Below are 55665 nucleotides of genomic sequence, written 5' to 3'. Positions count from 1 at the left end.
GTCAGCGGACATGGCAAGCGCCTGTCCTATTACGATTTCGGGCACACGACGGTGTACGCTTCCCGCTTCGACCAGCGCTTCCCCTATTGCGCCTATGTCCCCGACGACTATGACGAGGACGGCGACAAGACCTATTCGCTGGCGGTGATCGTGCATGGCACCGAGCGAGGCATGCTCGCCTACCGGGACGCCTTCGCCGACTTCGCCGAACAGAACGGCGTGATCGTGCTCGCCCCGCTGTTCCCGGCGAATATCTGTTTTCCGGGCGATCTTTCCTCTTACAAGATGCTGCGCCAGGGCGACCTGCATTACGATTCCGTGCTGCTCGACATGGTCGAGGAGATGCGCGAGCGCTATCGCATCCGCGGCGACCGCGTGCTGATGTACGGCTTCTCCGGCGGTGGCCATTTCACCCATCGTTTCCTGTTCCTCCACCCCGAACGTCTGCTGGCGGCATCGATCGGTGCGCCGGGCGTCGTGACCCTGCTCGATTTCGATCACGATTTCTGGGTCGGGGTGCGCGACTTCGAGAAAGTGTTCGGCAAGGCCATCGACCTCGACGCCATGCGCAAGGTTGCCGTGCAGATGGTGATCGGTGGTGACGATCTCCAAACCTGGGAGATCACCATCAAGCCGGAGGATGACTGGTGGATGCCCGGCGCCGATCTCGCCGGCGCGACCCGCAACGACCGGATCAGATCGTTGAAGGGCAGCCTGGAGAGACAGGGCGTCGAGGTGCAGTTGGATGTCGTGCCTGGCATCGCTCACAACGACGGCGCGCTCATCGCCAAGGTCAAGGAGTTCTTTGCGCGGACATTGACTGCGGCGCCCGCCTGAAAAACTGCAGTCAAACTGGAGATAAAAAATGGGAACAGGATTGATGATGGGAAGACGATTGCTCCAGGTGCTGGCGACAATCGCGGTGATGATTTGTGCACTGCCGGCGATGGCGCAGGAGCAGCCGAAGACCGGCGGCACGCTCAAGGTCCGCATCAACGCAGACATCCGCGCCACCGACGGTCTTAATCGCGACGCAAACACCGACACCGTGCTGCACCATATCTTTGAGACGCTGGTGGCTTATCGCGCCGATCTCACGGTGGGCCCGGCATTGGCCGAATCCTGGACAGTATCGGACGACGGCAAGACCTATGCCTTCACATTGCGGGACGGCGCGGTTTTCCACAATGGCGACGCCGTGACCTCATCCGACGTCAAATGGAACTGGGACCGCCGCATGGACCCGGCCAATCAGTGGTTCTGCATTCCGTTCTTCAACGGCAGCCAGGGCCTCAAGGTCGAGCAAGTGGCGACGCCTGATCCACGCACCGTGGTCTTCACGCTCAAGGCGCCGAATGCGCTCTTTCTGGCGCAACTCGCCAGTGTCCAATGCAATGGCTGGGTCGCCAGCCCGAAGAATGTCGGCGCCGACGGCAAGTGGCTCGCCGATTCCGCCATCGGCAGCGGCCCGTTCACGCTGAAGGAGTGGGTCAAGGGCCAGTATTTGGCGCTCGAGCGCTTCACCGACTACAAGCCGGTGAAGGAGGCGCCGAGCGGCTTTGCCGGCAGCCGTGAGGCCTATGTTGACGAGGTGCGCTTCATGGTCGTCCCCGACACGGCGGCGGCGGAAACCGCGCTGTTTGCCGGCGAACTCGATGTCCTGCCCGATCTTGAATCATCGCGTGCCGAGGAAGCCAAGTCGCGCGGCATGACGGTGCTGTCGACGCAAGGCCTGTCGTGGACGGTGATCCTGTTGCAGACCAAGGACCCGTTGCTGTCGAACGTCAAAATACGCGAGGCGCTGGCGCATGCCGCCGACATCAACCAGATCGCTGCCGCCAGCACCAGCGGTGCCGCCACGGGAGGTCCCTCGGCCGTCGCCCAGGCGAGCTCGTTCTTCGACGACGACTTCCTCAAATGGCCGGAATACGACCCGGCCAAGGCCAAGGCCCTGCTGGACGAAGCCGGTTACAAGGGCGAGCCGATCAAGATCCAGACCAACACCCGCTACCAGGGCATGTACGAGAACGCCGTGCTGCTGCAGGCGATGCTGACGGCCGCAGGCTTCAACGCCCAGCTCGAAGTGCTGGATTGGGCGGCACAGCTCGACAACTACCTTGTCGGCAAATTCCAGATCCAGTCCTTTGGCTATTCGGCTCGTCTCGATCCGTCGTTGATGTATGGCGTCATCCTTGGCGACAAGGCGACCGACCCGACGGCGCAGTGGGACAGCAAGGAGGCCCTCGATCTCTACACGAAGTCGATGGCCACGACCGACGCCGGGCAACGCAAGGCACTGTTCAAGCAGCTCCATGCACTCATGGCAAAGGATGTGCCGATCCTTGGCCTCTATTACGAGCCGTCCCTCGATGCCGTGTCGCCGAAAGTAAAGGGCTATTCGGTATGGCCCGCGGCAAACCCCCATGTATGGGGTGTCTGGAAAAGCGAATAGGCCGGCGGTTCTCCTGTCGCCAAAAGATCGGAGGCGTGTTGTCCTCCGATCTTGGTACCCGCCGCGTCGGTGTCTTCGCCGTGTTGAACGCAGTGCTCGATCAGAATCGGGTGGAAGAACGGCGTGAACGCGGTGTTGACCGCACAGGCCGCCTCTGCCGGTCCTCGACCTTGAGTTCGCCCGCCTCGGTCCCCTCGCGAATGATCGGCTCAAAGATCGTCACCATTCGCTCGATATGCGCCTTAATGATCGCCCGGTTCTCCTGCATGGCGGCGACGATGTCGTGCATGCGCCTTTCCGGGAGTTGACACTCTCGACACTGCGCGAGAAAGGGGCGCATCTTCGAGGCGCCCGCGTCCGCGACTGAGGCGGGCGCTCTTCCATATTTACGAAGGGAACACCCCTATGAGGATTCGAAATCATCGGCGCTGGAAACATCGGCGCCACATTGGTGCGAATGCTTCGGCGCGTCCTCTCCTTAAAGCCGTCACCGGGCTTGCAATGCGGTGGCGCATTATGACGTTGGCTGCATGAGCACGTCCGCACAACCAGTGCGTCTGGTCCGCCCCGAAAAGAAGCGGCCTCGCATACCCATTGCAGTCATCATGGCGATGAGTTTCGGCAGCCTCGTGTTCCTGTCGGTCGGCGGCGTGCTCGCATTGTCGGTCGGCGCCAACCTTCGCAACACTTTCGACCTGCTCGGCGCCCAGTCGACGCTCCTGATCGATGCGATGGAGGATTTGCTGCGCGCCGAGATGGGGCGCGCCGAGAGCGCCGTGGACGGCGTCGCGCAGCTCTACAAGCAGGGCGAGTTCCAGATCGACGACGAGGCGATGTCGGCGGCACTTGCCAGTGCGCTGGCGGCAGCGCCGGGGGTGAACGCAATGTTGATCTGCACACCCGACCTGATTTGCAGGGGGGCGGCGGTGACCGGGGACAACGACGCCAAATATCCTGCCGGAACGATCCGGAAACTCCCCGCCGAGACCGAGAAATCGCCGCAAGCGCGCGCCGTTCTTGAAGAGCGCCAGCAGGTCGACGGACGCAGGTGGGGCGACTTCGTGGCCAACGAATATGGCTTGTTCGCCAACGTCTCGGCGCCGCTGTCACGCGATGGCGCCACGAAGGCCTGGGTGATCGCCGCGGTGGAACTGCAGAACTTGTCCAAAATCACGCAGGAACTGTCGTCGCGCTTCGGCACGCATGCCTTCATTCTGGATGGCGACGGATCCATCCTGGCGGACCAGCGGCTGGCTTCCCCGGATGCGCTGAAGAACGGCATCCTGCCGCTGACGCCGCTCGCCAATTTCGGCGATCCGGTTCTCGCCGGATATGAGGCGCGCAAACCGGAAGCGGAGTTCAGCACGCAGCGTACCCGCGATATCGAGGTTGCCGAAATCCAGGTTGACGACAAGGACGGTTCGACGTCATGGGACGGAGAGAACACTTACGTCGCTATTACCCGTGAGATCACCGGCTACGGCGACCGGCCCTGGACGCTCGGCGCATATTTCAAGACCAGTCAGATCGGTGACGAAATCGAGCGCGTCATGGGATCGGCCATGCTTGGACTTGGCGCGATGGCGGTGGCGGTCATCGTCGCGATTCTTCTCGGCAAGCGCCTGTCGCGCCCGATCCAGGCGATTGCCGGCCAGGCCACGCGCGTCGCCGATTTCGATCTCGACGGCGTGACCCCCCTGCCGCGCAGCAGGGTGCTGGAGTTGGACAACCAGGCTTCGGCCTTCAATGCCATGCTGATCGGTCTGCGTGCATTCTCGACCTATATTCCGCGCTCGCTGGTGGCCAAGCTGGTGCGCACCGGAGAGATCGGCATCGCCGAACCGCGCGAAGCGGTCGTCACCGTCATGTTCACCGACATCGCCGGCTTCACCACGCTGTCGGAGCAGATGGACGCCGCCGCCGCGGCCAGGCTGCTGAACCACCACTTCGCGATCCTGTGCGGCGCGGTCGATGCACATGGCGGTACTGTCGACAAGTTCCTGGGCGACGGCATGCTGGCGTTCTTCGGCGCGCCGGATCGTCTGAAGGGCCATGCCGCCGCGGCCGTCCGCGCAGCCGCGGCCATCCGCGAGGAGCTGGACAAGGACAATCTGGAAGCGGCTGGCGAAGGCCGGCCTCCGCTTCATGTCCGCATCGGCATCCACACGGGCTCCGTCATCGTCGGCAATATCGGCGCATCCGACCGCGTCAACTATACGATCGTCGGCGACACCGTGAACGTCAGCCAGCGGCTGCAGGACCTCGGCAAGCAGCTCGAACCGGGCGCCACCGCCGCAATCGCCATTTCCGGCGAGACCGCGTCACGGCTCGACGAAAGGTTCGAAAGGATCCCGGCGGGCAAGCACCGGCTGCGCGGCCGCGGCGAGGCGACGGAGGTCTTCCAACTTGGCAAAGTCGCGACGTCAGCATCGCCCCCTATGGACGTTCACCGCGCCCAAGCGGGCTGAGTAACATGACGACAAGGCGACCGACCCGACGGCGCAGTGGGACAGCAAGGAGGCCCTCGATCTCTACACGAAGTCGATGGCCACGACCGACGCCGGGCAACGCAAGGCACTGTTCAAGCAGCTCCATGCACTCATGGCAAAGGATGTGCCGATCCTTGGCCTCTATTACGAGCCGTCCCTCGATGCCGTGTCGCCGAAAGTAAAGGGCTATTCGGTATGGCCCGCGGCAAACCCCCATGTATGGGGTGTCTGGAAAAGCGAATAGGCCGGCGGTTCTCCTGTCGCCAAAAGATCGGAGGCGTGTTGCCCTCCGATCTTTCGTTTGAAGGTACCTTCGCCATCAGAACGAGCAACCAGCGCCAGAAGCGGCCAATCAGACACACTTCGGACATGACGGCAATGGGCCGGTAGCGGTGTTGAGCAGATACATCTGAAATTTACGCCACTGCGACACGAGCTATTTCGGTCGTCAGGGAAGCTCGCTGAAGGGCTACTTCAGGCACTCGGGAAGACGTTTTGGAACAGTCATCTTAGCCAGTTGCTCGTCGGAGGCGCATGGCGGAAAACCAGCCGGCAGCAAGGTTTCCAGCAAGCGCTCTCGCTCTACGGCACTGATCCCCGGCGTGTTGACGATACCCTCGACGGTCATATCCGGGTGCCGCTTGAGCGCCTCCTTAACCGAGGCTTGCGCCTCTTCTATCCGGCCTGCGCCTGCGAGCGAACCGCTGCGCACCATCCACCTCCACTGGTTGTAGTTGTCAGGTGTCAGGCCTTCCAGCATCTTCAAAGCATCGTCATATCGGCCGACCATATAGTAAGCATAGGAGAACGGGCCTGAGGTCCACATCGGATAGTTCGGATCGAGCCGGATCACCCGATCAACCAATTCCGCGCCACGTTCTGGTTCGCCGAAGGACGCCGCCCAGCTGGCGTAGAAGGTCAAGATTTCTGCCGAACCGGGGGCAAGGCGCACGGCCGTGTCCAGCTCAGCTTTGGCACGCGAGAGGTCGCCCCGCTCGCCCAAGCTCATGCCGAGCGCGGCGTGAGCTTCCGCGTCCCTCGGATCGAGCCGCACGGCGCGTTCGGCTGCATCGGCAGCCGCCGCTGCTCCCTTCTCGGGATTGACGCCGAAGTTCGCCAACAGAGAGTGAGAGTGGTAAAGTTCGACCCAGGCGCGGGCGAGCCCGGGATCCAACTCGACGGCGCGATTGAGGAGCTTGATGGCCTCTTCAATGTCCGCTTTGGTGATCCGCTCAAGCTTCTCGGTGCCAAGCAGATAAAGCTCATAGGCGTTCAGGTTTTCTGGCGACTTGCGTTTGGCCGCGGCCCGCCCCGCTTCCTGGATCAGCCCCGCGCCGCCGCCGAGCCGGTTGGTGACCTGTTCGGATATCTCGGTCTGGACGGCGAACACATCTTCGGTGGGCCGGTCCCAGCGCTCCGACCACAGATGGTTGCCGGATTGCGCGTCGATCAACTGCGCGGTGATCCGGACGCGGCCGCCCTGGTGCTGGATCGAGCCTTCGAGCACGTAGCCGACATGGAGCGCTTTAGCGACTTCGCGCACATCCACCGGCTTGCCCTTGTAGACTTGCGTCGAATTGCGCGCCACCACCTCCAATTCCGGGAAGCGCGCAAGATCGGTGATGATGTCCTCTGTAAGGCCGTCGGCCAGCCTTCCAGTAGCGTCGTCGCCCCCATAGTTATCAAATGGCAGCACAGCCACCGATGGCCTAGCACTCACCGGCGCCGCCGGCCAGAATTGCCAAGCCGCTGCGGCGGCAAGCAGAAGGGCCACGGCCACCGCCATCCCCTCTAGCGCCCAGCGCGGAGAAGACCGTATTGAGCGATGGCGGATGCCCTGTTTTTCCAGTGTTATGCGGAAAACCTGCACAGGTTCGGTGACATTCTTGACCTTCTTCTCGCCCAAAGGTTCGAAACCGAAGGCAAGCTTCTTCTCGACCTCCTTGGCCACCTTCCCGGAGACACAGATGCCGCCGGACTCCGCCAATTGTTGGAGACGGGCGGCAATATTGACCCCGTCGCCGTAACGGTCGTCACCGTCGATTATCACCTCGCCAAGATTTATTCCGATCCTGACCAAGATCTGCTCGGCCTCGGGAAGCGACGCATTGCGCTCGGTTAGGCCACGCTGCAGCGAGACTGCACATTCCACCGCATCGACCACGCTGGCAAACTCGGCCAGCAAGCCGTCGCCCATGAGCTTGAAAATGCGACCGTGGTGCCGCGCAATCTCTGGCTCGAAAAGCTCTGCGCGACCAGCTTTCAGCCGTGCAAAAGTCCCCGCTTCATCACGCTCCATTTGAGCGGAATAGCCGACCACATCAGCAGCCAGAATGGCAGCAAGCTTGCGGTCCATGTCTAAGACCCTGCCTTCAGCTGAATAGTAGACGGCTTCCGACTAAGCGTAAAGGCGCTCGAAATTGCGCAGGGAGGGGGCAGTTCGCTTGGCTGACGCTGGTCTCTGGTCCGAGCTCATCATGGCAATGCTCCGATGATGGTTAGGCTGATCTTCAAGGCGGCGATTTTGCCAGGGTCCACAATTGGGCACAACTGCGGCTGTCACTGTGGTCGCTGGGACGTCGGCTTCAGGAAGCGGCCAAACCGATCGCAGCGTCCGAGATCGGCGCGAGGCCGACATCTTTTATGGCATCACGACCGTCTGCTTCGGGTCAGCACTTCCCCGTCGGATTCTCCCGCGGAGGGGAGAAAAGTGGTCGTGAGCTGTATTCGCCCCCGGCACCAAGCGTTGAATGTTCACCACTATCGTCACGACATGCCGCCGTCCGGCATCGAAAGCTTGAAAGGTTCAGGCTTCGTTCAAGGTGACCTGGTCGCCCAGCCTGATCTTGCCCGGTTCGATGATTTGGCAGAGCGCGCCGAAGCCGCCTTCGCCATGGCGCGCTATGGTTTGCAGCACTGCCGGCTCGAAGGCGAGATCGCCTTGCGCCAGCGCCGTGAAGGTGCAGCGCGCGCACGGTTCCGAGATCACGATCCGTGCCTTCCCGATCGACAGCACTTTCCCGATGATCTGCTGCTCGACGAAACCCTCCCGCGAAGCGTCGGTTTCGATCACGATGTTGGGCCGGAACCGCCTGGAATCCACTTGCGAAGGATCCCCAAGCAGGCCGGCAAGCCTGTTCATCGAGGCTGACGTGACGATGTGGATGTCGGCGCGCTGATAGCGTGGCGCGATGTGATCCCGGGCTTCCGAGCCGAAGCGGACATGTGGGTGCAGCGCCGCCGGGAAATCGAGGAAGGCCGAAACCAGCTCGCCTGCGAGGCTGGAGCCGGCATCGATCCAGGAGCCGTCCAAGCCGATTTCCGGCCGGTCACTCTTCAGCCTTGCAAGAAGGTTGGGCAGCGGTCGCCAGTGTTTTCGCTTCTCCGGCGCGGCAACAGCGCCGTCGCGCCGGTCGATGATGCCCCAGATCCGATCACCCGGGATTCCGCCCTGCGCAAGCTCAGTCCCGCCCAGCCGTTCGCCGCCCATCGAACTGATGGGGTATCGCCAGATCTCCTTGATACGGCCAAACGCTGTCATGGTGCGGCGACGAACCATGCCGTCCTCATCGAGCCACTGCCTTGCTTGCGCCCGCGCCATCGGCGAAATGGCGATCGATCAGCATCGCGGCATCGAGAAGGGCGCGTGTGTAGGCGTGGCGCGGTCGATCGAAGACGTCGTCGCGGTCGCCGATCTCGACAATCCTTCCGTCCTGCATGACGGCGACCCGATCGGCAACCTGCTCCACCGCACCCAGATCATGCGAGACGAACAGGCAGGCGAACCCGTGGCGTTCCTGCAACGATCGGATCAGAAGCAGGATCTGTTTCTGCACCGTCATGTCGAGCGCCGAGACCGGCTCGTCGGCGACGACGAAGGCCGGTCGCCTGACGATCGCCCGGGCGATCGCGACGCGCTGGCGCTGGCCGCCCGAAAGCTGATGCGGGAAACGCTCCAGAAGGTCGCGCGTCAGCCCCACTTCCTCGATGACCTCATCCATGCGCGCGGTCCGCCGCTTGCGGTCCAATTCGGTGTCGAGCTTCAGCGGCTCGGTGATGATCTCGGCAATCGACTGGCGAGGGTCGAGCGACGAATAGGGGTCCTGGAAGACGATCTGCATACCACGACGCTGCGCACGCGCGTCAGCGGATCGATCGTTTGCAATCGCCGTGCCAAGAAACGAGATCGTTCCACTGGCCGGTCTGACGAGACCGACAATGGCGCGCCCGAGGGTCGTCTTGCCGGAGCCCGACGCGCCGACCAGCGCCAGGGTTTCGCCGCGCCGGATGGTCAGGTCGACGCCGTCGACGGCGCGCTTCGGCTGCCCGCGCCCAAACAGCCTGGGACGGCCCGGATAGTCGATGACGACATTGCTGATCTCGACCAAGGGCGGGCCGTCGACGGTTTTTCTCGATCCGCCGGCGCTGCGCTTGGGAAGCGCATCCACCAACCGCTTCGTGTAATCGTGCTGCGGTGCGTGAAGCACCTGGGTGCTGCTTCCCTGTTCGACTGCCTTGCCTTCGCACATCACCGTCACGTTGTTCACATAGTGCGACACCATGCCGAGGTCGTGGCTGATCAGCAGGACGGCGGTTCCGTTCTCCCGCGTCAACTCGACCATCAGGTCAAGCACGTCGCGCTGCACCAGCGTGTCGAGCGCGGTGGTCGGCTCGTCGGCGATCAGCAGGCGCGGCTTGAGCAGCATGACCGATGCGAGCATGATGCGTTGGCGCATGCCGCCGGAGAATTCGTGCGGATAGGCCGCAAGGCATTTGCCGGGGTCCTTGATCTGGATCCTCTCCAGCATTGCCAGCGAGCGGTCCTTTATCTCGGCGCGCGACATGGCGCTATGCAGGCGCAGGCCCTCCGCCATCTGCTCGCCGATGGTGACGGCGGGATTGAGCGAGACCATCGGCTCCTGGAAAACCATGCCGATCCGCGCACCGCGTATCTGGCGCAGCGCCTTTGGAGCGAGGCCGGTGAGCTCTTGTCCTTCGAACTGGATGCTGCTGTCCGGCGTCGTGACCAGCGGGGCAGGGAGCAAGCTCACGATCGAGCGGGCCGCCATCGTCTTGCCCGAACCGGATTCGCCGACCAGCGCCAGCATGTCACTGGGGGCGAGGTCGAAATTCAGCCCGTCGACGATCCGCTTTCCCGATGGCCCGACCGAGATCGACAGATTGCGCACTGAAAGCATCATGTTGTTGTCCGCGGTCGGCACGAGCATGTTTCCAGGACCTACATTTTCGGGTCGAGCCAGTCGCGCACCGCATCGCCCAGCATGTTGATGCCGAGCAGCGTGATCGAGATGCAGAGACCCGGCAGGATGATCAGATGCGGGGCCTGGCCGATATAGGGCCGAGCCGTCGACAGCATGTTGCCCCAGCTCGGCGCCGGAGGCGGGACCCCCAGTCCAAGAAAGCTCAGCGCGCTTTCCGACAGGATGATCCAGCCGAACATTGTGGTGGCGAGCACGATGATCGGGGCGACGCAGTTGGGCAGCACGTGCCGCGCCATGGAGATGATCTCGCTGTTGCCCATCACCCGCGAGGCCTCGACATATTCCCGCTCGCGAATGGACATCACGGAGGCCCGCACCACGCGCACCACGATCGGCATGTAAGCAAGCCCGAGCGCAACGATGATGCCCTCGCGGCTGGCGCCGATCACCGCCATCAGGCCGAGCGCCAAAAGCAGGCCGGGGAAGGCGAGGAAGGCGTCGTTGACCATCATGACGACGCGATCGACCCAGCCGCGCAGGAAACCGGCGAGAACGCCGAACACGATGCCGAGGATCAAGGCGAAGGCGACTGTCGCAAAAGCGATCCAGGCGCTGGTCCGCGCGCCGCTGGCGAGGCGGCTGAGCACGTCGCGCCCGAACTCGTCGGCGCCGAGCAGGTGCTGGGGCGAGGGCCCGCTGAGGCGCGACGGCAGATCGAGCTTGAGCGCATCGTAGGGCGCGATCCACGGGCCGAACACGGCCAGAAGGATCAATGCCCCGGTGACGGCGATCCCGAAGGTGGCATTGAATTTCAGGCCGGGCCGGCCGAGCACACGGGCGATCATGCGGCGATCCTCGGATCGAGCAGCGGGTAGACGAGGTCGACGAGAAGGTTGATCACAACATAGATGAAGGCGACGAACAGCATCGTACCCTGAATCACCGGATAGTCGCGGGCATAGATGGCATCGACCAGCAGCCGGCCGAGGCCGGGAATGGTGAAGACGGTCTCGATGACGACGATGCTGGAAAGCAGGCTGCCGAGCACCAAGCCGATCAGGGTCAAGGTGGGCGCGAAGGCGTTCTTGAAAGCATGGCGCCACATCACAGCGCTTTCGGAAAGTCCCTTTGCCCGTGCATGGGTGATGTATTCCAGCCGCGCCACCTCGATCGTGCTGGCCCTGGCCATGCGCGCGATCGGGCCGGACTCGACGAGCACCAGGGTGACCACGGGCAGGATCACATAGAGACCGGCTTGCGCGAAGTCGCGGCTGAAGGGCACGTAGCCGACGATCGGCAGCCAGCCGAGATAGAGGCCGAAGATCAGCATCAGCATCAGACCCAGCCAGAAACTGGGGATCGAGAGCAGGATGGTCGAGGTGGCGACGACGGTGATGTCGCCAAAACTGTCCTGCTTCCAGGCGGCCAGCATGCCGGCCGGCACGGCGATGGCGGAGGCGACAAGCACGGCCAGGAGGACGATGATCGAGGAGACGGCGAAGCGGTCGAGGATCAGCTGCAGCACCTCCTGTCCGCTGCCGATCGAGCGCCCGAAATCGCCTGTAAGGACGTTGCCGGCCCAGATCAGATATTGCACCACCACAGGCTGGTCGAGCCCCATCTGATGCCGCATCGCTTCGACCTGTCCAGGCTGTGCGAGGTCTCCCAGCATCAACGTCGCAGGATCACCCGGGATGAAGCGCATCATCACGAAGACCGCAACCGACACCAGGATCAGGGTCGGTATGGCGCTGGCGATGCGCGTCAGGACAAAGCGGACCATCGTTTCTCCTGTGCTGATATCGAAGGTTGCCCCCGTGCCAGCATCGCCTTCTCGGCGCGCTCGCGGACCTCGTCGTCGAGGGTGAGTTCGTAGCGGGTGAATTCGCGGTTCTCGGCCGGCAACGGTGCGATCTCCATGACGCCGGCGGCTGGTTCGAAGACGATCATCGCCACCGTCGCCGAGAGATTGCCGCCTTTCTTCCTGATCCGCGGACGACAGACGCTGAACGGCGAAGCGAAATCGTCGAACAGGGCTTCCTTCAACTCGTCGATCGTGACGTCCCCATGCCGCGCCGACAAGCGACGGCGCACGCGGTGGTCCCGGTAGAGACTGTCCGGCACGTCGAGAAGCCCGGTTTCGCGCAGCTTCGACAACGCCACCGGGCTCTGCCAGTGATTGGCGTGGACGATCATGTCGTCGTCCGGATAGATGGCGAAGGCCTCGTCCGGCGCGCATTCGAAATCGACCGTGAAGCCCTCGGCGGTGCTGAGCATCATGTTGTTGGAGCCGGATTTCGGTGTCGTCGCCACCACCTTGATGGCGTCGGCGAAATGCTGCGCTTCAAGCGCCCGGCGCCGGATGAAGGGCAGCGGAATTCCGATGTCGCGGTAGTCGCGGTCCGATTCGAGATAGTTCGCGGTAATGCCGATGCCGGCCGCGTTGAAGCCGCTGCGCGCCAGTCCGCCGGCTTCGGTGAAGGTCAGGAGGTCCGGCCCGTCCGTTCGCCGGATGCGCAGCACCACCGAGGTCTCGGCGCATTCGGCCTTCCAGTCCCAGTTCTGGCCATGGATGAGTCTGCCGTCGCGGGTTGCCTCCGGCAAAATCACAGCGCCCGTGCAGCCGTCGGGCTCGTCGTCTGAAATGCCTTTCTCGCGCCGGGCGAGCTGCAGGATTTCGGTGCGCGCGTTGACCAGGACGATCGAGGACAGGTCGAGATTGGCGCCTGACGCGATCCCTTGCATTTCCTCGACGAGATCGGGCGCCCATTGCCGCAAGCGAGGCAGGAAGATTTGGGAAAACCGCGCGACATCGTCCCGCCCGAAGCCGAACCGGTCGAGTTGCCCGGCGTAGAGCGCCACCGAAGCGCCGATGCGACCGCGCGCCTGTTCGCCATAGGCCATGCCGCGCGCTTTCGGCGCTCCTTCGATCTCGACAAGCGGAAAAGGTGCGACTGTTGTCATCAAGGGAAGCCTCAACTCGTTGAGTTCGGATACTAATGCATTTCGATTGAATGAAAAGCAGGAAAATTCGATAGATTGCCAGTTCGAACTGCGTGGCGCATATCTATAATGCGAAGATGCGAACGCCTAAGGAAGTGCCTATGAATGAAACGATCATCGACCGGCCGGCGCGCGGCGAGGCGGCCAGTCCGCTGCAGATCGATCTGGCGCGGCGGATCCTGGAGCGGATCAGGGATTCGGGCTGGACGGTTGGAACCCGCGTCTCGGTGCCCGACCTTGCCCGCACCTTCGGCGTCTCGCGTTCTCCGATCAGCGCAGCGTTGGAGCTGCTGGTCGCCCAGGGCATTTTGAGTCCCTTCGAGACGAGGGGGCTGCAATTGGCGCGCGAGGTCGCCGACCTCGACCCTGAAGATATCCTGCCCAGTTCACCGCTCGAGGAGCTTTACCGCAGGATGATGCGCGAGCGCGCGCTCGGCCAGCTGCCGCAGGAGGTGTCCGAGGCGGAACTGATGCCGCGCTATCAGGTGTCGCGCGGCGTCGTGCGCAAGCTTTTGCTCCGCTTTGCCGCCGAAGGGCTGGTGCAGCGCCTGCCGGGGCATGGCTGGCGTTTTGCCGACACACTGGTCGGCGAGGACGCCTACCGGGAAAGCTATGAATTCCGGACGGCCGTCGAATGCGCGGCGCTGCGGTCGCCCATGTTCAATGCGGATCCTCAACAGCTGGCGCCGGTCCGCCGCGCTCACCAGCGCATCCTGGCGATCGTGTCGACGGGCAAGACGCTGATCGGCGGCGACGAATGGTTCCGGATCAACGCATCCTTTCACGAAGGGCTTGCGGCCTGTTCCGGCAACCGGTTCCTGGCGGATGCGGTGCGCCAGCAGAACAATCTGCGCCGGTTGCAGGAGTCGGCGGGTTTCGAGGAACTGCCGGCCGAACGCATCGAGCAGTCCTGCCGGGAACATCTGGCCATCCTCGATGCCGTCGAGGCGGGCGAGATCGAATGGGCCGAGGCGCTGCTGCGCCAGCATCTAAGGCAGGCATCCGAGTTCGCTTCGCCGCAGCGCTCGATCTGATGCCTGCGATGTTGGCGACGATGAGCATTTCCGCCGTCATTTTCCGCGCCGCCTGATCACCGCTGACAGCACCGAGACGACTGCGACCGCAGCCCGCATGCTGGCCGCTCAGTGAGCCAACGCGCCGACACCATCCGGCATCCATGCGGGACTGGCCGATCTGGAACGAGCGTCTCCGCTCCGTCAAATGCCGGGATTTTTGGGACCGATTTTCAGCGGCGCATCATTTTCATCCGGATTGGGGACAGGAGCTTCGTCGGGAAGTCTGTCCGGGTCCGGCTCACGCACCGGCTTCGGTTCAGGAAACGGCGGCGGTGTGGGCGCGGGAGTGGGCGTTGGTTCGGGAGTGGGAAGAATGGCCATTGTGTGATTTCCTTCCGCTCGCACTCTGCCTTGGCGGGTCGCCGACGTCGGCTGGGATTCTTGAAGCCACCCGTTTCGATCGGTTTCGCTCGAGCTGACGCACGCAGAACGACCACGCATGCCTATGGTTCCGACGCGAGCCTGCGATGATCCCGCAGGCATCGGCATTCGTGGCCGGACGGGGTCGTCAGAAAAGTGATCGAAAGGTCCGCGCATGAAGGCCTTGCCGGCGTCGTGGAGCGCCATAATTTCCATTTCAGGGTGGGACGAACTCACCTGCTGAATAGGAGGCGGCCGTGAAGCACCAAACACTTGACCAACTGCATACCGTTGCCGACGTTCACGCTGAAGCAACAGACCTCGTAGCGACCCGAAGCCAGCGTCTCGAACGTTGGGCGAAACTGCTGGAGAAAAATCCCGATCGACGTCTCGAAGCGTTGACGGGCACCGAATACAAGTCCCCTGAGATACGCGAGAAAATGCGTTACAATGACTCGCCTCTCACGGTTGCCTTCGAGGACCCGATCTTTCGCGCGCAAGGCTTGAGAGATGACACCTACGGTGAAGCCAAGCGCTTCTTCGAGCTGACCGACTGGCAGCTGCACGAAATCGTCTGCCATTGCCATGTCGGCGCCTCGATACGAGCGCGATGGGCTGCCTCTCGCGTCCGTTCGGCAATGTCCGAAAGGTTTGGTTTCTTCGCCTGGCTGCGAGGAATATTCATGCACTGACGCTTCGGGCACTGACGCTACGGCATTGACGCTGCCGGCATTTATGTTGGGGGCCGGCATGTTCGGGTGATGGGGCGGCGAAGTGATTTCCACGCCTCGCATCAGCGGTCGTTGATGAGCGGATAGGCCGTTTCGACGGCGATCCGCCATCGGCGAAGCTCGAACCATAGGCTCGATACCACAGGGATGCGCGGATTTCAGTCGGCGGGCGCCGTGTAGCGACGATGGACTGCTTCCGCAATGGCGGCGCGGCTTTCCATGAGGATCGAGCTATCGTCATCCTCGATGACAGCCGCTGCCTCCGCAAGCGCCTTTTCCTTGACCTGTTGCGGAACCGCTGGCTGTCGATTGCTCCCGCGCAAGGCAACGTCGCGGAGGCTTGGCCTTCAAGCCGGTACACACTCCTAGCCGATGATCCTGAATCCGTTCGGCTCTTGGCCGGCATCGACGTCCTGGGATGTCACGCTGGAGACCGACGCTCCGGTCGGCCCTTTCCACAACCGGTCCAACATGGTCGAAACCGCGCCTTCGGCTCCGACGATCAGTGCCGTTACGGATCCATCCTCCTCATTGCGAACCCACCCGGACAGACCGAGCCTCTCGGCCTCGGTCCGTGTCCACACGCGAAACGAGACGCCTTGCACCCTTCCCCTCAGTCTGACGCGTACCGCCTTGCGCCCGTCCTCCATGGTCGCCTCCGTGCAGTTGGTTTGTTCACACCTTCAACTCACCAGCGGCGAGAAAGGCTCCGCCATCACATTTTACGCTTTATGACGGCAACGGAACCATGCGGCGGCGGCTTTGTTTAAAAGACGGACAGCTGCAGGTTGCTGGGCCTCGGAGCCACGATTTCATGACCAACGATTCTCCAACGGGAGGCGCCATCCCGGCATCCGTTCCGACGATCGATCCGAAAGCGGCGCCGACGCTTCAACACGCCGAGGCCGAGGTCTTTTATACAGAGGCGATCCGCGAACTCGCCGCAACGGACATCCCCTTTCTTGTCGCCGGCACCTACGCGGTGAGCGCCTATACGGGCGTCACGCGCCAGACCAAAGACCTCGACATTTTCTGCAAGGCCGGCGACTACGCGCGCATCCTGGCGCATTTCAAGCAAGCCGGCTATGCGGTCGAGATCGTGGACGACCGGTGGCTTGGAAAGGTCTTCAAGAGCACGCATTTTTTTGACGTCATATTCGCATCGGCGAACGGCACCATGCCGGTCGGCGATCAGTGGCTGGAGCATGCGCGGCAAATCGAGCTGCTGGGCAGTCAGGTGCGGATCGTCGGTCCGACCGAGCTTATCTGGTCCAAATGCTTCATCCAGGACAGAAGCCGCCACGACGGCGCCGACATCGCTCATACCATCCTCAAGGCGCAGGATCAGATCGATTGGCGCCGGCTGCTTTCCTACCTCGAAGTCCACTGGGAGGTGCTGCTGATGCAGCTTCTCAATTTCCGCTGGATCTATCCGAGCGAGCGCGATCACGTTCCCGTCTGGCTGCTCGACGAATTGCTTGACCGGCTCGCCAAGCAGCGGGAGTTGCCTACGCCCCGAATGAAAATCTGCCGCGGGCGCCTGCTTTCGCCGACCGACTACGAGATCGACGTCAAGGAATGGGGTTTTGCCGGCGTCGGCGGAACAGGAGAATTTCGTGATGGCTGAGAGGAACGAGGCTGCTACGGCAAGGGTTGGGAACGGCGGCACCGTGAGGATTGCGGCTATCGGCGACCTGCATGTGCGGGAAGACGCCCAGGCCTCCTGCCGTGATCTCTTCGGCGAAGTTTCGCGCGAAGCGGACGTCCTCGTGCTCACTGGCGACCTCACCAATCTCGGCAAGCCGCGTGAGGCCGAAATCCTTGCGGAGGATTTGCGCGCCTGCGCAATCCCGGTCGTCGCCGTGCTCGGCAACCATGACTATGAATCCGGCGCGGTCGAGGACGTCGCCCACATCCTTCGGCAGGCGGGCGTCCATCTTCTTGACGGCCAGACCACGGAAATCAAGGACGTCGGCTTTGTCGGCGTGAAGGGGTTCATTGGCGGTTTTGGATCACGCATGCTCGGCTCCTTCGGCGAGCCGGCGATCAAGGCGATGGTCGCCGAAAGCGTCAGCGAATCGATGCGGCTCGAAAACGCAATGCGGCAGGTTCGCACCAATCGTACGCTTGTCGTCCTGCACTACGCTCCGGTGGTCGAGACGGTCGCTGGCGAGCCATTGGAGATTTTTCCGTTCCTGGGCTCGTCGCGGCTGGCGGAGACGATCGATCGGTTCAAGGTCAGCGCCGTGGTGCATGGCCACGCGCATCGCGGCATCTATGAAGGTCGCACGCCCGGCGGTGCCCCGGTCTACAACGTCGCCATGCACGTGGCGAAGCCGACCGGCCGTCCCTACGCCCTGCTCGAAATCTGAAACACCCCGCGCCTCGTCAGCGATCGATCTCGCCGAACACGATATCGAGCGAGCCGATGATCGCGGCGACATCGGCGAGCATGTGCCCGCGCGACAGAAAATCCATCGCCTGCAGATGGGCAAAGGACGGCGCGCGGATCTTGCACCGATAGGGAGTATTGCCGCCGTTCGAAACCAGATAGACGCCGAACTCGCCCTTCGGCGCCTCCACCGCGGCGTAGACTTCTCCGGCGGGCACGCGAATACCCTCCGTGTAGAGTTTGAAATGGTGGATGGTCGCTTCCATCGAGCGTTTCATCGTCGCCCGCGGCGGCGGCGTGATCTTTTGGTTCGGAATTGCCACCGGCCCTTGGCCTTCGGGCGATCGCAATTTCTCCAGGCATTGCCTCATGATCCGCACCGACTGGCGCATTTCCTCCATGCGGACGAGATAGCGGTCGTAACAGTCGCCGTTCTTGCCGATGGGAATGTCGAAATCCATCTCGGGGTAGCATTCATATGGCTGTGCCTTGCGCAAGTCCCACGCCGCGCCCGACCCGCGCATCATGGGGCCGGAGAAGCCCCAGGCCCAGGCGTCGTCGAGGCCGATCACGCCGACATCGACGTTGCGCTGCTTGAAGATACGGTTTTCGGTGAGCAACTCGTCGAGGTTGCCGCAAACCTTGAGGAACGGATCGCAGAAAGCCCAGATGTCGTCCAGGAGCTTCGGAGGCAGGTCCTGGTGCACGCCACCGACCCTGAAATAATTCGCATGCATGCGGGCGCCGGAGGCGCGCTCGTAAAACACCATCAGCTTCTCGCGCTCGGCAAAACCCCAGAGCGGGGGCGTCAGCGCGCCGATATCCATGGCCTGTGTCGTGACGTTGAGGAGATGCGACAAGAGCCGGCCGATTTCGCAAAACAGAACACGGATGAGCTGTCCTCGCTTCGGGACCGAGATTTCCAACAACTTCTCGGCGGCGAGGCAGAACGCATGCTCCTGGTTCATCGGCGCGACATAGTCGAGCCGGTCGAAATAGGGCAGAGCCTGCAGATAGTTCTTGTACTCGATCAGTTTTTCGGTGCCGCGGTGGAGCAGGCCGATATGGGGATCGGCGCGATCGACGACCTCGCCGTCCAGTTCGAGCACCAGGCGCAGCACGCCGTGAGCAGAGGGATGCTGCGGTCCGAAGTTGATGGTGAAGTTGCGAACTGCGGCTTCGACCATGACGCTGCTCCGCTGTACCGGGTTCAGGGCCGAAGCCCAGTGCTCCGGCCCGCCACGCCCGGACCACCGATCAGGTGCCCGCCAATCACGTGCCCGCCAATTACGTGCCCGCCAATCACGTGGTTGTCTGGATGATCAGAGTCAGCATGCCGTCGCCGTCGATGTTGGCGGCAACAACCTGCGACGAATCCAGCCCGTTCGCCGCCAGCACCGATGCTGCCTGTGGCGAGGCATCGATCGAGCTCTGCAGAGTAAGCAGATCTTCAACGCTGGTCTGGGTGATCACGGCCTCGGCTTGCGTCTTGAGTTCCGGCGGCAAATCCTCGAGGGCGACAATGGCAATGCCAGTAAAATTCTGGTCGGTGAAACCTTGATCCGGCAGGGCTTGGTCAGGCAGGGCCTGGTCAGGCGTTTGGTTGGGCAAGCTTGGATCGGGCAGGACTTCCGGAGCCGGGGGTGCGATTTGGGGAAGCTGCGGGTCGGTGGATTGCGCGTGGATCGGCTGCGCCAGGGCCAATCCCGAAAGGGCGGCAATTGTCGTCAATATGCGCATGATCGTTCCTTCCGTTTTCCGTTTTGCTCGAGGAGGATCACCTGGTGACCACACAACCATTGTCCCGGATTATGGTTCCCGTCCGTCACGGATATGGCCATGGTGGAGCCTATCCTGGCGCGAGCGGTCGAAAGATAGAACGATTCCGACAGGCGTTCATTCTCCCCTGATCACACCTTCATCACAGGATCGGCGGGCCGCTGCAGCTCAAGGAGAAAGCCATGAGAATCAGCGAGTGCATGACACGGAAAGTTCAGGTCGCCAGTCCGGACCAGTCCTTGCGGGATGCCGCACGAGCCATGGCCGATCTTGACGCCGGTGTTCTGCCCGTGGGTGAGAATGAGCGGCTGGTCGGCATGATCACGGACCGCGACATTGCCGTCCGTGGCATCGCGGAGGGCAGAGGTCCCGACACCAAATTTGACAACCAGGAAGTCGGCGATGTCCTTCAGAATATGCGCGATCTCAAACTGCGGCGAATGCCGGTGATCAGCCGCGACCGGCGGTTGGTTGGCATTGTCTCGCTCGGCGACCTCGCCACGAACGGCGAGCCCGCCTGGGCCGGCGAAGCGCTGGGCGGCATTTCGCAGCCGGGCGGCGACCATTCTCAGACGGCGCACTGATGCATCATAAACAGATTTGAAGTTCCTGCTCGATCGACGGCATCGGCGTTCAGGAACTTCGAATCCACAACCGTACTGGAGTCACTCAATTGCGCTACAGGGCCGCACGCCCGGACGCGCGAGCACTTGGTTTGCGCATGATTCCCAGCGAAAATCGATTTCCGGGATCATCCGGGCGGACGCTACGCTACGGAGAATCGATCGATGACCCACAGCCATGTCCCGTCGCCCTGGCGGCGGGCGACCTCGGCGGTTACGGTGCCATCGGGAAGATGGGTTGACGTCAGTGCCAAATCTCCGCTGACAACAGCCGGAGCCTGATTTCCGGCGGCATATTTTCGGCCCGTTGCGGTGATGTCGGCGAAGAGTGCCCGGATCGCTTCGCGGCCACGCGTCAGTCGCCCGTCACCGCTGTCGACGACGGCATGCGGCTCAAAAAGCGCGGCCATGCCGTCGATGTCTCCCACCCACTGCCGGGAGATCAGCAGACGCTCCAGATCCTGGGGATCACGCGCCGGCTCGCGGCTTGCTTCATCGGTCATGGCGAAACTCCTCCGACGCTCGGTAGCAAAGCGTTCGATCCTGCGCCAAGTTTCGTTGGAAGACGAGCCGCAAGCTCCGCCATGCTGATCGCAAGGTGGAGCAGCCTGGCGATCATCCTCCCCAGCCGAGATCGCGATCCGCAACGCGCCATTCGGCGGTGCGGGCGCGGCGCCGGTGGCTGCGGCTGTCGTTGAGGAAGTCGGCGATCCTTGCCGCCGACTTCGCCGAGGCGAAAGTCAGCAGCCGATCGTGATGGACGACGGGCTCGCCGGTCTCATTGTCCCAGATCTCGAACCGGCAGCTTGGGTTCGGTATGGCTTCGAAACGGATCTTCATATCGATGGTCCCGGTGATCGTCGGACCGAGGTTCCGCGATCCCGGCTTATGGATGGCTTACGGGCGTTTGGATTATGCCTTTGGCAGCGGGCGCGCTCGCGCGGGTCGCCCTCGGCTAGCCGCCTTCGGCGCGAGGCGCTGGGCGACATGGTCGGCGATCGCCAGGCTTGAGGTCAGGCCGGGGCTCTCGATGCCGAACAGATTGACCAGGCCCTCCACGCCATGCACCGCCGCGTCCTGGATGACGAAGTCGGCATTGGCTTCGCCGGGACCGGAGAGCTTCGGCCGGATGCCGCTATAGGCCGGCTGCAGGCTGCCATCGGCCAGGTCCGGCCAGTATTTGCGGATCTCGTCGTAGAAGCGCTCGCCACGTATTGGATCGACGCGATAGTCGAGTTGATCGGTCCATTCGACGTCAGGCCCGAAGCGGGCGACGCCGTCGAGGTCGAGCGTCAGATGGACGCCGAGCCCGCCGGGCTCGGGCACGGGATAGACCAGCCGCGAGAACGGCGCCCGGCCGGCGACCGAAAAATAATTGCCCTTGGCGTAGCGAAGTTCTGGCACGAATTGCTGGTCGAACCCGTCAAGCGAGCCGGCAAGTGCCGTGGCGCCAAGCCCGGCGGCGTTGACGAAGCGCGCGGTGGCGATTTCAAAGCGCTCGCCGCTGGTGCTGTCGACCGTGTCGAGCACGATGCGTCCACCTTCAATGCGGCCGCAGACGATGCGGGTGTTGAGGCTGAGCGCCGCCCCGTGCTCCTCGGCGTCGCCCAGCAGCGCAAGCATCAGCGCGTGGCTGTCGATGATGCCGGTGGCGGGAGACAAAAGCGCGGCCGTGCCGCGCAGCTTGGGCTCCAGCCTGCGCGCCTCTGCTGCGGTCAAGGGCGTCAAATCGCCCGCGCCGCAAGCAGCGGCGTTGGTCAGGATCGAAGCGAGCATCGGCTCCTGTTCGGCATTTGTTGCAACGATGAGCTTGCCGCAGCGCGCATGCGGCACCGCCCGCTCCTGGCAATAACGGTAGAGCCTTTCGCGGCCTGCCACGCAGAGCCGGCCCTTCAGCGATCCGGCCGGATAGTAGATGCCGGCATGGATGACCTCGGAATTGCGCGAACTGGTCCCGGTGCCGATGGCGTTCTCGGCCTCGAGGATCAGGGTGTCCATGCCACGCCGCGCCATCTCTCGCGCGATCGCGAGGCCAATGACGCCGGCGCCGGCGACGATGCAGTCGACGTGGTCCACGATCAGGCCACCTCAGCCTTGTTGTTGTGCCTGCTGGTGAGCCGTTCGGGAACCAAGTCTTGGCCTTGCGCACCGCTGGCTTGGCGCAGGATCCGGCGTTTAGCAACCTCGAAGCTGAAATTCTGCATGTCTTCCGTCCATCCGCCGGCCCTTCCGAAAGGGCTTGACACCCTTACAAGAAACGGATGCAGCAAACAGCATTAATCCAGAGGCCGATGCGCGCGCCGAACGGCGGCAGGACGCACGTCCCGGCATGCAGGACAGGAGCCATCATGGACGCTCGACCGAATTCCCCCGAAGCCCGCGACATCAGCTACCACATGCACGGCTACACCAATGCCCGCAAGCATGAAGAGGCAGGGCCGCTGGTCATCGAGAAGGGCGACGGCATCTATGTCGAGGATCTCGCCGGCAACCGCTATATCGAGGCGATGGCCGGGCTTTGGAGTGTCGCGGTCGGCTTCTCCGAGAAGCGGCTGGTCGACGCTGCGGTGCGCCAGATGTCCAGGCTGCCTTACTATCACGACTTCGGTTCCAAATCGCATTCGCCGCTGATCGATCTCGCCGAGAAGCTGGTGCAGATGGCGCCGGTGCCGATGAGCAAGGCGTATTTCACCAATTCCGGCTCCGAGGCCAACGATACGGCCATGAAGATGATGTGGTACCGGTCGAATGCGCTCGGCCAGCCTGCGCGCAAGAAGATCATCAGCCGCATTCGCGGCTATCACGGCGTCACCATTGCCTCGGCGAGCCTGACCGGGCTGCCCAACAACCACATTTCCTTCGACCTGCCGATCGCCAATGTGCTGCACACTTCGACGCCGCATCACTGGCGCGAGGCGCTGCCAAATGAGAGCGAAGGAGAGTTTTCGAGCCGGCTTGCTGACGACTTGGAAAAGCTGATCCTGGCCGAAGGACCGGAAACCATCGCTGCCTTCTTCGGCGAGCCGATCATGGGCGCTGGCGGCGTCATCGTGCCGCCGGCCGGCTACTGGGAGAAGATCCAGGCGGTGCTGTCGAAATACGACATCCTGCTCGTCGCCGACGAGGTGATCTGCGGCTTTGGCCGAACCGGCGAAATGTTCGGCTCGCAGACCTTCGGCATCAGGCCCGACATCATGGTGCTGTCGAAGCAGATCTCTTCGTCCTACCTGCCGATCTCGGCCTTGCTGATCAACGAGAAGATTTTCGAGCCGATTGCCGACGAAAGCAATCGCATCGGCACCTTCGGCCACGGCTTCACCGGCGGCGGCCATCCCGTTGCGGCGGCGGTCGCGCTGGAGAACCTGAAGCTGATCGAGGAGCGCGATCTCGTCGGCAATGCGCGCACGGTCGGCGCGCATATGCAGAAGCGGCTGCGCAAGCTCGCTTCGCACCCGCTCGTCGGCGAGGTGCGCGGCGTCGGCCTGATCGCGGCGGTCGAACTGGTCGGCGACAAGGCGAACAAGACGCCGTGGGAGACGGCCGGCGCGCTGGGCGGGCTCGTCAACGGTTTCATGCAGCAGAACGGCGTCATCTCGCGCAACATGGGCGATGCACTGGCCTTCTGCCCGCCGCTGATCATCACCGAGCCCCAGGTCGATCAGGTGATCGACGCGTTCGAAAGATCGCTTGAAGCCGCGGTCAAGCAGGTCCCGTAATTGGCGCGCGTCGCTCGAGATCACGCCGTTATAAGAGAACCGCATTTTTTTTATAACTGGAGCCGCTAACTGGAGCCGCCTGACATGAAGACGGTCGACCGCAAGCGGCGTTATAAGAAAATTGCGAAAAACTTATAACGCCGCAGGAGAGGGTTGTGTGCGTCAAGTTCTGCAAAAAGGGACGCTGTCCGCGAAGCTGCTAATCTCCCCCCAAGTGGGGGAGATGTCCGACAGGACAGAGACAGGACAGAGGGGGGCGCGAAGGATCGCTACAGAGCGCTTTTATTCTGAGCCGCAGCATTATGGCGGAAACTAGCTGGGATGCGAAGTCGTGGTGGCTTATGTCAATCGCCAGCGTTGGAGATCGGCTGCAGTCTGGTCGGCAGCGACCACGCACGGCCTTTTCAGGCTCAGTCAAAGAACCAAATTCTCTATGCAGAGACTAGGTGCTTCATCTTATCGACGATCCGCAACGGCGTCCGGAACGACCACCAGCTTGCCGACAAAGTCCTTGGCGATGAAATCCGCCTGGGCGCGGTGGAAATCGGAGAGCTTGTAGACACCGCCGACCAGCGGCCGGATCTTCTTCTCCTCGATGTAGCGGACGATACGACGGAAATCGTGTCGCGTGCCTTGGCTGGAGCCGTGCAGCTGCAATTGCTTGAGATACATGGTGCGCAGATCGAGCTGCACGACCGGGCCGGCAATCGCGCCGGCGGTGGTGTAGCGGCCTTCGGGCCGAAGGATGCGCAACAGGTCATTGAAGATGCCGCCTCCGACGAGGTCGGCAACCACGCCGATCGGCTGGCCGCCGGTCGCGTCGTTGACGGCGGCGGGCAGATCGGCGACGCCACGGGTGATCACCGCCTCGGCGCCGATGTCGAGCACCGCCTGTTCCTTGCCCTTGCCGACGACGGCATAGGGAATGGCGCCGCGCGCCCGCGCCAACTGCACGATGCCGGAGCCGACGCCGCCCGACGCGCCGGTGACCAGCACACGCTCGCCGGCCTTCAATGCGGCGCGTTCCAGCATCTGTTCGCCGGTAAGATAAGCGCAGCAGAAGGTGGCGAGTTTGACGTCGGTCAGGTCGGTGGCGACGACATGGGCATTCTCGGCCGGCACGGTCTGGTACTCGGCATAGCCGCCGTCGCGGCCGTGGCCCATATAGTCGATGTCGGCGAGTGAATCGTCGTCGCGGTTGTAGATCGAGAAATCGACCATCACCCGCTCACCGATGCGGGCCGAAGAAACACCCTCGCCGACGGCAACGATGTTGCCGACCGTGTCGGTGCCCTGGATACGCGGGAAGGTCAGAGTATTGCCCTGACGCCGCCAGGTCGACACGGCGGCAGCATCTTCCTCCGTGCCGTAGGCGCCCTGGCGCACCCAGACATCGGTGTTGTTCATGCCGCACGCCGTGACCTTGACCAGAACCTCGCCCGGGGCGGGCGAGGGCACTTTCACATCGGTGCGATAGACAAGCTTTTCCGGCCCGCCGTGACCGGTCAGAAGCACGGCGGCCATGGTGGCGGGGAGGGCTTTGGAGGTCATTGATGTTGCTTCCAGATATTCCAGGTTCGCGCTGCCCCTCACCCTTACCCTCTCCCCGTGAACAACGGGGAGAGGGGGTCAGCCGGCGCCGAGTGCTTGACCCTTCTCTACCGAGAAGGTGCCGACAGGCGGATGAGCGGCGGCACCAAGGTCGATAATTAGATGCTGGCAAACACGCCATTCACCGCATCGGCCGTCTTCGACACGACGATGTCGGCCTCTTCGCGGGTGAGGCACAGCGGCGGCGCGAAGCCGAGGATGTCGCCTTGCGGCATGGCGCGGCCGATGACGCCAAGCTCGGCAAGCGCGGTCGCGACCTGAGGCCCGATTTTTTGCGCGGCATCGAAGAACACGCGGTCGTCCCGGTCGGCGACGAATTCGATTGCCGCCAGCATGCCGTCGCCGCGCACCTCGCCGACATTCTTGTGGCCGCCGATGGCTTTCGCCAGTTCGGCGCGGAAATAGGCGCCGGTCTCACCGGCGTTGGTCACCAGGTCCATCTCGTCGATCAGTTCCAGGTTGGCGACACCGGCGGCAACGCAGATCGGATGCGCAGAATAGGTCCAGCCATGGCCCAAGCTGCCGAGTTTGTCGGAGCCCTGCACCAGCACCTGCCAGACCTTATCCGAGACGATGACGCCCGACAGCGGCGCATAGGCCGAGGTCAGGCCCTTGGCGATGGTGATCAGGTCGGGTTTGATGCCGTAATGGTCGGAGCCGAACATGGTGCCCAGCCGGCCGAAGCCGGTGACCACTTCGTCGGCGACCAGCAGCACGTCGTATTTGTTCAGAACCGCCTGGATGTTTTCCCAGTACAGAGCGGGCGGCGGCACAATGCCGCCGGTGCCGAGGATCGGCTCGCCGATGAAGGCGGCGACCGTGTCGGGGCCCTCGGTCAGGATCATCTCTTCGAGCTTGTCGGCGCAGTGCTGGGAAAACTGTTCCTCGCTCATCGAGCGGTCGGCGCGGCGGAAATAGTAGGGCGCCTCGGTGTGCAGGATCGGCGAACGCGGCAGGTCGAAGGCGTTGTGGAACAGGTCGAGCCCGGTCAGCGATCCGGTCATGACACCGGAGCCGTGATAGCCGCGCCAGCGTGAGATGATCTTCTTCTTCTCGGGACGACCGAGCACGTTGTTGTAGTACCAGATCAGCTTGATGTTGGTTTCGTTGGCGTCGGAACCGGAGAGGCCGAAATAGACCCTCGACATGCCTTGCGGGGCGCGGTCGATGATCATCTTGGAAAGCGTGATCGACGCTTCGGTGCCGTGGCCGACATAGGCGTGGTAATAGGCAAGGTTCCTGGCCTGGGCGGCGATGGCGTCTGATATCTTCTGGCGGCCATAGCCGACATTGACGCAATAGAGCCCGGCGAAGGCATCGATGCTCTTGCGGCCGTTATTGTCCCAGATGGTGACGCCCTCGCCGCCGGCGATGATGCGGGTCGGCGATTCACCCCGCGCATGCGTGCCCATGTGGGTCGAGGGATGGAAGAAGTGGTCGCGGTCCCAGGCGGCGAGTTCGTTGGACTGGTCGAGCATTTTTTTACTCCTAAGGAAATGTCTCCGGCGCGGCTTACGCTACGTCCAGGCAGAGATATTTAAGATCGGTAAAGGCGTCGAGCCCGTGGCGCGAGCCCTCGCGGCCGATGCCGGACTGTTTGACGCCGCCGAACGGAATCGGCGCGCCGGTGATCTTGACGCGGTTGATGGCGACCATACCGTAGTCGAGTGCACGGCCCATGCGCAATTGGCGGCCGCCGTTCTCGGTGACGACATAGGCGACGAGCCCGTATTCGGTGGCGTTGGCGCGGGCAATGACCTCGTCCTCGCTGTCGAAAGGCGTCACCGCGGCGACCGGACCAAAAGTTTCCTCGCGCATGATCAGCGCATCGTCGGTGACATCGGCGAGCAGGGTCGGCCGGTAGAACAGCGGTCCGGCCGGATGTCTGCCGCCGCCGGTTAGGCAGCGCGCGCCATGGGCGAGCGCATCGGCGACCTGCTCCTCGACCTTCTTGACGCCGCGCTCGTGCATCAACGGCCCGATGTCGATGTCATCGGCCAGGCCATTGCCGGTCCGCAGTGCCTCGATGCGCCTGGCGAAGGCGGCGCAGAAACGATCATAAATCGGGCGCTGGACATAGATGCGGTTGGCGGCAAGGCAATCCTGGCCGGAAGTGGCGAATTTGGCGTCGACGGCGATGCTCACCGCCTTGTCGAGATCGGCGTCGGCAAAGACGATCAGCGGCGCGTGGCCGCCAAGCTCCATGACCAGCCGCTTCATCGTCGGCGCACTTTGCGCGGCGATAAGCCTGCCGATCTCGGTCGAGCCGGTGAAGCTCATGGCGCGGACGCGCGGATCTTCGCACATCCGCCCAACGATGGTCGAGGCCTTGCCGGTGAGAACGTTGAAGACGCCAGCCGGCAGGCCGGCGCGTTCGCCGAGCTCGGCCAGCGCCAGTGCCGACAGCGGCGTTTCCGACGAAGGATGCGCGACGATGGTGCAGCCGGCGGCAAGGGCGGCCGCCGCCTTGCGGGTCAGCATGGCTGCGGGAAAATTCCACGGCGTGACGACGCCGACGACGCCGAGCGGTTCGCGCCGCACCATCATCTCGGCGTTTGGCAAATGGCTGGTGACGCTTTCGGCATTGAGGCGCTTTGCCTCCTCGGCGTACCATTCGACGAAGGAGGCGGCGTAGTCGATCTCGCCAAGCGCTTCCCTAAGAGGCTTGCCCTGTTCGAGCGTCATCAACAGCGCCAGATCGTCCTTGGCGGCGATGATCAGACCGAACCATTTTCGCAGGATTCTTGCGCGTTCCTGTGGGAGAGCCGCGCGCCAGGCGGGAAAGGCGCGCGACGCCGCGTCGATCGCCTTGCTCGTCTGCCTGGCATCGAGCGCGGCAACCCAGGCAACGGTGGCGCCCGTTGCAGGGTCGGCCACCCCAAAACTCTCGGCGGCTTCACTCGCCGTCCAGTGGCCGTCGACATAGGCGAGTTGGCGCAGCAGCCGGCGGTCGGCGAGCCGGTCAAGCGCTTCGTGGCGTTGTGGGCGGGCAAAATGCGCGGACATGTTCGAGGTCTCCCGGTTTCGGAGCGATGCGGAGAGACTATGCGCACGGCGCAGACAGAGAGGCTGTTTCGGAGCGCACGCGTAGAGAGATTGTCTCTATTGGGCTGCTCGGGCAGACAATCTGTTCAGCTTATAGGCTGGGCTATCTCATCGAGGAAGTGCCCCCTCACCCGGATTGCCAACCGAATTGCAAAGGGTAATTCGGGGCAATCCGACCTCTCCCCCGAGGGGAGAGGAGATCGCAGCGCCGGCACCTTTCTCTTCTCCCCGCCGGGGAGAAGGTGGCCGCGAAGCGGCCGGATGAGGGGGCTCTTTGCGATTTGCTCAGGCCTCACGACAGCGCCGGCAGCAGGTCGGCCACCGGCAAGGCGACCTCCTCCTTCACCGTCTTGGTGACGATGTAGGTGAAATAACGGTCGATGCCAATCTCGCGTTCGAGCAGGGCGTCGACCAGCCGCTGATAGGCGTCGATGTCGCGCGCCATCACTTTCAGCAGATAGTCGACGCCGCCGCCCACCGACCAGCAGGCGACGATTTCGGGGACGTCGCGGATGACGCGCTCAAAACGGTCGAAATCGGCCTGGCGGTGGCTGGCCAGCGTCACCTCCATCAGGACGGTGGCGACCGGCGCGACGGCGCGCATTGCAACCCTGGCGTGATAGCCGGAGACGATGCCGGCCTTTTCCAGCTTGCGCAACCGCATCCAGCACGGCGTCGGCGACAGGCCGACCTTGTCGGCGAGCGCCAGCTTGGTGATGCGCCCGTCGCGCTGAACCGCGTCGAGGATTTTCAGATCGATCTGATCCAGTTTCAATGCGGCCATGAGCGTCCACTTTTTTCCGCGACACCATGACGGCGCATTATTTCGATTGTCAATTGCACTGATTTCGATCTCTAATATGTCATGACATTGTGGCGTCCAGATCCCGCGCTTATCCGGCGGCCGGCCTATCAATCGCTCGCCGACCAGTTCGCGCGCGCCATTCATGACGGACGGCTGGCCAACGGCGCGCGGCTGCCGACGCATCGCCGGCTGGCCGACGATTTGAAGCTTTCGGTGCAGACAGTCAGCCGCGCCTATGAGGAACTGATCCGCCGGGGCCTGGTCTCCGGCGAGATCGGCCGCGGCAGCTTCGTGCAGACGCAGCGCCGCGAGCCGGAACCGCCCTATCTGCCGGAGCGCCTTGGCGAGGTCATCGACCTGTCGATCCTGAAGCCGGTCTGCGAGCCGATGCATCTGGAGCGGCTGAAGCAGGCGCTAGGCTGGCTCGCCGAGAACCTGCCGTCGACCTCGGCGCTGTCGTTCCGGCCGAACATGGTGTTTCCGCGCCACCGTGCAGTGGCGGTCGAATGGCTGCGGCTGTGCGGTCTCGACGTGTCGGCGCAGAATGTCAGCCTGACCAACGGCGCCACGGCCGGCATGACGGTGGCGCTGATGAGCGTGGCGCCGCCGGGTTCGACCGTGGCCACCGAGGCGATCGGCCATCACACGCTGATCCCGCTGGCGCGCTATCTCGGCTTCAACCTCGAGGGTCTGCCGATCGACGACAACGGCCTGATCCCGGAGGCGCTCGACGAGGCGTGCCGGCTTTCCGACATCCGCGCCGTGTTCGTGCAGCCCTCGGTGATCAATCCGACTGCAACATTAATGAATGCCGCGCGGCGCGAGCAGATCGCTACGGTGGCGCGCAGGCACGACATCGCCATCATCGAGAACGACGTGCTCGGGCCGCTCGTCGAGGGCCGTCCGCCGCCGGTCGCCGCCTTCGCGCCCGAGCGCACGCTCTACGTCACCTCCTTCACCAAGATCGTGCTGCCAGGCCTGCGCATCGGTTATCTCGCGGCGCCCGACCGCTATGTCGCTGCCGTCGCCAACCGGCATCTCGTCTCCAACTGGATGGCAACGCCGATGGTGGCGGAGATTGCGACAAAATGGGTGACCGACGGCACGGCGATGGGACTCGTCCGCTGGCAACGGTCGGCGCTGCGGCGGCGGCAGGAGATCGCCGCCCAGGTGCTTGCCGGGGTCGACTACCGCGTCCATCGCGACGGGCTGCATCTGTGGCTGGAACTGCCAGACGACCGCGTCGAGGAGGGCTTCGTCTCACAGGCCCGCCTGCAGGGCGTGGCGATCGCACCAGGCACATCGTTCCGCATCTCGGCGGCGCCCTGGCAACCGGCAGTGCGCATCTCGCTGGGATCGACAACCGAGGGGGAACTGCGCGCCGGCCTCAGCGTTGTCACCAAGCTTCTGCTCGGCGACCCGGAGCATCTGCTGCTGGCGATCTAGGCAGACATTGCCGCGAAATTCTGCGGAGTCAGAAAACATTGTCATGAGTTTATTTTCCTGATTGACATGATTTGGCGCCTTCCGCATCGTTAAGGCACAGCTTCTCCAGCACGGGGGAATTCTTTGTCCGCGCCCATCATCAAGATCGACGCCATTTCGAAAAGCTTCGGCACCTTCAAGGTGCTGGACGGACTGTCGATGCAGGTCATGCCGCGCGAGAAGCTGGCGCTGATCGGCCCATCCGGCTCCGGCAAGACGACGATCCTGCGCATCCTGATGACACTGGAGAGGATCGACAGCGGCCACATCCAGATCGACGGCGAGCAGCTTTACCACATGGAGCGCAACGGCCAGTTGCTGCCCGCCGACGAACGGCATCTGGCAAGAATGCGCCAGAAGATCGGCATGGTCTTCCAGCTGTTCAACCTGTTTCCGCACAAGAGCGTCATCGACAACGTCACGCTGGCGCCGATCCTGACCAAGGGCATGCCGCGCGCCGCCGCCGAAAAGCGGGCGATGGAACTGCTCGATATGGTCGGCATGGCCGACAAGGCGAAAGCGATGCCGGCGCAGCTTTCCGGCGGCCAGAAGCAGCGCGTTGCCATCGCTCGCGCCTTGGCGCTGCAGCCCAGGATCATGCTGTTCGACGAGGTGACATCGGCGCTCGATCCGGAACTGGTCGAGGAGGTGCTGAACGTGTTGTGGCGGCTCTGCTCGGAGACCGACATGACCATGCTGCTGGTCACCCACGAAATGGGTTTTGCCCATGATTTCGCCGACCGGGTTCTGTTCTTCGACCGCGGCAAGATCGTCGAGGAAGGCAAGCCGGACGAGATTTTCCGCAACCCCAAGCAGGAGCGTACGCAAGCTTTCCTGAAGAAGATCATCGCGGCCGGACATCGCGTCTGACTGCCATGCCCCGGGCGGCAGCGCCGTCCTCCCAGGGCGGCGAAGCCGTCCCGTGGAACGACCAAACCAAAAGAGAACAAGGAGTTGGGAACAATGAAGAAACTTGGCATTCTGGCCGGCGTCGCCGGTGTTGCACTGACCGCAATCCTGGCCGCTTCGACCGCGGGATCGGCCGACGACAACAAGCTCGAAGAGCTCAAGGCACAGGGCTTTGCCCGTGTCGCCATCGCCAACGAGCCGCCCTACACGGCGGTTGCTGCCGACGGCAAGGTCTCGGGTGCGGCGCCCGATGTGGCCCGTGAAATCTTCAAGCGTCTTGGTGTCAACGACATCGTCGCCTCGATTTCGGAATATGGCGCGATGATCCCTGGCCTGCAGGCCGGCCGTTTCGACGTCGTCACCGCCGGCCTGTTCATGAAACCGGAGCGCTGCGCGGCGGTCGCTTATTCGGAGCCGGTGCTGTGCGACGCCGAGGCAATGCTGGTCAAGAAGGGCAACCCGAAGGGCTTCAAGAGCTATGAGGATGTCGCCAAGGATGCCACCGCAACGATCGGGGCGCCGGGCGGCGGCACCGAGGAGAAGCTGGCGCTCACTGCCGGCGTGCCGCGGGACCGCGTCATCGTCGTGCCGGATGGCCAGAGCGGCCTGAAGATGCTGCAGGACGGCCGCATCGACGCCTATTCGCTGCCGGTGCTGTCGATCAACGATCTGGTCAAGAAGGCCAACGATCCGAATCTCGAAGTCGTCGCCCCGGTGGTCGGCGCGCCGGTCTATTGCGACGGCGCGGCGTTCAAGAAGGGCGATGAGGCGCTGCGCGACGCCTATGACGTCGAATTGGCCAAGCTGAAGGAGTCCGGCGAATTCGCCAAGATCATTGAGCCCTACGGTTTTTCGGCCGCGGCGGCGATGTCGACGAGCCGCGACAAGCTCTGCTCGGCAAAATAGGCGCCTTTTTCCTTCTCCCCGTTCACGGGGAGAAGGTGTCACGAAGTGACGGATGAGGGGCAGCGCCAGTTCTGCCAAATTGGCTCTGCCCCTCATCTGCCTGCCGGCATCTTCTCCCCGTGAACGGGGAGAAGAGGCCAAGACTATAACCGTAAAACGCTGGAAATTCGAACTTCATGACCCAATGGTCCGGCTATTTCGGCCTGATATTGCAGGGAGCGCTTGTTACCATCGAGCTGACGCTGATGGGGTCGGTGCTTGCCCTGATCATGGCCTTTCTCGCCGGGCTGGGGCGGCTGTCGCGTTTTTTCGCAATTCGGGCGCTGGCCACCGCCTATATCGAATTCTTCCGCGGCACCTCGATCTTCGTGCAGCTGTTCTGGGCCTATTTCGTGCTGCCGTTCATCGGCATTTCGCTGACGCCGCTGCAGGCCGGCGTGCTGGCGCTTGGCCTCAATGTCGGCGCCTACGGCGCGGAGGTGGTGCGCGGCGCCATCCAGTCGATCGGCCGCGAACAGTACGAGGCCTGCACCGCGGTCAATCTCGGCCGCTGGCAAGCCATGCGCCATGTCATCCTGCCGCAGGCGCTGCTGGTGATGCTGCCGACCTTCGGCAACAACGCCATCGAATTGCTCAAGGCCACCGCCGTGGTTTCGCTGATCTCGCTCACCGACCTGACCTTCCAGGCCCAGGTCGTGCGCTCGCAGACCGGCAACACGCTCGTGCCGTTCACCACCATTCTCGTCATCTATTTCGCCCTTGCGCTGATCATTTCCTGGGGTGTGCGTTCGCTGGAACGCCGCATGGCGCGCGGCCTCGACGGGGTGCGCGTCTGATGGATCGGGCCTCGTAATGGAGTGGGATTGGAATTTCGTCTGGGAGATCATGCCGACCCTGATCGAGGGCGTCAAGATCACCATCCTGGCGACGCTGCTCGGCTCGGTCCTGGCCGCGATCGTGGGGTTGGCCATCGCGCTGGCGCGGCGCTCGCCGAACAAGGGCTTGTCGCGCAGCGTCGGCTTCCTCGCCGAGTTCATCCGCGGCACGCCGCTTTTGGTGCAGCTGTATTTCATCTTCTACGTGCTGCCGGACATCGGTATCCTGCTGCCGCCGCTGGTGGCGGGCGTCATCGGCCTCGGGCTGCATTACGGCACCTACACGGCCGAGGTCTATCGCGCCGGCATCGACAATGTGCCGCGCGGTCAGTGGGAAGCCGCCAAAGCCTGCAATCTCAACGCCAGGCAGACCTGGACCCACATCATCATGCCGCAGGCTATCCCGCCGATGATCCCGGCGCTTGCCAACTATTTTATCGCCATGTTCAAGGAGACGCCGCTGCTTTCGGCGATCACCGTGCTGGAACTGATGAACCAGGCCAAGAGCGTCGCCAACACCTATTACCGCTATGTCGAGCCGATGACCTTGGTCGGCGCCTTCTTCCTCGTCATCAGCCTGTTCTCGGTCGTGCTGCTGCGCTGGCTGGAACGCCGCTACGGGCGCATTGAAAAATGACAGTTCCTTCGACCAAACCGTTGGCAAGGAGCGCATGGTGACCGCTCCAGTCGACATCCGCTTGCACTCGACACGGCCGGCGCTCGACGCGCGTCCGCTGGAAAAGCGCGTCGGCCTGATCATCCTTGCCACCGACCATACGACCGAACCGGATTTTCGCCGCATGGTGGCAGGCGACCGGATCGGCGTCTATGTCGCGCGCATCCCCTATGCCAATCCGACGACGCCGGACAATTTGCGCAAGATGCAGCCGTCGCTGACGGCGGGCGCCGCGCTCATCCTGCCCGATGAGCCGCTCGACGCGGTCTGTTATTCCTGCACCTCAGCCTCGGTCGTCATCGGCGATGCCGAGATCGAGGCGGCGGTGCAGGCGGCCAAGCCCGGCGTACCCGTGGTTACGCCGCCGATGGCAGGGGTGCGCGGCTTAAAAGCGCTGGGCGCCAGGACGATCAGTATTCTCACTCCTTATACTGTCGAGACCAGCCGGCCGATGGCCGCCTATTTCGCGGCGCACGGTTTCGAGATCGCCAGTTTTACCTGTCTCGGCTTCGACGACGACCGCGAGATGGCGCGGATTGCACCGGCTACGCTGGTCGATCTGGCGCGCGAGGCGACCGACGCGCAAGCGGACGCACTGTTCGTCTCCTGCACGGCGCTGCGGGCAGCACTTGCCGTCGTCGGCATGGAGGAGGCGATCGGCCGCCCGGTGGTGACCAGCAATCAGGCAACCGCCTGGAACTGCCTGCGGCTTTGCGGCGACGAGGAGCGGCGCGCCGAATTCGGCCGTCTGATGACGCTGCCTTTGGGACAATGAGGCCATGACACCTGCGCCCATCACCCTTGCCGATATCCGCGCCGCCCGCGATCGCATCGCCGGCAAGGTCGAGCGCACGCCGACCGTGCTTTCCCCGAATCTTTCCGGGCACTTGGGCGCGCCTGTTTATCTCAAGCTCGAACATCGGCAGACCACCGGCAGCTTCAAGCTGCGTGGCGCCTCGAACGCCATCGCGTCGCTGGACGCCGAGGAGAAGGCGCGCGGCGTGGTCGCCGCCTCGACCGGCAATCACGGCCGGGCGCTGGCTCATGCGGCAAAGCTTGAAGGCATGCGCGCGACGATCTGCATGTCGCGACTGGTGCCGCAGAACAAGCTCGACGAAATCCGCCGGCTCGGCGCCGAGATCCGCATCGTCGGCAACAGCCAGGACGATGCGCAGCAGGAGGTCGACCGGCTGGTCGCGGAAGACGGTCTGATCATGCTGCCGCCCTTCGACCATCCCGATATCATCGCCGGGCAAGGCACGCTTGGGCTGGAAATCATCGAGCAGGTTGCGGACGCTGCCCTGGTGCTGGTGCCGCTGTCCGGCGGCGGGCTGGCGGCGGGTGTCGCCGCTGCCGTGAAGGGCGTCAGCCCCGGCACGAAGGTCATCGGCGTTTCGATGGCGCGGGGCGCGGCGATGAAGGCAAGCCTCGATGCCGGACATCCGGTTTTGGTCGAGGAACTGCCGACGCTGGCGGACTCGCTCGGCGGCGGCGTCGGCCTCGACAACCGGCTGACCTTCTCGATGTGCTGCGACCTGCTCGACGATGTTATCCTGCTCAGCGAGGACGAGATCGCCGCCGGCATCCGCCACGCCTATGAACAGGAGCGCGAGATCGTCGAAGGCGCCGGCGCGGTTTGCATCGCCGCCGTGCTTGCCGGCAAGGTCAGGGCGAGCGGCCCCACTGTGCTCATTCTGTCGGGCCGCAATATCGACATGACGCTGCACCGGAAAGTCATTTGTGGCGAAGCATTTAAGGAGAGCGCCGCATGAGCCGGATGACGATACTGACCGAAGCCGAATTGCGCGCGATCGTGAAGCTCGATCTCGATGCCGTCGCCTGCGTCGAAAATGCGTTCCGCGCGCTTGCCACCTTGCCGGTGGCGATGCCGCCGATCCTGCGGCTCGACATTCCCGAGCATCGCGGCGAGGTCGACGTCAAAACCGCCTATGTGCCTGGCATCGACGGTTTTGCCATCAAGATCAGTCCCGGCTTCTTCGACAATCCGAAGCTCGGCCTGCCCAGCGTCAACGGCATGATGGTGCTGCTGTCGTCAAAAACCGGGCTGGTCGAGGCGCTGCTGCTCGACAACGGTTATTTGACCGATGTCCGCACGGCGGCGGCCGGAGCGGTCGCAGCGAAACATCTTTCGCGAGCCGACGCTTCGATCGCCGCGATCTTCGGCGCCGGCGTCCAGGCTGGACTGCAGCTCGAGGCGCTTATGCTGGTGCGGCCGATCGCTGAAGCGCGGATCTGGGCGAGGGATGCCGCCAAGGCCGAAGCCGCAGCGGATGCATTGCGCGAAAAACTGGGCATCGTCGTGCACGCTGAACCCGACGCGGCAAAGGCGGCGGCCGGCGCCGACATCATCGTCACCACGACGCCGTCGACCGAACCGCTGATCAAGGCCGGCTTCGTCTCCGCCGGTCAGCACATCACCGCGATGGGCTCGGACGCCGAGCACAAGAACGAGATCGCGCCGGCGATCCTGCGCATGGCCGATCTCTACGTCGCCGACAGCGCCAAGCAGACGCGGCTGCTTGGCGAACTGCATCATGCCATCGCGACGGGGGTGATGGCAGCCGATGCCGAGATCACAGAACTCGGCCAGATCATCGCCGGCGAAAGACACGGCCGCCGCTCGGCCAGCGACATCACCCTCGCCGACCTCACCGGCACCGGCGTGCAGGACACCGCGATCGCCACGCTCGCCCGCGATCGTGCCCAGGCGGCCAACACCGGGACAATTTTCGAAAGCTGATATCGGCCGCAAGGCCCAACAAACGAGGACCAAGAACAATGCAGCCCAATTTGAAATTCTCGCGCGGCGAATATGCGGATCGCCTCGCCAAGACTCGCAAGGCCATGGCAGCCAAGGGCGTCGATCTGCTTGTTGTCAGCGATCCGTCCAATATGGCCTGGCTGACCGGCTATGATGGCTGGTCGTTCTATGTGCACCAGGCCGTCATCGTGCCGCCGTCGGGCGAACCGGTGTGGTACGGGCGCGGCCAGGACGCCAACGGCGCCAAGCGCACCGCCTATCTCGCGCACGACAACATCGTCGGCTATGCCGACCATTATGTGCAGTCGACCGAACGCCACCCGATGGATTTTCTGTCGCAGGTGCTGGCCGATCGCGGCTGGGGCAAGCTCAGCATCGGCGTCGAGATGGACAATTACTGGTTCTCGGCCGCTGCCTTCGCGTCGCTGCAGAAACATCTGCCCAATGCCCGCTTCGTCGACGCCACGGCACTCGTCAACTGGCAGCGCGCGGTGAAGAGCCCGACCGAGATCGATTACATGCGCAAGGCAGCCCGCATCGTCGAAGCGATGCACCAGCGCATCGTCGACAAGATCGAAGTCGGCATGCGCAAATGCGACCTGGTCGCCGAGATCTATGATGCCGGCACGCGCGGCGTCGACGGGCCAGAGGGAAAGATTGGCGGCGACTACCCGGCGATCGTGCCGCTGCTGCCGTCGGGCGCCGATGCGTCGGCGCCGCATCTGACCTGGGACGACCGGCCGATGAAGTCGGGCGAGGGCACCTTCTTCGAGATCGCCGGCTGCTACAACCGCTACCATTGTCCGCTTTCGCGGACTGTGTTCCTCGGCAAGCCGACGCAGGAATTCCTCGATGCCGAAAAGGCGACGCTGGAAGGCATGGAGGCCGGGCTTGCGGCGGCAAAGCCCGGCAATACATGCGAGGACATCGCCAACGCCTTCTTCGCGGTGCTGAAGAGATACGGCATCGTCAAGGACAACCGCACCGGCTATCCGATCGGGCTTTCCTATCCGCCGGACTGGGGCGAGCGCACGATGAGCCTGCGCCCCGGCGACCGCACCGAACTGAAGCCCGGCATGACCTTCCATTTCATGACCGGCCTGTGGCTGGAGACGATGGGGCTGGAGATCACCGAATCCATCCTGATCACCGAGACCGGCGTCGAGTGCCTGGCCAATGTGCCGCGCAAGCTGGTGGTGAAGAATTGAGCCCGATGTCCAGCCTTCGCCCATCGCCGATCACGCCGACTGTCGATCTCGACCGCGACGGCGTGCAGCACGGCTTCCTGCGCCTGCCGTACAGCCGTGACGATTCCGCCTGGGGATCGGTGATGATCCCGATCTGCGTGATCCGCAACGGCAGCGGGCCAAGCGCATTGCTCACCGGCGGCAATCATGGCGACGAATATGAGGGGCCGCTGGCGCTCTACGATCTCGCCCGCACGCTCGATCCCAAGCAAGTCAGCGGCACGGTGATCATCGTGCCGGCAATGAACTATCCGGCGTTCCGCGCCGGCACCCGCACCTCGCCGATCGACAAGGGCAATCTGAACCGCAGCTTTCCCGGCCGGCCCGACGGCACGGTGACCGAGAAGATCGCGGACTATTTTCAACGAGAGTTGCTCCCCCGCGCAGACATCGCGCTCGACTTCCACTCCGGCGGCAAGACGCTCGACTTCGTGCCGTTCTGCGCCGCCCATATCCGGCCCGACAAGGAGTTGGAGGCGAAAGGGTTCGCGGCCGTCGAAGCGTTCTCGGCACCGTGGTCGATGAAGATGCTGGAGATCGATGCGGTCGGCATGTTCGACACTGCCGCCGAAGAGATGGGCAAGCTGTTCATCACCACAGAGCTTGGCGGCGGTGGGACTGCCCGCGCGGAAACGGTGCGGATCGCCCGTCGCGGCGTGCTCAATGTGCTGCGCCATGCCGGCATCGTCGCCGGTGCGGTCGAGATGCAGCCGACCCGCTGGCTGGACATGCCGTCGGGCGATTGCTTCTCGTTTGCCGAGGACGACGGGATGATCGAAACGATGATCGATCTCGGCGAGCCTGTCGAACAGGGCCAGGTCCTGGCGCGCATCCACTCCATTGGCCGCACCGGTGCCGCACCTCAGGAGATCAGGGCAAGGATGTCGGGTCTACTGGCTGCCCGCCATTTCCCCGGACTGGTCAAGGCGGGCGACTGCACCGCCGTGGTTGCCGTGCTGGTCGATTGAAGGCGAGGCAATCGACACTGCTTGCGACCATGCTACTCGATCAGCAGCAGGCCGCGTTTCTTGTCGCCATCGCTATCGATTGTGTCCATGGCTGAGAACAGGCGCACTCGCTCGACCAGCCAGGGCTTGTAGTCCTCGTTTACATCGAGGACGAAAACCATGTCCTCGGCCTCCAGATATCCTCCGACCGGGGAAAAATGGCCAGCGCCGGCGCCGAAAATCTTCTCACGGGTAAAGTTGACGATGTAACGGCGGCCGGGATCGTTGGTGCGCTTCATGTGCTCGCGAAATGCATCGGCGCTCAGATCCCGAAGCACGGAGACTTTCCGCTTGGTGTTCGTTCGAGCGACCTCGGCAAGCTCGTCCAGCGTGAGCCCGATGATGCAAAAGCCGGTCCAGCACTTTCCGGTTCCAGCGAGGACTTCGGCTTCGGTTGTCTCCTCCTCGCCGATGGAGCGGAATGTGTTGGCGACACTTGCCGGGCCACACCTTGATCCGTTTGATTGCCATGTAACGTCGGCATTGAACGTGGCAGCCACGGGCAGCTTCCAGGCGCTGTCGATCAATTCAGCGGTGCGGGTAACCGACGACTGGATCGCGTCTTGTGAAACCCTGGACTGGCCGGCAATCAAAAGTGCGGCGCCGCCCAGCACGCCGACGACGGCGATCACAATCACAGCGAAAGCGAGACTGCGCTTCATTGCTGAATCTCGGAGCAGGCAGCAACAGGAGAATGAAGAAAAGGCACAGCAACGTCAATCGGCGCCGCACCCGGCCAGTCGCGATCTGGTCCGGCAGCAACTGAAGCCGGCCGCTTGCCAAGCGGGCTGCCACCGGTCATCGCCGTGAGCGCTGCGTCTGGGAGAGTATGGATCAGGCAAGGAACTTCGCCGGTGAAAGAGCGGGGTCGTTTCGCTAGCGCCAATAGCTGCTGCGCCTGCAAACCTCAGGCTTCCAGAGACGACCCAAATTACGACTTGCTCGGCGTAGGCGTCGCTAAAGGCGCACCTAACGAAGGCCAAGGAAGCTGAGTATCGCAATTACGATTACGACGGCCCCGACCAGCCAGATGATATTGTTCATGACAGCTCTCCTTTATCTTTGCCGCGAGCCTGTGGCGGCTCGCGATAATTATGGCGAACGCCCTCACGGCGTTCTCGTTCCAAACTGAGCCTAAGCCGCCAATTACTCTTTGGACCGGAGGCCCGCGCCTCTGGAGGAGCGCGGGCCGACCGGGATCCCGGTCCAGCAGCCAACATCCGGGAGATATTCGCTGTCACCCTACAATCGTTAGTATGCGCTAATGTTCCATCGCTCAGAAAAATACCGCGCCTACCGAGGGCCGGAAGCGATGGCGCCTCGGCCCGAAGCGCGGGCACTTCTGTGGACTCCTCGGTAATGGTGCCTATGTTCCTAATGCTGGCGAACCGCAGCATCGCCTGGCAACAGCAAAGGTGGGATGAAATCAGTTCTCAGAAACGTTCATCAGCAACACTCAATGTCTGCTGCCCGACACCTGGTGCCGATGACCAAACAACCTCCGGCGGTGGTCCAAAAAATGCCGAGCGCGACGCCGAGGAGAGCGAATATGCCCGCCAAAGCGTATATTAACCGGATCGCGACAGTGGTGCCGGAGCACGAGGTTCATCAATTCTATCTGCGTTTCGCCGCCTCCATGCTTGCGGCCGATCGCCGAAGAATTTTCGAACGCATGGTTGACGTTTCCGGCATCGAGCACCGCTATTCCTGCTTTGCACCTGCCGGCGACCCCGAAGGACCATCAGCAGATCTGGCCGGGAGGTTCATCCGGGGCGCTTTCCCTGGAACGGCCGAGAGAATGGCAATGTTCTGTCATGCCGCACCTGTTCTCGCGCAAAAAGCCGTCGACGGATTGGAGCTTGGTGGCGGCGCTTCCCGCATCACCCATCTCATCGTCACCACCTGCACCGGTTTTTCAGCGCCGGGCATCGACCTGGAGCTGGTTGCGCGATGCGGCCTGCCGGACACGGTCGAACGCACGATGATCGGTTTCATGGGCTGCTACGCGGCGATCAACGGCCTCAAGCTTGCCCGCCACATCGTCCGCTCCGACCCGCAGGCCAGGGTCCTGCTGGTCAATATCGAACTCTGCACGATGCATCTGCGGGAAACCAGCGAACTGGAAAAGCTGCTGTCGTTCTGCCTCTGGGGCGATGGCTGTGCGGCTGCGCTCGTCACCGCCGAGCCGCACGGCATCGAGCTCGAAAGCTTCTACGGCATCGTGGCGGACGCGCGGCGGGATCTGATGAGCTGGAGCATTAGTAACCACGGCTTCGAAATGGTTCTTTCCGGCCAGGTCCCGGCAGCAATCCATGACGCGTTGCGGAGCAATCACGACGCCATCCTCGGCGGTCGGCCGACCGAGGCGATCGATCTCTGGGCCGTGCACCCGGGGGGACGTTCGGTGCTCGACGCCGTCGAACGGGCCCTGGAACTCGCGCCCACCGCGCTGGAGCCTTCGCGCGAGGTGTTGCGCCGATATGGAAACATGTCGTCGGCGACCGTCATGTTCGTGATGAAAGAGATGTTGAAGGCGCCACCAGGCATGCTCGGCTGCGGGATGTCGTTCGGACCCGGGCTGGCGGCCGAAACCATGCTTTTCCGAACGGCGTCATGAGCAGCCTGGAGCACCGCCAGCTTGCGCCGGAAATCCTCGACGGGCTTGCGGCCGACGATCCGCGAGCGCTTGCGGCGCGTCGTGACCTCCGCCGCATCAACGCGCTGATGTTTCAGGCCAGGATCATGGCGTCGCTGCTCAGGAAATTTGTGCCAGGGCCGCCGCGCCGGATTCTGGAGATCGGCGCCGGCGATGGCTCCTTCATGCTGGCGTTGGCGCGGCGCATGGCCGGGCATTGGCCTGGGGTCGAACTGGTAATGCTCGACCGCGTCGACCTCATCACCGCGCAATTGCGTGGCGATTTCGCCGGGCTGGGATGGACGGTCGAAGGCCTCACCGCCGATGTCTTCGACTGGGCGAGAAAGAATGAGGGCACGCGGTTCGACGCGATCACCGTCAATCTGTTTCTGCATCATTTCGACGATGCCGGGCTCGTGCGTCTGTTTTCGCTGATGGCGCCCAAGGCCCCGCTGCTGTTGGCGACAGAGCCGTTGCGGACCAAACTGGCATTGGCCGCGACCCGTCTTCTCCCGGCGATCGGCGCCAATGACGTCACACGAAACGACGCGGCTCAAAGCGTGCGTGCCGGCTTTCGCGGCAACGAGCTTTCCGGTCTCTGGCTCGCGGCAAACGGCAAACCGGTCGAGGAACGGCGCGCCGGCCTTTTTTCCCACATTTTCGTCGGCACCAGCGCCGGTCATGACCTATGACTCGATTGTCGACCCATGACGCGATCGTCATAGGCGCCGGCCCGGCGGGCACGTCCGTCGCGCTGACGCTGGCCCGGCGCGGATGGGCCGTGGCTATTGTGGAAAAGAGCGTGTTCCCGCGCCGCAAGGTCTGCGGCGAATATATATCGGCAAGCAATCTTGCGCTTCTGGACCAGCTGGAGATCGGCGAAGCGTGGCGTGCCAATGCCGGCCCCGAAATCCGCCGCGTCGGCTTGTTTTCCGGCGAGACCTGCGCCGAGGCGGCAATGCCTCCTGCAAAAGACGGGGCTCCTGCAAAAGACTGGCCTCCTGCAAAAGATGGGCCTCCTGCAAAAGATGGGCCTCCTGCAAAAGATAGGCCCCGCGAGAAAAAAGGTGGTTTCGGCCGGGCGCTTGGCCGGGATATTTTCGACTGTCTGCTTTTGCAGGCGGCGCGAGCGGCGGGCGTCGAAATCTTTCAGCCTTGCCGCGCCGTCGCCATCGACCCAGATGGCGAGGCGCAATTGGTGGGAATTCAAGCCGGAAGCGAAACGACGATGTTGCGCGCGCCGGTGATTGTCGCCGCACACGGCTCCTGGGAGCCAGGACCGCTGCCCAGCCAGCTCGGAAAGACCAACCGCCCTTCGGACCTGTTCGGCTTCAAGGCGCATTTCACCGGGTCGTCCCTGGCGCCTGATTTGATGCCGTTGCTGGTGTTTCCTGGCGGTTATGGCGGCATGGTTTCGGCGGATCATGGCCGGCTGTCGATCTCGTGCTGCATTCGGCGCGATATGCTCGCACGGTTGCGCAGACACCCCAGACACCAGAGCCATTTGTCGGCCGCCGAGGCGGTCTCCCGTCATCTGATGGATTCATGCCGGGGAGTGAGGGATGTGCTAGAGTCTGCTGACGCCGACGGGCCTTGGCTTGCCGCAGGTCCGATCCGGCCGGGAATTCGCTCCTGCTACGAACGCGACATCTTTCGCGTCGGCAATGCGGCCGGAGAGTCTCACCCTGTCATCGCCGAGGGCATCTCGATGGCGCTTCAGTCCGGGTGGCTGCTGGCCTGCGAACTCTCATGCGCGCCAAGCGGCAGTGCAGGGCGCGAGACGGCCGGCAGACGCTACGAGGCGGCCTGGAAAAGCCTGTTTTCGACACGGCTCTACGCCGCCGCCGCAGTTGCCGCGATTGCCGTTAGTCCAGGCAACGCAACCTGGATGGCGGCGATTGTACGGAATTTCCCGCAGGCGCTAACCTTAGGCGCGCAACTGAGCGGGAAGACAAAGCCGGTTCCCGGCTTTGTCTGACAGGTGGTGCGGCGCGTTCGTCCGCTCCCAAGCGTAGTCGCGACCTCAACAGCGCTAGCTCACTTGGGGCAATTCTCCATGTCCGCAGTTGCAGTGCCACTGGCGGAGTTTGTATTCGCATCGGCGCCTGCGGTTTCCTTGCACCGATCACCCATGCCGTCGCCGCCGTCGGTTGTTGAACCGGTTACGTTCGGATCGGCAGGAGTTGCATTATCGGTGCCGGGAGCCATGGTGCCAGTGCCTGTCCCGGTGGCCGCTCCCGGATCGGTGGTGCCGGATCCAGTGCCGTCTGATTGCGCCATCGCGGAAGTGGCAAGGGCGATGCTGAGTACGGTTGCAGAAAAAATTTTTTTCATCATGGTCGGTCTCCATTAGAGCTGCATCGCTGGTTGCGATGATTATCCAACGAGCGTTTTTTGGAGTTGTTCCGTCAGACAGAAATCGTGATCGACGGTCGGGCCGAAGGTAAATCCACGCAGCAATGCTGGCGAAACAGCGCCATCTTTTTTCGGTTTCGATGGAACAACATCCGCCGGCAGCGGTTGGAAGCGCAGTCGTTCTACTCCAGCGACTGTGACAGCCGTTCGCACGGCATTCGGACAAAGGCCCGGCGCTTCCTCCCCGCCGGGCCTTTTCTGTCGCTGGACGAACTTTCACGGAATTTGGCCGGAAGCGCCCGGCTGGCTGGGCTTTGATTGCTGCCGTTCACGGCTCGTCGATATCCTGCTTCGACGGGTTGCGCGAGATGGCGCGTTCCTCTTCGTCGTCCGGCAGCGCCTCGTCGCTCTCCTGGTACGGATTATCGTCGTCTTCCTCGGGCAGTTCAGCCTCCTTCTCGAGGTCGTAACGGATGTCGCCGTTTCCCGGCACGCTGTCTGGAAGGATTTTACTGCCTTTAATCGCGTCCCAATCCTGCTGTTCGATGGTCGGGCCTTCGGATGGATCGTCGGGTTTTCTGCGCGGTGCCATCAGAGCTCTCCTCTGCACTGGTTGCTCATATGCCTAACTCCGCGGACCGCTGCGTAGTTCCTCCGATCGAACCGACGAGATCGTCTGCAGCGATCCAGCACTCATCTCGGTTGGCCTGCCGGCGAGGCTTTTTACCTCAATAAGGGCTGACCGTTATGCGGGTTGCCCAATGCCGGCCAGCGAGCGATCATGAACTTGCGCGACTCCTAATATAAAGGCAGACTTGGAAACGGGTGGAGGGAAAACGGCTCAAAAACATCGGGAGGAAAGCCATGGATAGTATGAGCCTCACCACGCTTGAACGTGGCAAGACGACGGTCGATGCCGCGGCCCTGGAGGCGCTTTCGGTACAATTGCGTGGCACCGTGCTGCGGGAAGGCGACGCCGCCTATGACGAGGCACGCAGCGTCTGGAACGCCATGATCGACCGGCGGCCCGGGCTGATCGTGCGTTGCGCCGGTGCCGCCGACGTTATCGCCGCCGTCAATTTTGCCAGGGAAAACAGGCTGCTCGTCGCCGTTCGCGGCGGCGGCCACAACATCGCCGGCAGCGCCGTCTGCGACGGCGGCCTGATGATCGATCTGTCGCCGATGAAGTCGGTGCGGGTCGATCCGGCGACGCGGCGGGCATGGGTGGAACCTGGCGCGACACTCGCTGATGTCGACGCGGAGACACAGGCCTTCAGACTGGCGGTGCCGACCGGCATCAACTCGACCACCGGCATTTCGGGCCTGACGCTGGGCGGCGGCTTCGGCTGGATCACGCGGAAATTCGGCCTGACCATCGACAATCTTCTCTGCGCCGATGTGGTTACCGCCGACGGCAAGCTGCTGCGCGCCAGCCAGACCGAAAATCCGGACCTGTTCTGGGCGCTGCGCGGTGGCGGCGGCAATTTCGGCATCGTCACGGCTTTCGAGTTCAAGCTCCACCAAGTCGGTCCGCAGGTGCTGTCGGGGCTCGTCGTTCATCCCTTCGCCGATGCCGAAAACGTGTTGCGGGAATACCGAGCGGCGCTCGAAGCAGCGCCCAATGAGCTGTCCTGCTGGGTGGTCATGCGGCAGGCGCCGCCGCTGCCGTTCCTGCCGGCCGAATGGCATGGCAAGGAGGTGCTGGTCCTGGCCATGTGCTATTGCGGCGACCTTCAGGAGGGTGAGAAGGCGACACAGAGGCTTCGCGCCATCGGCACACCGATTGCAGACGTGGTCGGTCCCAACCCGTTCACCGGCTGGGAGCAGGCATTCGATCCGTTGCTGACGCCTGGCGCCCGCAATTACTGGAAGAGCCATGACTTCACCGAGCTTTCCGACAGCGCGATCGAGGTTGTCACGGCGGCGATACCCGGGCTTCCCGGCCCCGAATGCGAGATATTCTTTGCCCATATCGGCGGTGCCGCGGGCCGCGTGACAGCGGATGCAACGGCGTTTCCGCAACGCAGCGCGCACTACGTCATGAATGTCCACGCCCGCTGGCGCGAAGCGGAAATGGACCAGGCCTGCATCGACTGGGCACGGGGTCTCTATGAAGCAGCCAAGCCCTATGCCGCCGGCACGGCCTATGTGAACTTCATGCCCGGGGACGAGGTCGACAGGGTCGAAGCAGCCTATGGCGGCAACTATCGACGGCTTTTGGAAATCAAGCAGCGTTATGACCCGCTGAATCTGTTCCGCATGAACCAGAATTTGCGGCCGATGGAAGCGCAGCGTGCCGCATAGGCTGCGCAGGCATGACAAGGCCCGCGCCTCCGGCGGAGGACGCGGGCCTCATTTTTCGGGTCATGCGCTAGAGCGGTTCGCTGAACCGCTCTAGCTATTTGTTTTTTGCGCAATTCCGGGCGGAAAACCGTTGCACACTTTTCCTGGAATTGTTCTAGGCAGGTATCAAGATCGCAATGCGATGTACGCCGACCACGGCACTTGTGTTGGTGGAACCGTCGGTCTTGCCCTTGGCGCAAGTGTACATGTCGCCTTCTCTAAGTTTGAATTCCTTGTCCGCTTTCTTGATCGTGAATTCGCCGGCAGCGATCGTGCAGACCATGTCGTTGTCCATGACCTCTTCAGGAGCCACTGCTCCGGGCTGAAAGACAATGTCGACAATTGAGATGCTCTTGTAAGCGGGAATGTCGGAGGTCCCAGTGCCGACCTCCACCAGTCTGACGCCGGGCGCAATCTCCTTGCCTTCATTCGGGCCGTACTCCTTGGCCGTTGCGGATCTCGCCAAAGCGAATAGAGGCGCTACCGCGGCGGCAGTGACGCCGAGCGCTATTGCAGACCTGCGATTTATGGTTTCCATCGCATCCTCCCTTTTGTTGGTCGCCGCACAAATGTGCATGACTAAGGTATATTAGCACAAACGAATTTACCTGTAACGCAGCGCCGGCAACGCAGCCTGCGCGCAGACGATCACGGGTGATGCGACGCTTTCGAACTCGAAACAGCCTTTAACTGAGGCCCGCCCAGGCACGGCCTAGTCCTTTCGGTTTCTTGACTCGGCCGGCAAAAACGGGCAGCAAAGCCAGATACAGAGGGCATTTCCGCTATTTTCATAGTTTTGGAGGGAGCCTTTTTTGACATAGACCTTCGCCTGATCGGCGATCGGTAGAGGGATTGGTTAACCAAGTTTGTCCATCTTTTGATTCAATCGGCAACAGACGTGAAGCGTGCCGGGGGGCACCAGGCGACTGTGATTGTGACGGCTGCGAGCCCGCATGCCGCAAGGCCGATTGAGGTTTGGTTGTATGGCGTTGATGCGTTTGAATAACCGGGGTGACAATCCTGATAGTGGATTGCCCTCGATGAGGCCCGGACTGCGCTGGGTCGCGATTCCCGTTGTTGGCGCTGCGATCGCGCTGTGGTCGGCTGCAACCGTGGCCGGCCTCCATTCGGTGGGAACTTCGCTCACCGCCGCCTCCAACAGTCTTCCGCAAAACCTGCTCGCGCCGCGCTCAATGGCGCTCGCCGATCCCCGACACACACTTGCCAATTCACGGGCCAATTCGTGGGCGCCGTCAGTGGCAAGCCGGCAGCGTGAGGCGTCGCTGCTCGGCCGATGCAATGCCGGCTGCGCGCAGGCCGCCGCGAGCTTCGAGCATGAAGGCAAGGTAGGGCGTCTCAAGCCGTCAGCGCGGCCGGACGCTGTGCAGCTTGTCGCCGAAATCTCACCGCAATCGCGCTTCGACGGCGTGGTGGCGAAAGCGGCGCTGTCGCCGCAAAAGATTGCTGCTGCCTTTGCCCGCGCCTCCGGCGGGGCCGCGCCGTTTGCGGTCGTCAGTCTGCCGACGGACCAGCGCTTTGCGGAGCCGGTGCGCTTGGCCGATCAGCATGGTCCCGCATCCGTGCGCTTCGGGCCCGAGATTGCGGAAATCGACCGATCCTCCCGGCTGGCGCTGGCGCTTGCGAATGCATTGCCGGAAGCGATGATCGACGTGCTGCCGCAGGCGACGACGGCCGATCCTGCTGCCACGCGAGAGGGCGAGGTGCAGATGGCGTCGCTGCCGCCGCAGGACGCAATGCCCGGCAGCGTTCCCTTGCCGACTTGGCGTCCGCAGGCGGAAATCGACCAGTCAGACGAGGCGCCTGAGGTCAAGGCACCCGAGGTTAGGGCACCCAAGGCCAATGGGCCCAAGGTCCAGGCATCGAAGGCCGCCAAAGCCCAGTCTCAGCCATCCAAAGCCAACAGGATGGAGACCGCCGCCGCGCCGCAGGTCGAGATGCCCCGGGCGCCAGCCTTGTCGCCGAGGAGTTCGTCACCGGCGGCGAAACTAAGCATGCAAGAGGACATGCAGGGCAGCCCGGGCATGCAGGGCAGCCGGGGCAAGCCGGCCAAGCGGTCGAAGGCCGCAGACACGCTGGCCTATGCCAAACCCGACAGCCCGGCGGGCGGCGGCGGGGTCTTCGGCAACCTGTTCACCAAGCCCAGCAGCGGCGTCGCCGTCTACGACATTTCGGCGAAAACCGTCTATATGCCGGACGGCTCGCGGCTCGAGGCGCATTCGGGACTGGGCTCGATGGCCGACCAGCCTCGCTACGCCAACCGGAAGAATGCCGGCCCGACGCCGCCCCACACCTACGATCTGAGGCTGCGTGAATCGCGCTTCCATGGGGTGGAGGCGCTGCGTCTCACTCCTATCGACGGCAAGAACAAATTTGGCCGGGACGGCTTTCTTGCGCACACCTACCTGCTGCGCGGCCGCCGCGGGGAATCGAGCGGCTGCGTCGTCTTCAAGGACTACGCCAGCTTCCTCGCCGCGTTCAAGAAGGGCAAGATCAAACGCCTCGTCGTGCGCGGCTAGCCCGAGCCGGCGTGACATCCAATCTCCCCCCAAGTGGGGGAGATGTCCGGCAGGACAGATGGGGGCGCTATCCCGCCGACATCTCCGGAATTCCCCCCAATTGTCAGCAGCCAGCCTCGAAACCGTTTTCATTCCCGGCCGAGGATACTATGACTGACCTGACCGGGGCGGCGGCTTCGACCGATCAAGAGGAATGTCATGACGATACGCGCTGTCGTTTGGGGCGAGAATATCCATGAGCGGACCAATGAGGTGGTGGCGGGGATCTACCCCGAGGGCATGCATGCAACGATCGCCGACGCGCTGAAGCTCGACCCCGAAATTTCCGTATCGTGGGCGACGCTTGAGCAACCGGAGCATGGCCTGCCGGCCGACCGTCTGGCGCAAACCGATGTGCTCGTGTGGTGGGGACACAAGGACCATGGCGCTGTCGCCGACGAAGTCGTCGAGCGCGTGGCGCGCCGCGTCTGGCAAGGCATGGGGCTGATCGTGCTTCATTCCGGCCATTTCTCGAAGATCTTCAAGCAGCTGATGGGCACGCCCTGCACGCTGAAATGGCGCGAGGCCGGCGAGCGCGAGCGGCTCTGGGTGACGAGCCCAAGCCACCCGATCGCTGCCGGGATCGGCGAGTATTTCGAGCTTGAGAACGAGGAGATGTATGGCGAGCAGTTCGCCGTGCCGGAACCGCTGGAAACGGTTTTCATCTCCTGGTTCCAGGGCGGCGAAGTGTTCCGGTCGGGGCTGACCTATCGCCGCGGCGCCGGCAACATCTTCTATTTCAGGCCCGGCCACGAGACCTATCCGACCTATCACGACGCGAATGTCCAAACGGTGCTGCGCAATGCGGTGAAGTGGGCGCACAACCCGCAGGGCTCGAATCCAGCCATCCTCGATGCGCCGAACGTGCCGGTGGAAAAGGCGCTCGAGCCGGTCGTCGAGCGCGGCGGAAAGCTCCATGCCGCGGGCGAAGCCGGGTTTCGCTAGACCGCTATCGCGAAGCTTCAGTTCTGAAAAATCCATGATCGAACAAGAAGATAAGGCCTCATCCTAAGGATAAGAATCATGCGTCTCCTGATACTCGGCACCGGCTGGATGGCGGAGGAACACGCCAGGCAGTTCAGCAGGATCGAAGGCGTCGAACTGGTCGGCGCCGTCGATCTCGACCGCGCGCGTGTCGAAAAGTTTTCGGACAGCTACGCAATCCCCAACAGGTTCGCGTCGCTGGAAGACGCGCTCGCATGGGACAAGTTCGACGCGGTGGCGAACGTGACGCCAGACCGCATCCACCATCCGACCACCATGATGCTGATCGCGGCGGGCAAGCCGGTGCTGTGCGAGAAACCGCTGGCCGAAAATTACCAGCGGGCCAGTGAAATGGCCGATGCTGCCGAGCAAGCCGGCATCATCAACATGGTCAACCTGACCTATCGCAACGTCGCCCCGCTGCAGAAGGCGCGCACCATGGTGCTTGCCGGCGAGATCGGCCAGGTCAGGCATGTCGAAGCGTCCTATCTGCAGAGCTGGCTGGTCTCCAAGTTCTGGGGCGACTGGCGTACTGACCCGAAATGGCTGTGGCGGCTGTCACGCGGCCACGGCTCCAATGGCGTGCTGGGCGATGTCGGCATCCATATCCTCGATTTCGCCAGCTATGGCGCGGCGCTCGACATCGACCATGTGTTCTGCCGCCTCAGGTCCTTCGACAAGGCGCCCGGCAACCGGATCGGCGAGTACGAGCTCGACGCCAATGACAGCTTCACCATGGCGCTGGATTTCAGCAACGGCGCCTTCGGCGTCGTCCATGCCAGCCGCTGGGCAACCGGCCATCTCAACGAATTGCGGCTGCGCATCTATGGCGACAAGGGTGGTATCGAGGTCGTGCACAATCTGACCGACTCGGAACTGAAAGCGTGCATGGGCGAGGACATTGAGGACGCAAAATGGCAGGTTCTCGATGCCGGAACGGTGGCGACCAACTACCAGCGCTTCGTCGATGCGGTGCGAAACCGCGTCCAGGCCGAACCGTCGTTCCGCCATGCGGCCGAATTGCAGAAGGTGCTCGACCTTGCCGTCGTCTCCGACCAGAAGAGGGCTGAGCTCAGCGCCATGCCGAAACCCATTGATGTTCGCTGAAAGGGGCCAGCCATGGTCACGCGCCGCGCCCAATGTTCCTGCGGTCAGCTGTCAGCCACCTGTTCGGGCGAGCCTGTACGCGTCTCTGTCTGCCATTGCCTGGCTTGCAAGCGGCGCACCGGCAGCGCGTTCAGCTTCAATGCGCGGTTTGCGGAGAATGATGTGTCGGTCCAGGGACGAGCGGCGGAGTTCACGCGCGTTGGCGACGAAGGCGGCCGTGTCATCTACAGTTTCTGCCCGGATTGCGGCACCACTGTCCATTACCGGATCGATGTCCAGCCCGGTCTGATCGCCATTCCGGTGGGGGCTTTCGCCGACCCATCGTTCCCGCCGCCCTTCCTGTCCTTCTATCACGACAGCCGGCGCTGCGAGTGGGTCGAGGTCCACACTGAGCCTCTGGCGACGTTCGGCTGAACACCTTCGGCTGACGTTTTTGGACGGTTCAGCCTGCTGATCCAGGGCGAGCCAACGATCGCTTGTTCGATGAACTGGAACCGTCCACACTCTCCACGCATTCGATGGACTGTGAACACGATGACTTCCAACAATGATCCGGGCAACAATGATCCGGGTGGATCACCGGCAGGCTGGACGATCAAGCTCGGAGAGTCGCCTATAGTCGGTACAGCTATCCACAGCGGCACCGACGTTGGCAGGGCTTGTCGATCGCTCATGTGTCTCTCCGATCCCGACCGGCGTCGAGAAGAGGACCCGTTCACCGAGCGTTTCATCGCCGATTTTCCTACCCAGATCATCGTTCATCGGTCACGCTTCCAAGTGGATCTGAACCGTGCGCGAGACGCTGCGGTCTACCGGTCGCCGGACCAGTCCTGGGGCCTGAAAGTCTGGCGAGAGCAGCCGGACGAGGACATCGTTACGGAGTCTCTCTCCTTTCACGACGCCTTCTACAGTGAGCTGAACCGTGTCCTTGCCGGTATAGAAAAGCGCCATGGCAGGTTCGTTCTCATCGACGTCCATAGTTATAATCACCGGCGCGACGGACGGGAGGCTATGCCTACGTCCCGTGACGTCGCGCCCGACATCAACATCGGTACGTCTTCCATGGACCGCGAGCGCTGGGCACCGGTCGTCGACGCTTTAATCGAGACGCTTCGCGGCCAGCGTCTCAACGGCGAGCCAATCGATGTGCGCGAGAATGTGTCCTTCCAGGGCAAGGGCGAACAGACCCGTTTCGTCCATGCCAATTTTCCGGAAACCGGGTGTGCCATCGCCGTCGAGTTCAAGAAGATTTTCATGGACGAATGGAGTGGCGAACCCGACTGGGGAACAATCGAGCGGCTGCGCGCCATGCTGGCGTCTACGGTGCCCGTCCTGGAATCGGCGCTGCGGGCCATGCGATGAAGCCCAAGCTCGTTGAGCTCGCGCCTCTATTGGCGCAAATCGAATCGGACCTGGACGCGCTTTTGCGAGACGGCAAGCCAATCCGCCGCGATTTCGGCAATGGCAACCGTTTGCACATGGATCGGCCGCTGCCCTTTCTGTGTGTCCATGTTGGGTTGCATCAGGATGCGGCATTCCATGCCGTCTCCGCCAACGCGTCCTATCTGATCGCGGCCGACATCGGCCTCGCCCGCGAGGCCGCGCGGCTGGTGGTGCGAAGGCTGCGCGATCACTGCGGCGCCTTCCTCATGCTGGACATCGGCGAGTTGGCCGAAGACCGGTTCCTGACCGAGGATGTTCCGTTCCTGCCGCCCTTCGAGATTGCGCTGGCCTGCGGCGACACGGCGGCGGAGAAGGCGGCACTGAAGCGCTTCGCCACCGCTGCGTCCGCACGCGAAGCAAAATACCGCACGCCCCGCGTCGACGAACTCAACCCCACGACACGCGCCGAAGCACGGCTTCTGGATGATCTCGGTGATGCGGCGTGCTTGACGGTACGCTTCGCACCGATTTACCGGGTGCCTGGCACCAAGCGCGTCTACCCCGAACTCCACGACCTTGTCGTCGCCAACATGGTCGATTCCGCGCTTCAGGCCGTCAGCGCCTTCCTGAAGGCATCAAGGCTGGAACAGCCGGCAACCCATCGTTCGCTGGGGCGGCGCGCCTACATCGACGCAGTGGTGCGCGCTGATCGGGCGATCGACAACGTCGCGTCGACATTCGATTTCCTGCTTGCCGTCACACCGATCAATGCCGAACCAGCCTGGCTGGAATTCCAGGCAGGCGCCTTCGAGCGTGTGCCCGTACTGCTCTACAGGCCGCTCGAGTTCGAGGTCGCCGACCAGAAACGGAAGCTCTATTCGGTCTCGCTCGATCATCTGGAAGATCCGCTGCTGACCACGCTGCTCTCGCAAAAGCAGCAGGAACTCGATCTCCAGCTGTCGATGCTCGCGGCGCGCGAAACGCCTCGCTTCGTCGAACTCGGACGAGCTCTCTATGGTAGCGTCGAGCCGAGCCTGGCGGCGCGAGCACGCGCCATTCTCGAAAAGGCGCCTAGCGTTGCGTCGGCCACCCGGCAGAAGGGCCTGGGCGCCGACGCTGTCGCCGCGGCCGCGCGAGACATGATCGCCGGCTACCGGGCAGCCTATCCCGAATTTGATGCCTCCGTGGAGATCCGCGGCGACCTGCCGGCCGGCCTCCTCGTCTCTCGAAACCGGCTGCTGGTTTCACGCGATACCAACCTTCCACCGGAGCGTCTGACTGCGCTGCTCAGTCACGAGATCGGTGTCCATCTGCTGACCTATTTCAACGGCGATGCGCAGGGGCTCGCCATTTTCCGCAACGGACTCGCCGGCTATGAGGGCATGCAGGAGGGACTGGCCGTGCTGGCGGAATATCTGGTCGGCGGCATGACCGCAGCGCGGTTGAGGCTGATCGCGGCCAGGGTTATCGCCTGTCAGGCGATGCTCGACGGAGCAACATTCGAGGAGACCTTCCGCATCCTCCACAGGGATTTCGGTTTCGACGATCGCGGCGCCTTCAACGTCGTTCTGCGTGTCTATCGAGGCGGGGGCCTTGCAAAGGACGCCATCTATCTGCGGGGCATGGTGCAGATCCTCGATCATCTGAAGGACGGCGGCAGCCTCACGCCGTTCTGGATCGGCAAGATCTCCGCCGCGCACTTCGGAGCGATCCAGGAACTCAACGCGCGCGGCTTGCTGCGGGCGCCGCGCCTCGAGCCCGCGTTCCTCTCTTCCGACGCGGCGCGTCCGCGTCTCAAGAAAGCGATGGCGGGAATCGGTCCGATCGATATGGTTGAAACTTGAGCGGAGTCTCCTCGATGCGCATTGCGTTCTTTGTCAATTCCATTGAGAGCGAGACGCCCGCCTACACGACGACAGCGTTGGCGCTGGCCGCCGTCCAGCGCGGCCATTCCGTTGTCTATGTTGAACCAGGCGACTTCATATTGCGTCCGGATGACGGTCTGGCTGTCAGCATAGCGGTTCTGCCGGATGCTTCCTACAAGACGTCCGACAGACTGCATGCTGCCCTGAAGGATGCAGCGAAGCAGAAAAAGACTTTGGCGATAAGCGATATCGACATTGTGTTTCTGCGCAACGATCCATCGCTGGACGCCACCGATCGGCCATGGGCCGCCAACGCAGGCGTTATGTTCGGGCGGCTCGCGGCGGCTCGCGGCGCGATTGTCGTCAACGATCCGGATGGCCTGGGACAGGCGCAGAGCAAGCTCTACCTTCAGTCTTTTCCCGAGGCGGTCAGGCCGGCTACCCTGATATCGCGTAGCATTACCGAGATCCGCGCATTTATCGACAAACACTCGAAGGGCTGCATCGTCAAGCCACTCCAAGGATCGGGTGGCAAGAACGTCTTCCATATTGCAACGCCCACCGATTCCAACCTCAACCAGATTTTCGAAGCGGCCAGCGGTGACGGCTATCTCATCGCGCAGGTCTACATTCCGGAGGCCAAGGCTGGTGACGTGCGTCTTTTCCTGATGAACGGTCTGCCGCTGGTGCGCGACGGCAATTACGCAGCCTTTCGCCGCCTTCCAGCCAAGGGCGACGTCCGGTCCAATATCCATGCCGCCGGAACAGCCCGCAAAGTCAAGGTAACAGGCACGATGTTGGGCATTGCCGAGATGGTGCGCCCCAAATTGATCAATGACGGCATGTTTCTGGTTGGGCTTGACATCGTCGGGGACAAGCTTCTGGAGATCAACGTCTTCACGCCAGGCGGGCTGACACGGCTCGCCGTCATGTACAAGACGGATTTTGCCACAAGCGTCATCATTGCGCTGGAGGAGAAGCGGACGCTGCGGCAAGCCTATGGAACGGCCATGACAAATTCGCGGCTGGCAACGCTCTGAGGGATGCAGGCAGGCCGGCTAGCAGGCCAACTAGGACGGCAAGTGGGTTGAGGTTCGCACTGAGACTCTGGCGACATTCGGCTGAAGACGCCGGCCGGCTCTTTCCAGACTAGAGCGTTTCCAGATTTGACGGAATCGAGGGGATTCCAGATTTGTCTGTTTTGTGATTCAAGATGCTGGCTGGAG

The 55665-nt window shown here is 63.0% G+C and carries 56 protein-coding genes (1 of these 56 only partly in view); 32 read left to right on the top strand and 24 right to left on the bottom strand.

Annotation, left to right across the window (positions count from 1 at the left end; genetic code table 11):
* Together AC0L18_RS04085 and AC0L18_RS04080 are read left to right on the top strand one after the other, a co-directional pair.
* Positions 1 to 837, top strand: partial view of an alpha/beta hydrolase gene (locus tag AC0L18_RS04085; RefSeq protein WP_473490725.1) — the 3' portion only. The gene continues 9 nt to the left of window position 1, outside the view; only the last 837 of its 846 coding nucleotides appear in the window; the start codon falls outside the window, past its left edge; the stop codon is at positions 835 to 837.
* 28 nt (positions 838 to 865) lie between these two features.
* Positions 866 to 2452 (top strand): ABC transporter substrate-binding protein, encoded by a 1587-nt coding sequence (locus AC0L18_RS04080; protein WP_473490724.1) that lies wholly within the window; start codon positions 866 to 868, stop codon positions 2450 to 2452.
* Between the two features lie 100 nt (positions 2453 to 2552).
* On the opposite strand, the gene AC0L18_RS04075 is transcribed toward AC0L18_RS04080, so the two are convergent.
* Positions 2553 to 2741: a hypothetical protein gene (locus AC0L18_RS04075; RefSeq protein WP_473490723.1), complete on the bottom strand. Its 189-nt coding sequence runs from the start codon at positions 2739 to 2741 to the stop codon at positions 2553 to 2555.
* A gap of 241 nt (positions 2742 to 2982) precedes the next feature.
* On the opposite strand from AC0L18_RS04075, the gene AC0L18_RS04070 reads away from it, so the two are divergent.
* Both AC0L18_RS04070 and AC0L18_RS04065 read left to right on the top strand, forming a co-directional pair.
* The gene (locus AC0L18_RS04070; RefSeq protein WP_473490722.1) at positions 2983 to 4920 is read left to right on the top strand and encodes an adenylate/guanylate cyclase domain-containing protein; all 1938 of its coding nucleotides are present in this window, start codon (positions 2983 to 2985) and stop codon (positions 4918 to 4920) included.
* 76 nt (positions 4921 to 4996) lie between these two features.
* A complete protein-coding gene (locus tag AC0L18_RS04065; RefSeq protein ID WP_473490721.1) occupies positions 4997 to 5185 on the top strand; it encodes a hypothetical protein in 189 nt (62 codons plus the stop codon).
* 225 nt (positions 5186 to 5410) lie between these two features.
* On the opposite strand, the gene AC0L18_RS04060 is transcribed toward AC0L18_RS04065, so the two are convergent.
* The 6 genes from AC0L18_RS04060 to AC0L18_RS04035 form a co-directional block, all read right to left on the bottom strand.
* A complete protein-coding gene (locus AC0L18_RS04060; protein ID WP_473490720.1) occupies positions 5411 to 7297 on the bottom strand; it encodes an adenylate/guanylate cyclase domain-containing protein in 1887 nt (628 codons plus the stop codon).
* Positions 7298 to 7747: 450 nt separating this feature from the next.
* Entirely contained in the window at positions 7748 to 8500 is a 753-nt protein-coding gene (locus tag AC0L18_RS04055) for an MOSC domain-containing protein (protein WP_473490719.1), read from the bottom strand.
* A 7-nt stretch (positions 8501 to 8507) separates the two neighbouring features.
* Entirely contained in the window at positions 8508 to 10142 is a 1635-nt protein-coding gene (locus AC0L18_RS04050) for an ABC transporter ATP-binding protein (RefSeq protein WP_473490923.1), read from the bottom strand.
* A gap of 38 nt (positions 10143 to 10180) precedes the next feature.
* Complete coding sequence (locus AC0L18_RS04045; protein ID WP_473490718.1) at positions 10181 to 11008, bottom strand: ABC transporter permease; 828 nt, start codon at positions 11006 to 11008, stop codon at positions 10181 to 10183.
* Positions 11005 to 11946, bottom strand: a complete 942-nt coding sequence (locus tag AC0L18_RS04040) for an ABC transporter permease (RefSeq protein ID WP_473490717.1) — start codon at positions 11944 to 11946, stop codon at positions 11005 to 11007. The genes AC0L18_RS04045 and AC0L18_RS04040 overlap by 4 nt, the downstream gene beginning before the upstream one ends.
* Positions 11928 to 13127, bottom strand: coding sequence for a C45 family autoproteolytic acyltransferase/hydolase (locus AC0L18_RS04035; protein WP_473490716.1), 1200 nt, complete (start codon positions 13125 to 13127; stop codon positions 11928 to 11930). The genes AC0L18_RS04040 and AC0L18_RS04035 overlap by 19 nt, the downstream gene beginning before the upstream one ends.
* 140 nt (positions 13128 to 13267) lie before the next feature.
* Between AC0L18_RS04035 and AC0L18_RS04030 the strand changes: the two genes are divergently transcribed.
* Positions 13268 to 14200, top strand: a complete 933-nt coding sequence (locus AC0L18_RS04030; protein ID WP_236377224.1) for a GntR family transcriptional regulator — start codon at positions 13268 to 13270, stop codon at positions 14198 to 14200.
* A 183-nt stretch (positions 14201 to 14383) separates the two neighbouring features.
* Here the strand turns inward: AC0L18_RS04030 and AC0L18_RS04025 are convergent, their stop codons facing one another.
* The gene (locus AC0L18_RS04025; protein WP_077374092.1) at positions 14384 to 14563 is read right to left on the bottom strand and encodes a hypothetical protein; all 180 of its coding nucleotides are present in this window, start codon (positions 14561 to 14563) and stop codon (positions 14384 to 14386) included.
* Positions 14564 to 14859: 296 nt separating this feature from the next.
* On the opposite strand from AC0L18_RS04025, the gene AC0L18_RS04020 reads away from it, so the two are divergent.
* Positions 14860 to 15294 carry a hypothetical protein gene (locus tag AC0L18_RS04020; RefSeq protein ID WP_084646611.1) on the top strand — a complete coding sequence of 145 codons (435 nt, stop codon included), beginning with the start codon at positions 14860 to 14862 and terminating at the stop codon, positions 15292 to 15294.
* 197 nt (positions 15295 to 15491) lie between these two features.
* Here the strand turns inward: AC0L18_RS04020 and AC0L18_RS04015 are convergent, their stop codons facing one another.
* Positions 15492 to 15656 carry a hypothetical protein gene (locus AC0L18_RS04015; RefSeq protein ID WP_023797828.1) on the bottom strand — a complete coding sequence of 55 codons (165 nt, stop codon included), beginning with the start codon at positions 15654 to 15656 and terminating at the stop codon, positions 15492 to 15494.
* A gap of 42 nt (positions 15657 to 15698) precedes the next feature.
* On the bottom strand, positions 15699 to 15983 hold the full coding sequence (locus AC0L18_RS04010) for an acylphosphatase (RefSeq protein WP_023797829.1): 285 nt from the start codon (positions 15981 to 15983) through the stop codon (positions 15699 to 15701).
* Positions 15984 to 16147: 164 nt separating this feature from the next.
* Here AC0L18_RS04010 and AC0L18_RS04005 point away from each other — a divergent pair, with 164 nt between their 5' ends.
* Both AC0L18_RS04005 and AC0L18_RS04000 read left to right on the top strand, forming a co-directional pair.
* Entirely contained in the window at positions 16148 to 16960 is an 813-nt protein-coding gene (locus tag AC0L18_RS04005) for a nucleotidyltransferase family protein (RefSeq protein ID WP_473490715.1), read from the top strand.
* Positions 16953 to 17705 carry a metallophosphoesterase family protein gene (locus AC0L18_RS04000; RefSeq protein ID WP_023797831.1) on the top strand — a complete coding sequence of 251 codons (753 nt, stop codon included), beginning with the start codon at positions 16953 to 16955 and terminating at the stop codon, positions 17703 to 17705. The genes AC0L18_RS04005 and AC0L18_RS04000 overlap by 8 nt, the downstream gene beginning before the upstream one ends.
* Positions 17706 to 17721: 16 nt before the next feature.
* On the opposite strand, the gene AC0L18_RS03995 is transcribed toward AC0L18_RS04000, so the two are convergent.
* Both AC0L18_RS03995 and AC0L18_RS03990 read right to left on the bottom strand, forming a co-directional pair.
* Positions 17722 to 18912 (bottom strand): NADH-quinone oxidoreductase subunit D, encoded by a 1191-nt coding sequence (locus tag AC0L18_RS03995; protein WP_473490714.1) that lies wholly within the window; start codon positions 18910 to 18912, stop codon positions 17722 to 17724.
* A gap of 115 nt (positions 18913 to 19027) precedes the next feature.
* Positions 19028 to 19429 (bottom strand): hypothetical protein, encoded by a 402-nt coding sequence (locus AC0L18_RS03990; protein WP_473490713.1) that lies wholly within the window; start codon positions 19427 to 19429, stop codon positions 19028 to 19030.
* 257 nt (positions 19430 to 19686) lie between these two features.
* Here AC0L18_RS03990 and AC0L18_RS03985 point away from each other — a divergent pair, with 257 nt between their 5' ends.
* A complete protein-coding gene (locus AC0L18_RS03985) occupies positions 19687 to 20088 on the top strand; it encodes a CBS domain-containing protein (protein WP_473490712.1) in 402 nt (133 codons plus the stop codon).
* Positions 20089 to 20270: 182 nt separating this feature from the next.
* Here the strand turns inward: AC0L18_RS03985 and AC0L18_RS03980 are convergent, their stop codons facing one another.
* The 4 genes from AC0L18_RS03980 to AC0L18_RS03965 all read right to left on the bottom strand — a co-directional run bounded on the left by AC0L18_RS03980 (position 20271) and on the right by AC0L18_RS03965 (position 22331).
* Positions 20271 to 20630 (bottom strand): YybH family protein, encoded by a 360-nt coding sequence (locus AC0L18_RS03980; RefSeq protein ID WP_128173110.1) that lies wholly within the window; start codon positions 20628 to 20630, stop codon positions 20271 to 20273.
* Between the two features lie 112 nt (positions 20631 to 20742).
* Positions 20743 to 20967 carry a hypothetical protein gene (locus AC0L18_RS03975; protein WP_023797836.1) on the bottom strand — a complete coding sequence of 75 codons (225 nt, stop codon included), beginning with the start codon at positions 20965 to 20967 and terminating at the stop codon, positions 20743 to 20745.
* A 72-nt stretch (positions 20968 to 21039) separates the two neighbouring features.
* Positions 21040 to 22203, bottom strand: coding sequence for an NAD(P)/FAD-dependent oxidoreductase (locus tag AC0L18_RS03970; protein WP_473490711.1), 1164 nt, complete (start codon positions 22201 to 22203; stop codon positions 21040 to 21042).
* Positions 22204 to 22205: 2 nt separating this feature from the next.
* A complete protein-coding gene (locus tag AC0L18_RS03965; protein ID WP_473490710.1) occupies positions 22206 to 22331 on the bottom strand; it encodes a hypothetical protein in 126 nt (41 codons plus the stop codon).
* A 144-nt stretch (positions 22332 to 22475) separates the two neighbouring features.
* On the opposite strand from AC0L18_RS03965, the gene AC0L18_RS03960 reads away from it, so the two are divergent.
* Complete coding sequence (locus AC0L18_RS03960; RefSeq protein WP_473490709.1) at positions 22476 to 23843, top strand: aspartate aminotransferase family protein; 1368 nt, start codon at positions 22476 to 22478, stop codon at positions 23841 to 23843.
* A 456-nt stretch (positions 23844 to 24299) separates the two neighbouring features.
* Here AC0L18_RS03960 and AC0L18_RS03955 read toward each other — a convergent pair whose 3' ends face one another.
* The 4 genes from AC0L18_RS03955 to AC0L18_RS03940 form a co-directional block, all read right to left on the bottom strand.
* Positions 24300 to 25394, bottom strand: coding sequence for an alcohol dehydrogenase family protein (locus tag AC0L18_RS03955; RefSeq protein WP_473490708.1), 1095 nt, complete (start codon positions 25392 to 25394; stop codon positions 24300 to 24302).
* A 158-nt stretch (positions 25395 to 25552) separates the two neighbouring features.
* Positions 25553 to 26932: an aminotransferase gene (locus tag AC0L18_RS03950; RefSeq protein WP_473490707.1), complete on the bottom strand. Its 1380-nt coding sequence runs from the start codon at positions 26930 to 26932 to the stop codon at positions 25553 to 25555.
* Between the two features lie 34 nt (positions 26933 to 26966).
* Positions 26967 to 28460 (bottom strand): NAD-dependent succinate-semialdehyde dehydrogenase, encoded by a 1494-nt coding sequence (locus AC0L18_RS03945; protein WP_473490706.1) that lies wholly within the window; start codon positions 28458 to 28460, stop codon positions 26967 to 26969.
* Positions 28461 to 28791: 331 nt separating this feature from the next.
* Entirely contained in the window at positions 28792 to 29274 is a 483-nt protein-coding gene (locus AC0L18_RS03940; protein ID WP_473490922.1) for an Lrp/AsnC family transcriptional regulator, read from the bottom strand.
* A gap of 90 nt (positions 29275 to 29364) precedes the next feature.
* Here AC0L18_RS03940 and ehuR point away from each other — a divergent pair, with 90 nt between their 5' ends.
* From ehuR to doeB, 10 genes are all read left to right on the top strand, one after another.
* A complete protein-coding gene (gene ehuR, locus AC0L18_RS03935) occupies positions 29365 to 30750 on the top strand; it encodes a MocR-like ectoine utilization transcription factor EhuR (RefSeq protein ID WP_473490705.1) in 1386 nt (461 codons plus the stop codon).
* Positions 30751 to 30873: 123 nt separating this feature from the next.
* On the top strand, positions 30874 to 31659 hold the full coding sequence (ehuA, locus tag AC0L18_RS03930) for an ectoine/hydroxyectoine ABC transporter ATP-binding protein EhuA (RefSeq protein ID WP_023797847.1): 786 nt from the start codon (positions 30874 to 30876) through the stop codon (positions 31657 to 31659).
* Between the two features lie 93 nt (positions 31660 to 31752).
* Positions 31753 to 32604 carry an ectoine/hydroxyectoine ABC transporter substrate-binding protein EhuB gene (gene ehuB / locus AC0L18_RS03925; RefSeq protein ID WP_473490704.1) on the top strand — a complete coding sequence of 284 codons (852 nt, stop codon included), beginning with the start codon at positions 31753 to 31755 and terminating at the stop codon, positions 32602 to 32604.
* A gap of 176 nt (positions 32605 to 32780) precedes the next feature.
* A complete protein-coding gene (gene ehuC, locus AC0L18_RS03920; RefSeq protein ID WP_287174034.1) occupies positions 32781 to 33440 on the top strand; it encodes an ectoine/hydroxyectoine ABC transporter permease subunit EhuC in 660 nt (219 codons plus the stop codon).
* Positions 33441 to 33456: 16 nt separating this feature from the next.
* Positions 33457 to 34116: an ectoine/hydroxyectoine ABC transporter permease subunit EhuD gene (gene ehuD / locus AC0L18_RS03915; RefSeq protein WP_091600368.1), complete on the top strand. Its 660-nt coding sequence runs from the start codon at positions 33457 to 33459 to the stop codon at positions 34114 to 34116.
* A 34-nt stretch (positions 34117 to 34150) separates the two neighbouring features.
* The gene (gene eutA, locus AC0L18_RS03910) at positions 34151 to 34930 is read left to right on the top strand and encodes an ectoine utilization protein EutA (protein ID WP_473490703.1); all 780 of its coding nucleotides are present in this window, start codon (positions 34151 to 34153) and stop codon (positions 34928 to 34930) included.
* 4 nt (positions 34931 to 34934) lie between these two features.
* Positions 34935 to 35927 carry a hydroxyectoine utilization dehydratase EutB gene (gene eutB / locus AC0L18_RS03905; RefSeq protein WP_473490702.1) on the top strand — a complete coding sequence of 331 codons (993 nt, stop codon included), beginning with the start codon at positions 34935 to 34937 and terminating at the stop codon, positions 35925 to 35927.
* Positions 35924 to 36916, top strand: coding sequence for an ectoine utilization protein EutC (gene eutC, locus AC0L18_RS03900; protein WP_473490701.1), 993 nt, complete (start codon positions 35924 to 35926; stop codon positions 36914 to 36916). The genes eutB and eutC overlap by 4 nt, the downstream gene beginning before the upstream one ends.
* Positions 36917 to 36954: 38 nt before the next feature.
* Positions 36955 to 38145 carry an ectoine hydrolase DoeA gene (gene doeA, locus AC0L18_RS03895; RefSeq protein ID WP_473490700.1) on the top strand — a complete coding sequence of 397 codons (1191 nt, stop codon included), beginning with the start codon at positions 36955 to 36957 and terminating at the stop codon, positions 38143 to 38145.
* 5 nt (positions 38146 to 38150) lie between these two features.
* Complete coding sequence (gene doeB / locus AC0L18_RS03890; RefSeq protein ID WP_473490699.1) at positions 38151 to 39152, top strand: N(2)-acetyl-L-2,4-diaminobutanoate deacetylase DoeB; 1002 nt, start codon at positions 38151 to 38153, stop codon at positions 39150 to 39152.
* A gap of 32 nt (positions 39153 to 39184) precedes the next feature.
* On the opposite strand, the gene AC0L18_RS03885 is transcribed toward doeB, so the two are convergent.
* Positions 39185 to 39853: a phytochelatin synthase family protein gene (locus tag AC0L18_RS03885; protein ID WP_473490698.1), complete on the bottom strand. Its 669-nt coding sequence runs from the start codon at positions 39851 to 39853 to the stop codon at positions 39185 to 39187.
* Positions 39854 to 40740: 887 nt separating this feature from the next.
* Between AC0L18_RS03885 and AC0L18_RS03880 the strand changes: the two genes are divergently transcribed.
* Genes AC0L18_RS03880 through AC0L18_RS03870 form a run of 3 tightly spaced genes read left to right on the top strand, consistent with a single transcriptional unit; the run spans position 40741 to position 43804 of the window.
* Complete coding sequence (locus AC0L18_RS03880) at positions 40741 to 41808, top strand: type III polyketide synthase (RefSeq protein ID WP_473490697.1); 1068 nt, start codon at positions 40741 to 40743, stop codon at positions 41806 to 41808.
* Positions 41805 to 42518 (top strand): methyltransferase domain-containing protein, encoded by a 714-nt coding sequence (locus tag AC0L18_RS03875; protein WP_473490696.1) that lies wholly within the window; start codon positions 41805 to 41807, stop codon positions 42516 to 42518. Before AC0L18_RS03880 ends, AC0L18_RS03875 begins: the two co-directional genes overlap by 4 nt.
* Entirely contained in the window at positions 42515 to 43804 is a 1290-nt protein-coding gene (locus tag AC0L18_RS03870) for an NAD(P)/FAD-dependent oxidoreductase (protein WP_473490695.1), read from the top strand. Before AC0L18_RS03875 ends, AC0L18_RS03870 begins: the two co-directional genes overlap by 4 nt.
* 59 nt (positions 43805 to 43863) lie before the next feature.
* On the opposite strand, the gene AC0L18_RS03865 is transcribed toward AC0L18_RS03870, so the two are convergent.
* Complete coding sequence (locus AC0L18_RS03865; RefSeq protein ID WP_473490694.1) at positions 43864 to 44163, bottom strand: hypothetical protein; 300 nt, start codon at positions 44161 to 44163, stop codon at positions 43864 to 43866.
* Between the two features lie 57 nt (positions 44164 to 44220).
* Here AC0L18_RS03865 and AC0L18_RS03860 point away from each other — a divergent pair, with 57 nt between their 5' ends.
* Positions 44221 to 44499: a hypothetical protein gene (locus AC0L18_RS03860; RefSeq protein ID WP_473490693.1), complete on the top strand. Its 279-nt coding sequence runs from the start codon at positions 44221 to 44223 to the stop codon at positions 44497 to 44499.
* A 10-nt stretch (positions 44500 to 44509) separates the two neighbouring features.
* On the opposite strand, the gene AC0L18_RS03855 is transcribed toward AC0L18_RS03860, so the two are convergent.
* A complete protein-coding gene (locus AC0L18_RS03855) occupies positions 44510 to 44773 on the bottom strand; it encodes a hypothetical protein (protein ID WP_077374179.1) in 264 nt (87 codons plus the stop codon).
* 272 nt (positions 44774 to 45045) lie between these two features.
* On the opposite strand from AC0L18_RS03855, the gene AC0L18_RS03850 reads away from it, so the two are divergent.
* Positions 45046 to 46485 carry an FAD-binding oxidoreductase gene (locus AC0L18_RS03850; RefSeq protein ID WP_473490692.1) on the top strand — a complete coding sequence of 480 codons (1440 nt, stop codon included), beginning with the start codon at positions 45046 to 45048 and terminating at the stop codon, positions 46483 to 46485.
* A 154-nt stretch (positions 46486 to 46639) separates the two neighbouring features.
* Here the strand turns inward: AC0L18_RS03850 and AC0L18_RS03845 are convergent, their stop codons facing one another.
* Entirely contained in the window at positions 46640 to 47062 is a 423-nt protein-coding gene (locus AC0L18_RS03845) for a hypothetical protein (protein ID WP_473490691.1), read from the bottom strand.
* A gap of 502 nt (positions 47063 to 47564) precedes the next feature.
* Here AC0L18_RS03845 and AC0L18_RS03840 point away from each other — a divergent pair.
* From AC0L18_RS03840 to AC0L18_RS03810, 7 genes are all read left to right on the top strand, one after another.
* On the top strand, positions 47565 to 49061 hold the full coding sequence (locus AC0L18_RS03840; RefSeq protein ID WP_473490690.1) for a DUF2778 domain-containing protein: 1497 nt from the start codon (positions 47565 to 47567) through the stop codon (positions 49059 to 49061).
* Between the two features lie 198 nt (positions 49062 to 49259).
* Positions 49260 to 50045 carry a ThuA domain-containing protein gene (locus AC0L18_RS03835; RefSeq protein WP_473490689.1) on the top strand — a complete coding sequence of 262 codons (786 nt, stop codon included), beginning with the start codon at positions 49260 to 49262 and terminating at the stop codon, positions 50043 to 50045.
* 78 nt (positions 50046 to 50123) lie between these two features.
* Entirely contained in the window at positions 50124 to 51191 is a 1068-nt protein-coding gene (locus AC0L18_RS03830; protein WP_473490688.1) for a Gfo/Idh/MocA family protein, read from the top strand.
* Positions 51192 to 51203: 12 nt separating this feature from the next.
* Positions 51204 to 51605, top strand: coding sequence for a GFA family protein (locus tag AC0L18_RS03825; RefSeq protein ID WP_473490687.1), 402 nt, complete (start codon positions 51204 to 51206; stop codon positions 51603 to 51605).
* 120 nt (positions 51606 to 51725) lie between these two features.
* Positions 51726 to 52553, top strand: coding sequence for an N-formylglutamate amidohydrolase (locus AC0L18_RS03820; RefSeq protein ID WP_473490921.1), 828 nt, complete (start codon positions 51726 to 51728; stop codon positions 52551 to 52553).
* Positions 52550 to 54418, top strand: coding sequence for a flavohemoglobin expression-modulating QEGLA motif protein (locus AC0L18_RS03815; RefSeq protein ID WP_473490686.1), 1869 nt, complete (start codon positions 52550 to 52552; stop codon positions 54416 to 54418). Before AC0L18_RS03820 ends, AC0L18_RS03815 begins: the two co-directional genes overlap by 4 nt.
* 14 nt (positions 54419 to 54432) lie before the next feature.
* Positions 54433 to 55479 (top strand): glutathione synthetase, encoded by a 1047-nt coding sequence (locus tag AC0L18_RS03810; RefSeq protein WP_473490685.1) that lies wholly within the window; start codon positions 54433 to 54435, stop codon positions 55477 to 55479.
* Positions 55480 to 55665: the final 186 nt, after the last annotated feature.

The organism is Mesorhizobium sp. WSM4819 (genome assembly GCF_055811215.1).
This window is presented reverse-complemented; position numbering and strand designations above follow the sequence as displayed.

What these genes read in the sequence shown, in the direction of transcription:
- AC0L18_RS04080 (WP_473490724.1), top strand. Translation starts at nt 866, where the DNA reads ATGGGAACAGGATTGATGATGGGAAGACGATTGCTCCAGGTGCTGGCG.
- AC0L18_RS04075 (WP_473490723.1), bottom strand. Translation starts at nt 2,741, where the DNA reads ATGCACGACATCGTCGCCGCCATGCAGGAGAACCGGGCGATCATTAAG.
- AC0L18_RS04070 (WP_473490722.1), top strand. Translation starts at nt 2,983, where the DNA reads ATGAGCACGTCCGCACAACCAGTGCGTCTGGTCCGCCCCGAAAAGAAG.
- AC0L18_RS04065 (WP_473490721.1), top strand. Translation starts at nt 4,997, where the DNA reads ATGGCCACGACCGACGCCGGGCAACGCAAGGCACTGTTCAAGCAGCTC.
- AC0L18_RS04060 (WP_473490720.1), bottom strand. Translation starts at nt 7,297, where the DNA reads ATGGACCGCAAGCTTGCTGCCATTCTGGCTGCTGATGTGGTCGGCTAT.
- AC0L18_RS04055 (WP_473490719.1), bottom strand. Translation starts at nt 8,500, where the DNA reads ATGGTTCGTCGCCGCACCATGACAGCGTTTGGCCGTATCAAGGAGATC.
- AC0L18_RS04050 (WP_473490923.1), bottom strand. Translation starts at nt 10,142, where the DNA reads ATGATGCTTTCAGTGCGCAATCTGTCGATCTCGGTCGGGCCATCGGGA.
- AC0L18_RS04045 (WP_473490718.1), bottom strand. Translation starts at nt 11,008, where the DNA reads ATGATCGCCCGTGTGCTCGGCCGGCCCGGCCTGAAATTCAATGCCACC.
- AC0L18_RS04040 (WP_473490717.1), bottom strand. Translation starts at nt 11,946, where the DNA reads ATGGTCCGCTTTGTCCTGACGCGCATCGCCAGCGCCATACCGACCCTG.
- AC0L18_RS04035 (WP_473490716.1), bottom strand. Translation starts at nt 13,127, where the DNA reads ATGACAACAGTCGCACCTTTTCCGCTTGTCGAGATCGAAGGAGCGCCG.
- AC0L18_RS04030 (WP_236377224.1), top strand. Translation starts at nt 13,268, where the DNA reads ATGAATGAAACGATCATCGACCGGCCGGCGCGCGGCGAGGCGGCCAGT.
- AC0L18_RS04025 (WP_077374092.1), bottom strand. Translation starts at nt 14,563, where the DNA reads ATGGCCATTCTTCCCACTCCCGAACCAACGCCCACTCCCGCGCCCACA.
- AC0L18_RS04010 (WP_023797829.1), bottom strand. Translation starts at nt 15,983, where the DNA reads ATGGAGGACGGGCGCAAGGCGGTACGCGTCAGACTGAGGGGAAGGGTG.
- AC0L18_RS04005 (WP_473490715.1), top strand. Translation starts at nt 16,148, where the DNA reads ATGACCAACGATTCTCCAACGGGAGGCGCCATCCCGGCATCCGTTCCG.
- AC0L18_RS04000 (WP_023797831.1), top strand. Translation starts at nt 16,953, where the DNA reads ATGGCTGAGAGGAACGAGGCTGCTACGGCAAGGGTTGGGAACGGCGGC.
- AC0L18_RS03995 (WP_473490714.1), bottom strand. Translation starts at nt 18,912, where the DNA reads ATGGTCGAAGCCGCAGTTCGCAACTTCACCATCAACTTCGGACCGCAG.
- AC0L18_RS03985 (WP_473490712.1), top strand. Translation starts at nt 19,687, where the DNA reads ATGAGAATCAGCGAGTGCATGACACGGAAAGTTCAGGTCGCCAGTCCG.
- AC0L18_RS03980 (WP_128173110.1), bottom strand. Translation starts at nt 20,630, where the DNA reads ATGACCGATGAAGCAAGCCGCGAGCCGGCGCGTGATCCCCAGGATCTG.
- AC0L18_RS03975 (WP_023797836.1), bottom strand. Translation starts at nt 20,967, where the DNA reads ATGAAGATCCGTTTCGAAGCCATACCGAACCCAAGCTGCCGGTTCGAG.
- AC0L18_RS03965 (WP_473490710.1), bottom strand. Translation starts at nt 22,331, where the DNA reads ATGCAGAATTTCAGCTTCGAGGTTGCTAAACGCCGGATCCTGCGCCAA.
- AC0L18_RS03960 (WP_473490709.1), top strand. Translation starts at nt 22,476, where the DNA reads ATGGACGCTCGACCGAATTCCCCCGAAGCCCGCGACATCAGCTACCAC.
- AC0L18_RS03955 (WP_473490708.1), bottom strand. Translation starts at nt 25,394, where the DNA reads ATGACCTCCAAAGCCCTCCCCGCCACCATGGCCGCCGTGCTTCTGACC.
- AC0L18_RS03950 (WP_473490707.1), bottom strand. Translation starts at nt 26,932, where the DNA reads ATGCTCGACCAGTCCAACGAACTCGCCGCCTGGGACCGCGACCACTTC.
- AC0L18_RS03945 (WP_473490706.1), bottom strand. Translation starts at nt 28,460, where the DNA reads ATGTCCGCGCATTTTGCCCGCCCACAACGCCACGAAGCGCTTGACCGG.
- ehuR (WP_473490705.1), top strand. Translation starts at nt 29,365, where the DNA reads ATGACATTGTGGCGTCCAGATCCCGCGCTTATCCGGCGGCCGGCCTAT.
- ehuB (WP_473490704.1), top strand. Translation starts at nt 31,753, where the DNA reads ATGAAGAAACTTGGCATTCTGGCCGGCGTCGCCGGTGTTGCACTGACC.
- ehuC (WP_287174034.1), top strand. Translation starts at nt 32,781, where the DNA reads ATGACCCAATGGTCCGGCTATTTCGGCCTGATATTGCAGGGAGCGCTT.
- ehuD (WP_091600368.1), top strand. Translation starts at nt 33,457, where the DNA reads ATGGAGTGGGATTGGAATTTCGTCTGGGAGATCATGCCGACCCTGATC.
- eutA (WP_473490703.1), top strand. Translation starts at nt 34,151, where the DNA reads ATGGTGACCGCTCCAGTCGACATCCGCTTGCACTCGACACGGCCGGCG.
- eutB (WP_473490702.1), top strand. Translation starts at nt 34,935, where the DNA reads ATGACACCTGCGCCCATCACCCTTGCCGATATCCGCGCCGCCCGCGAT.
- eutC (WP_473490701.1), top strand. Translation starts at nt 35,924, where the DNA reads ATGAGCCGGATGACGATACTGACCGAAGCCGAATTGCGCGCGATCGTG.
- doeA (WP_473490700.1), top strand. Translation starts at nt 36,955, where the DNA reads ATGCAGCCCAATTTGAAATTCTCGCGCGGCGAATATGCGGATCGCCTC.
- doeB (WP_473490699.1), top strand. Translation starts at nt 38,151, where the DNA reads ATGTCCAGCCTTCGCCCATCGCCGATCACGCCGACTGTCGATCTCGAC.
- AC0L18_RS03885 (WP_473490698.1), bottom strand. Translation starts at nt 39,853, where the DNA reads ATGAAGCGCAGTCTCGCTTTCGCTGTGATTGTGATCGCCGTCGTCGGC.
- AC0L18_RS03880 (WP_473490697.1), top strand. Translation starts at nt 40,741, where the DNA reads ATGCCCGCCAAAGCGTATATTAACCGGATCGCGACAGTGGTGCCGGAG.
- AC0L18_RS03875 (WP_473490696.1), top strand. Translation starts at nt 41,805, where the DNA reads ATGAGCAGCCTGGAGCACCGCCAGCTTGCGCCGGAAATCCTCGACGGG.
- AC0L18_RS03870 (WP_473490695.1), top strand. Translation starts at nt 42,515, where the DNA reads ATGACTCGATTGTCGACCCATGACGCGATCGTCATAGGCGCCGGCCCG.
- AC0L18_RS03865 (WP_473490694.1), bottom strand. Translation starts at nt 44,163, where the DNA reads ATGATGAAAAAAATTTTTTCTGCAACCGTACTCAGCATCGCCCTTGCC.
- AC0L18_RS03855 (WP_077374179.1), bottom strand. Translation starts at nt 44,773, where the DNA reads ATGGCACCGCGCAGAAAACCCGACGATCCATCCGAAGGCCCGACCATC.
- AC0L18_RS03850 (WP_473490692.1), top strand. Translation starts at nt 45,046, where the DNA reads ATGGATAGTATGAGCCTCACCACGCTTGAACGTGGCAAGACGACGGTC.
- AC0L18_RS03845 (WP_473490691.1), bottom strand. Translation starts at nt 47,062, where the DNA reads ATGGAAACCATAAATCGCAGGTCTGCAATAGCGCTCGGCGTCACTGCC.
- AC0L18_RS03840 (WP_473490690.1), top strand. Translation starts at nt 47,565, where the DNA reads ATGAGGCCCGGACTGCGCTGGGTCGCGATTCCCGTTGTTGGCGCTGCG.
- AC0L18_RS03835 (WP_473490689.1), top strand. Translation starts at nt 49,260, where the DNA reads ATGACGATACGCGCTGTCGTTTGGGGCGAGAATATCCATGAGCGGACC.
- AC0L18_RS03830 (WP_473490688.1), top strand. Translation starts at nt 50,124, where the DNA reads ATGCGTCTCCTGATACTCGGCACCGGCTGGATGGCGGAGGAACACGCC.
- AC0L18_RS03825 (WP_473490687.1), top strand. Translation starts at nt 51,204, where the DNA reads ATGGTCACGCGCCGCGCCCAATGTTCCTGCGGTCAGCTGTCAGCCACC.
- AC0L18_RS03820 (WP_473490921.1), top strand. Translation starts at nt 51,726, where the DNA reads ATGACTTCCAACAATGATCCGGGCAACAATGATCCGGGTGGATCACCG.
- AC0L18_RS03815 (WP_473490686.1), top strand. Translation starts at nt 52,550, where the DNA reads ATGAAGCCCAAGCTCGTTGAGCTCGCGCCTCTATTGGCGCAAATCGAA.
- AC0L18_RS03810 (WP_473490685.1), top strand. Translation starts at nt 54,433, where the DNA reads ATGCGCATTGCGTTCTTTGTCAATTCCATTGAGAGCGAGACGCCCGCC.